The sequence below is a fragment of the Arcicella rosea genome, assembly GCF_040543805.1.
GTDB classification, from domain to species: domain Bacteria; phylum Bacteroidota; class Bacteroidia; order Cytophagales; family Spirosomataceae; genus Arcicella; species Arcicella rosea.
Window position 1 is genome coordinate 115,343 of record NZ_JBEUMS010000012.1, and the last position, 57,671, is coordinate 173,013.

General features: G+C 34.0%; 48 protein-coding genes (2 of these 48 running past the window's edge). 27 read left to right on the forward strand and 21 right to left on the reverse strand.

Annotation, left to right across the window (positions count from 1 at the left end):
* On the reverse strand, window positions 1-2,757 hold the 5' portion of the coding sequence (locus ABID42_RS15905) for a PVC-type heme-binding CxxCH protein (RefSeq protein WP_367284499.1). Its footprint begins 303 nt before the window's first position; only the first 2,757 of its 3,060 coding nucleotides appear in the window; the start codon lies at window positions 2,755-2,757; its stop codon lies off the left edge, out of view.
* Window positions 2,758-3,190: 433 nt separating this feature from the next.
* Here ABID42_RS15905 and ABID42_RS15910 point away from each other — a divergent pair, with 433 nt between their 5' ends.
* From ABID42_RS15910 to porD, 4 genes are all read left to right on the forward strand, one after another.
* The gene (locus ABID42_RS15910; protein WP_367284500.1) at window positions 3,191-4,081 is read left to right on the forward strand and encodes an outer membrane protein assembly factor BamD; all 891 of its coding nucleotides are present in this window, start codon (window positions 3,191-3,193) and stop codon (window positions 4,079-4,081) included.
* Window positions 4,082-4,132: 51 nt separating this feature from the next.
* On the forward strand, window positions 4,133-4,453 hold the full coding sequence (locus tag ABID42_RS15915) for a DNA-directed RNA polymerase subunit omega (protein ID WP_367284501.1): 321 nt from the start codon (window positions 4,133-4,135) through the stop codon (window positions 4,451-4,453).
* A 120-nt stretch (window positions 4,454-4,573) separates the two neighbouring features.
* On the forward strand, window positions 4,574-5,794 hold the full coding sequence (gene coaBC / locus ABID42_RS15920; protein WP_367284502.1) for a bifunctional phosphopantothenoylcysteine decarboxylase/phosphopantothenate--cysteine ligase CoaBC: 1,221 nt from the start codon (window positions 4,574-4,576) through the stop codon (window positions 5,792-5,794).
* On the forward strand, window positions 5,784-6,728 hold the full coding sequence (gene porD, locus ABID42_RS15925; protein WP_367284503.1) for a type IX secretion system protein PorD: 945 nt from the start codon (window positions 5,784-5,786) through the stop codon (window positions 6,726-6,728). The genes coaBC and porD overlap by 11 nt, the downstream gene beginning before the upstream one ends.
* Window positions 6,729-6,740: 12 nt before the next feature.
* Here the strand turns inward: porD and ABID42_RS15930 are convergent, their stop codons facing one another.
* Both ABID42_RS15930 and ABID42_RS15935 read right to left on the reverse strand, forming a co-directional pair.
* Window positions 6,741-7,553, reverse strand: coding sequence for an ion transporter (locus ABID42_RS15930; RefSeq protein WP_323256147.1), 813 nt, complete (start codon window positions 7,551-7,553; stop codon window positions 6,741-6,743).
* Between the two features lie 120 nt (window positions 7,554-7,673).
* Window positions 7,674-9,458, reverse strand: coding sequence for an ABC transporter ATP-binding protein (locus tag ABID42_RS15935; protein WP_367284576.1), 1,785 nt, complete (start codon window positions 9,456-9,458; stop codon window positions 7,674-7,676).
* 199 nt (window positions 9,459-9,657) lie between these two features.
* On the opposite strand from ABID42_RS15935, the gene nusB reads away from it, so the two are divergent.
* From nusB to coaE, 6 genes are all read left to right on the forward strand, one after another.
* Entirely contained in the window at window positions 9,658-10,815 is a 1,158-nt protein-coding gene (nusB, locus tag ABID42_RS15940) for a transcription antitermination factor NusB (protein WP_367284504.1), read from the forward strand.
* A gap of 68 nt (window positions 10,816-10,883) precedes the next feature.
* Complete coding sequence (locus ABID42_RS15945; protein ID WP_184130374.1) at window positions 10,884-11,183, forward strand: YtxH domain-containing protein; 300 nt, start codon at window positions 10,884-10,886, stop codon at window positions 11,181-11,183.
* 28 nt (window positions 11,184-11,211) lie between these two features.
* A complete protein-coding gene (locus tag ABID42_RS15950; protein ID WP_367284505.1) occupies window positions 11,212-11,652 on the forward strand; it encodes a DUF1573 domain-containing protein in 441 nt (146 codons plus the stop codon).
* Between the two features lie 35 nt (window positions 11,653-11,687).
* Entirely contained in the window at window positions 11,688-12,002 is a 315-nt protein-coding gene (gene yajC / locus ABID42_RS15955; protein ID WP_367284506.1) for a preprotein translocase subunit YajC, read from the forward strand.
* Window positions 12,003-12,077: 75 nt separating this feature from the next.
* The gene (locus ABID42_RS15960; RefSeq protein WP_323256136.1) at window positions 12,078-12,752 is read left to right on the forward strand and encodes a YbbR-like domain-containing protein; all 675 of its coding nucleotides are present in this window, start codon (window positions 12,078-12,080) and stop codon (window positions 12,750-12,752) included.
* Window positions 12,752-13,375, forward strand: coding sequence for a dephospho-CoA kinase (coaE, locus tag ABID42_RS15965; RefSeq protein ID WP_367284507.1), 624 nt, complete (start codon window positions 12,752-12,754; stop codon window positions 13,373-13,375). The genes ABID42_RS15960 and coaE overlap by 1 nt, the downstream gene beginning before the upstream one ends.
* A 32-nt stretch (window positions 13,376-13,407) precedes the next feature.
* Here coaE and ABID42_RS15970 read toward each other — a convergent pair whose 3' ends face one another.
* Both ABID42_RS15970 and ABID42_RS15975 read right to left on the reverse strand, forming a co-directional pair.
* Window positions 13,408-13,911: a T9SS type A sorting domain-containing protein gene (locus tag ABID42_RS15970; protein ID WP_367284508.1), complete on the reverse strand. Its 504-nt coding sequence runs from the start codon at window positions 13,909-13,911 to the stop codon at window positions 13,408-13,410.
* Window positions 13,912-14,197: 286 nt separating this feature from the next.
* A complete protein-coding gene (locus ABID42_RS15975) occupies window positions 14,198-15,928 on the reverse strand; it encodes an OstA-like protein (RefSeq protein ID WP_367284509.1) in 1,731 nt (576 codons plus the stop codon).
* Window positions 15,929-15,963: 35 nt separating this feature from the next.
* On the opposite strand from ABID42_RS15975, the gene tilS reads away from it, so the two are divergent.
* Window positions 15,964-17,292, forward strand: coding sequence for a tRNA lysidine(34) synthetase TilS (tilS, locus tag ABID42_RS15980; protein WP_367284510.1), 1,329 nt, complete (start codon window positions 15,964-15,966; stop codon window positions 17,290-17,292).
* Between the two features lie 77 nt (window positions 17,293-17,369).
* On the opposite strand, the gene ABID42_RS15985 is transcribed toward tilS, so the two are convergent.
* Together ABID42_RS15985 and ABID42_RS15990 are read right to left on the reverse strand one after the other, a co-directional pair.
* Entirely contained in the window at window positions 17,370-17,621 is a 252-nt protein-coding gene (locus tag ABID42_RS15985; protein WP_367284511.1) for a DUF2442 domain-containing protein, read from the reverse strand.
* On the reverse strand, window positions 17,618-17,920 hold the full coding sequence (locus ABID42_RS15990) for a DUF4160 domain-containing protein (protein ID WP_367284512.1): 303 nt from the start codon (window positions 17,918-17,920) through the stop codon (window positions 17,618-17,620). The genes ABID42_RS15985 and ABID42_RS15990 overlap by 4 nt, the downstream gene beginning before the upstream one ends.
* A 187-nt stretch (window positions 17,921-18,107) precedes the next feature.
* Between ABID42_RS15990 and ABID42_RS15995 the strand changes: the two genes are divergently transcribed.
* The 6 genes from ABID42_RS15995 (at window position 18,108) to rlmF (ending at window position 23,523) form a co-directional block, all read left to right on the forward strand.
* The gene (locus ABID42_RS15995) at window positions 18,108-18,608 is read left to right on the forward strand and encodes an RNA polymerase sigma factor (RefSeq protein ID WP_367284513.1); all 501 of its coding nucleotides are present in this window, start codon (window positions 18,108-18,110) and stop codon (window positions 18,606-18,608) included.
* A gap of 40 nt (window positions 18,609-18,648) precedes the next feature.
* Complete coding sequence (locus ABID42_RS16000; protein ID WP_367284514.1) at window positions 18,649-19,251, forward strand: hypothetical protein; 603 nt, start codon at window positions 18,649-18,651, stop codon at window positions 19,249-19,251.
* Window positions 19,252-19,315: 64 nt separating this feature from the next.
* The gene (locus tag ABID42_RS16005) at window positions 19,316-20,191 is read left to right on the forward strand and encodes a TraB/GumN family protein (protein ID WP_367284515.1); all 876 of its coding nucleotides are present in this window, start codon (window positions 19,316-19,318) and stop codon (window positions 20,189-20,191) included.
* Window positions 20,192-20,306: 115 nt separating this feature from the next.
* A complete protein-coding gene (locus ABID42_RS16010) occupies window positions 20,307-21,155 on the forward strand; it encodes an MOSC domain-containing protein (RefSeq protein ID WP_367284516.1) in 849 nt (282 codons plus the stop codon).
* Window positions 21,156-21,206: 51 nt separating this feature from the next.
* Complete coding sequence (locus ABID42_RS16015; RefSeq protein ID WP_323256113.1) at window positions 21,207-22,451, forward strand: MFS transporter; 1,245 nt, start codon at window positions 21,207-21,209, stop codon at window positions 22,449-22,451.
* A 109-nt stretch (window positions 22,452-22,560) separates the two neighbouring features.
* Window positions 22,561-23,523 carry a 23S rRNA (adenine(1618)-N(6))-methyltransferase RlmF gene (gene rlmF, locus ABID42_RS16020; RefSeq protein ID WP_367284517.1) on the forward strand — a complete coding sequence of 321 codons (963 nt, stop codon included), beginning with the start codon at window positions 22,561-22,563 and terminating at the stop codon, window positions 23,521-23,523.
* An 11-nt stretch (window positions 23,524-23,534) separates the two neighbouring features.
* Here the strand turns inward: rlmF and ABID42_RS16025 are convergent, their stop codons facing one another.
* On the reverse strand, window positions 23,535-23,783 hold the full coding sequence (locus tag ABID42_RS16025) for a DUF1456 family protein (protein ID WP_184130422.1): 249 nt from the start codon (window positions 23,781-23,783) through the stop codon (window positions 23,535-23,537).
* A 261-nt stretch (window positions 23,784-24,044) separates the two neighbouring features.
* Here ABID42_RS16025 and ABID42_RS16030 point away from each other — a divergent pair, with 261 nt between their 5' ends.
* On the forward strand, window positions 24,045-25,832 hold the full coding sequence (locus tag ABID42_RS16030; protein ID WP_367284518.1) for a T9SS type B sorting domain-containing protein: 1,788 nt from the start codon (window positions 24,045-24,047) through the stop codon (window positions 25,830-25,832).
* A 76-nt stretch (window positions 25,833-25,908) separates the two neighbouring features.
* Here the strand turns inward: ABID42_RS16030 and gcvP are convergent, their stop codons facing one another.
* The gene (gcvP, locus tag ABID42_RS16035; RefSeq protein WP_367284519.1) at window positions 25,909-28,797 is read right to left on the reverse strand and encodes an aminomethyl-transferring glycine dehydrogenase; all 2,889 of its coding nucleotides are present in this window, start codon (window positions 28,795-28,797) and stop codon (window positions 25,909-25,911) included.
* Window positions 28,798-29,074: 277 nt separating this feature from the next.
* Entirely contained in the window at window positions 29,075-30,151 is a 1,077-nt protein-coding gene (locus ABID42_RS16040; RefSeq protein WP_367284520.1) for a DUF5694 domain-containing protein, read from the reverse strand.
* Between the two features lie 440 nt (window positions 30,152-30,591).
* Between ABID42_RS16040 and carB the strand changes: the two genes are divergently transcribed.
* From carB to ABID42_RS16070, 6 genes are all read left to right on the forward strand, one after another.
* The gene (carB, locus tag ABID42_RS16045) at window positions 30,592-33,432 is read left to right on the forward strand and encodes a carbamoyl-phosphate synthase large subunit (protein WP_367284521.1); all 2,841 of its coding nucleotides are present in this window, start codon (window positions 30,592-30,594) and stop codon (window positions 33,430-33,432) included.
* Window positions 33,433-33,673: 241 nt separating this feature from the next.
* A complete protein-coding gene (locus tag ABID42_RS16050; RefSeq protein ID WP_367284522.1) occupies window positions 33,674-36,421 on the forward strand; it encodes a CHAT domain-containing protein in 2,748 nt (915 codons plus the stop codon).
* Window positions 36,422-36,680: 259 nt separating this feature from the next.
* The gene (locus ABID42_RS16055) at window positions 36,681-37,862 is read left to right on the forward strand and encodes a hypothetical protein (RefSeq protein WP_367284523.1); all 1,182 of its coding nucleotides are present in this window, start codon (window positions 36,681-36,683) and stop codon (window positions 37,860-37,862) included.
* Window positions 37,863-37,915: 53 nt separating this feature from the next.
* Window positions 37,916-39,178 carry an Ig-like domain-containing protein gene (locus tag ABID42_RS16060; RefSeq protein WP_367284524.1) on the forward strand — a complete coding sequence of 421 codons (1,263 nt, stop codon included), beginning with the start codon at window positions 37,916-37,918 and terminating at the stop codon, window positions 39,176-39,178.
* 46 nt (window positions 39,179-39,224) lie between these two features.
* Window positions 39,225-39,776, forward strand: coding sequence for an RNA polymerase sigma factor (locus ABID42_RS16065; protein ID WP_367284525.1), 552 nt, complete (start codon window positions 39,225-39,227; stop codon window positions 39,774-39,776).
* On the forward strand, window positions 39,763-41,196 hold the full coding sequence (locus tag ABID42_RS16070) for a hypothetical protein (protein ID WP_367284526.1): 1,434 nt from the start codon (window positions 39,763-39,765) through the stop codon (window positions 41,194-41,196). The genes ABID42_RS16065 and ABID42_RS16070 overlap by 14 nt, the downstream gene beginning before the upstream one ends.
* A gap of 403 nt (window positions 41,197-41,599) precedes the next feature.
* Here the strand turns inward: ABID42_RS16070 and ABID42_RS16075 are convergent, their stop codons facing one another.
* The 7 genes from ABID42_RS16075 to ABID42_RS16105 all read right to left on the reverse strand — a co-directional run bounded on the left by ABID42_RS16075 (window position 41,600) and on the right by ABID42_RS16105 (window position 47,931).
* Window positions 41,600-42,697, reverse strand: coding sequence for a cytochrome-c peroxidase (locus ABID42_RS16075; RefSeq protein WP_367284527.1), 1,098 nt, complete (start codon window positions 42,695-42,697; stop codon window positions 41,600-41,602).
* A 56-nt stretch (window positions 42,698-42,753) separates the two neighbouring features.
* Complete coding sequence (locus ABID42_RS16080; protein ID WP_367284528.1) at window positions 42,754-43,569, reverse strand: MbnP family protein; 816 nt, start codon at window positions 43,567-43,569, stop codon at window positions 42,754-42,756.
* A 190-nt stretch (window positions 43,570-43,759) separates the two neighbouring features.
* Window positions 43,760-44,143: a hypothetical protein gene (locus ABID42_RS16085; protein WP_367284529.1), complete on the reverse strand. Its 384-nt coding sequence runs from the start codon at window positions 44,141-44,143 to the stop codon at window positions 43,760-43,762.
* A 171-nt stretch (window positions 44,144-44,314) separates the two neighbouring features.
* Window positions 44,315-44,461 (reverse strand): hypothetical protein, encoded by a 147-nt coding sequence (locus ABID42_RS16090; RefSeq protein WP_367284530.1) that lies wholly within the window; start codon window positions 44,459-44,461, stop codon window positions 44,315-44,317.
* Window positions 44,462-44,463: 2 nt separating this feature from the next.
* The gene (locus ABID42_RS16095; protein WP_367284531.1) at window positions 44,464-45,795 is read right to left on the reverse strand and encodes a c-type cytochrome; all 1,332 of its coding nucleotides are present in this window, start codon (window positions 45,793-45,795) and stop codon (window positions 44,464-44,466) included.
* 95 nt (window positions 45,796-45,890) lie between these two features.
* Entirely contained in the window at window positions 45,891-47,279 is a 1,389-nt protein-coding gene (locus tag ABID42_RS16100) for a c-type cytochrome (RefSeq protein ID WP_367284532.1), read from the reverse strand.
* Window positions 47,280-47,469: 190 nt separating this feature from the next.
* Window positions 47,470-47,931, reverse strand: coding sequence for a hypothetical protein (locus ABID42_RS16105; RefSeq protein WP_367284533.1), 462 nt, complete (start codon window positions 47,929-47,931; stop codon window positions 47,470-47,472).
* A gap of 336 nt (window positions 47,932-48,267) precedes the next feature.
* Between ABID42_RS16105 and ABID42_RS16110 the strand changes: the two genes are divergently transcribed.
* Entirely contained in the window at window positions 48,268-49,320 is a 1,053-nt protein-coding gene (locus ABID42_RS16110) for a PKD domain-containing protein (RefSeq protein ID WP_367284534.1), read from the forward strand.
* Window positions 49,321-49,380: 60 nt separating this feature from the next.
* On the opposite strand, the gene ABID42_RS16115 is transcribed toward ABID42_RS16110, so the two are convergent.
* The 3 genes from ABID42_RS16115 to ABID42_RS16125 all read right to left on the reverse strand — a co-directional run bounded on the left by ABID42_RS16115 (window position 49,381) and on the right by ABID42_RS16125 (window position 54,162).
* Window positions 49,381-51,012: a PepSY domain-containing protein gene (locus ABID42_RS16115; RefSeq protein WP_367284535.1), complete on the reverse strand. Its 1,632-nt coding sequence runs from the start codon at window positions 51,010-51,012 to the stop codon at window positions 49,381-49,383.
* Window positions 51,013-51,125: 113 nt separating this feature from the next.
* Window positions 51,126-53,489: a TonB-dependent receptor gene (locus tag ABID42_RS16120; RefSeq protein WP_367284536.1), complete on the reverse strand. Its 2,364-nt coding sequence runs from the start codon at window positions 53,487-53,489 to the stop codon at window positions 51,126-51,128.
* Between the two features lie 283 nt (window positions 53,490-53,772).
* A complete protein-coding gene (locus ABID42_RS16125; protein ID WP_323256068.1) occupies window positions 53,773-54,162 on the reverse strand; it encodes a hypothetical protein in 390 nt (129 codons plus the stop codon).
* Window positions 54,163-54,291: 129 nt separating this feature from the next.
* Here ABID42_RS16125 and ABID42_RS16130 point away from each other — a divergent pair, with 129 nt between their 5' ends.
* Window positions 54,292-54,891 (forward strand): HupE/UreJ family protein, encoded by a 600-nt coding sequence (locus ABID42_RS16130; protein WP_323256067.1) that lies wholly within the window; start codon window positions 54,292-54,294, stop codon window positions 54,889-54,891.
* A gap of 48 nt (window positions 54,892-54,939) precedes the next feature.
* On the opposite strand, the gene ABID42_RS16135 is transcribed toward ABID42_RS16130, so the two are convergent.
* Entirely contained in the window at window positions 54,940-55,995 is a 1,056-nt protein-coding gene (locus ABID42_RS16135; protein WP_367284537.1) for a sensor histidine kinase, read from the reverse strand.
* A gap of 362 nt (window positions 55,996-56,357) precedes the next feature.
* Between ABID42_RS16135 and ABID42_RS16140 the strand changes: the two genes are divergently transcribed.
* Window positions 56,358-57,671: the 5' portion of a tetratricopeptide repeat-containing sensor histidine kinase gene (locus ABID42_RS16140; protein WP_367284538.1), read on the forward strand. The gene runs 615 nt beyond the window's last position; the window shows 1,314 of its 1,929 coding nt (coding positions 1-1,314); the start codon lies at window positions 56,358-56,360; the stop codon falls past the right edge of the window.

The window sequence follows — 57,671 nt, forward strand, 5'->3', positions numbered from 1 at the left end:
TTTAGAACCAATTTCAGAAAGCTTTGGACCAAAATCCATGCCTTCACCATTTACTTGATGACATACTGAACAATTCGCCGCAAAAACAGCCGCTCCTTTTTTAACATCACCTTTCAAAGTAACTAATTCAGCTACTGGAGGAAGTTTTTTATTCGTACTGCTTGAATTTCCTAAATACTTAGAAGCTTCAATACGGACATTTCTACGCCATGCTTTACTTACTCCTTCTACAGCAAATGGAATAAAATCTTTCTGAATTTTATTTTCTTTCAAATAAGCTAAAATCAAATTCTGCCCATTGTCGCTATCGCCCATTACACGAGTAGCCTCACGACGAATGGTTGCTGAACGAGCTTTGTCTGACATCACCGTTTTGATAATATCTATCGAAGCCTGACCACCGTTTGATTTAATACCATTTAACAACTGAATAGCTAAGGTTTCTTTTTTAGGGTCGTTGATGATTTGTTTTACAACAATCAAACCTTCTGGTGATTTAATCAAAGCTTCAGCAGCTTGGCGTGGCATTTCTCCTTTGCTTACCATGCTCATTAAGCGTGGATTTTCTTCTGGCAACAAGTATTTGGTTTGTAATTCTAAATACTCTTTTCCGTTCAAACTAGCCAATAATGTACTTAATGATTGTTTTGCTAATGGAGAAGTTTTTACAAAATCTACATCCAAATGATTTAAAGCAAGTTTGTTAATCTCATTTTGCTCAGGAGAATTCCCTTTCAATAATGATAATAAGGTTTCAGATTTTTCTTTGCCTTTAATAAAATCAAATGCTCTGAAATAACGTAAACGCTCTTTTAAACTGATATGAGAATCTGTAGCCAAACTTGCAAGAAATCTTACACTTTCATTCGTTCTTGCACGCCAAACGATGTCTCTACTGGCAGGAGTTGAGGTTGGGTCTGATACTTTTTTAAGATATGCCGAGAAGCAAGCATCCCAATTATCAGAAGCTCCAATACCTAATGCTTCAAGATACCAACGGTCTTTTCCATCATATTTTGTGGCTAAGTCAGCCCAAATACTGGCAACTTCCGTAGAAGTATTTCCGTGTAAAGCAATGGCACATTCTCTTAAAATTTGTGGGTCGTTGCTTTGTGCTAATTGTTTTACGTAATCTAAAACATTTAATTTCAACTGACGAGCGGCTCTTAAACCTGCAATTTTTATATCTGGATTAGCATCAGCAAGAGCAATTTCTACATATTTTTTGCCATCAACAAGTTTACACAAAGCCCAAAAAGCACGTGCTTTCATGCGTTGATTTCCTGAATTCCAAAGTTTTAATAATTCAGGTTCAGCACTTTTCCCAAATTTGGTAAGAGCTTCCCAAGCTAAATAACGACTAGCAATATTTGGACTTTGTAAGGCAAAAACCGCTCCTTGTACTTTTGTGAAATCAAGAACAGGAGCGTAATAAGGCGTATTTTTAGGAGCAATTCTGTAGATTCTACCACGAGTTTGGTCACCAGCTTGGTGCCCACCAACGCCTGGGTCGTACCAGTCGGCAACGATTAACGAACCATCTGGCGCAACACAAACATCAGCAGGGCGGAACCATTGGTCTTTTTCCTGCTTCATGATGTTCACAATTTCGGCAGTATAACCAGCACCAGACTTTTGAACGGGATAAGAACGTACCACATTATGCCCCGGTTCGCAGTGAATCATTTGTCCTTGAAATGCACTTGGTAACAAATTCCCTTCATAGATAATCATCCCCGTTGGTGAGCCAGAACCTGTTTGTAAAAGGTTTGGCACAGTTCCCGGATCATTCAAATGCCAGTGACGTCTTGGAATTTCTTCTTCAATATTGGTACGATTACTTGGCCAAGAAGCATGAGTCATGGCATCTTTGTAGCCATAATCGCCATAATCCATTACATAATTGATTCTCACACCTTTATTGCCATCATCATCATTGTCAGATTGCCACATCGTGCCATAAGAATCAACCGCTACTTCATAATTATTTCTAAAGTTTTGTCCTAAGCATTCTACTTCTGAACCATCCAAATTACAGCGGAATACCATTCCTTCTTGGTAGTTTTTCGGTGAAATTTCTTTGCCAAATTGGTCTTTTACCACATTGCCAGCGGCATCTTTTAACTGACGACCCTCATTCCCGAAATTGAAGTAAAGTTTACCATCTGGTCCGAATACAAAAGTGTGCATTCCGTGGTCATGCTGTTCACCACCAATGCCTTGGAAGAGTATTTCTTTTTTATCAGCTTTATCGTCGCCATCGGTATCCGTCAATTTCCAAACATAAGGACTTTGCGAAACCAATACAACATTTCCTAAAACAGCAATACCCAAAGGTGCATTTAAAGAGGCATCTTGATAGAAAACTTTACTCTCATCTGCTTTGCCATCTCCGTCTTTATCTTCTAAAATAACAATTCTATCACCTTCTTTTCTTGTCGGATTTAAAGTGATATTTGGGCGATAATTGTAGGCTTCTAATACCCAAACTCGTCCACGAGCATCTACATCAATATCAGTCGGGTTAATTAACATTGGCTCAGTAGCAAAGGTTTTTACTTCTAAGCCATCTACCATTTTTACTCCTTCTAATGAATTATCAGGTAATCTTTTTTGGTTTTCTGATAATACAGAATCAACATAATGATTAATAAAACGGCTGGAAGGGGAATTTTGATAAGCAGTTGTAAATAAAGCTCCACCGATGAGGATTGCTGGAATTCCTAAACGGAGTTTTTTAGATAGTTTATTTGACATGGAAAAATATGGTTTATGAAAAGGAAAATTGCCCAAATGCTTCATTATAAAGCATAATATTAGCATTTGTAATGATATAATAATTTCAAAAGTATAAAAAAAATAATACGAAATTGCACTCGCTTATACGGAATGAATAGCCTTAAAAACTAATAAATTTCAAAAGAGGTCTAATCTGTTCTATTTGAGGGTTTTTTCTTGAAATATTTTTTTAAAAGGACGTTATTTGAAGCGAATTTGTGGGCGAAATTCATTAAAGTAATGACATCTTCCCCAAAGTGAAAAATATCAATTGTTAAAATTCGTTAAATCTTATCTTGATAGCATGTTTTAAGCAGTTTTAATGACGAAATTTGACTTTGCTTAATTATATGATTAACAAATACAAGTATTGATTTTCAAACTCCCAAAAATTACTTAACTTTGCGAACTTATGCAGAGAACTCACAAATTTTTATTATTCATACTGTTTGCTTTGACCCTCAGTGCGTGTAGCAATTTCGAAAAAATCAGAAAAATGACTGATGAAAAGAAAAAGTACGACGCTGCGATTCGTTTCTTCAAGAAAGGTCATTACGACAAAGCAAGCATACTCTTTGAGGAATTGTTACCAATTTTGACCGGAACAGATCAACAGGAAATCGCTACTTTTTATCAAGCATATTGCGATTATCACACTGGCAATTACGAAATGGCTAATTTCCATTTCAAACGTTTTGCTGAAACTTTCGCCAGAAGTGAGCATTATGAAGAAGCCGTTTATATGTCGGCTTATGCTTTGTATAAAAACTCTCCGCAGTTCAATCTTGACCAAAGTGGAACAATAACAGCCATTAACGAGCTACAAAACTTTATTAATAATTACCCAGATAGTAAGTTTAGAGACGAAACTTCTGACTTGATTAAGGAATTAAGAAAGAAATTAGAGCAAAAAGCTTATGAAAAAGTAAAGCTTTATTATAAAACAAGTGAATTTAATATTGCTTCTTTGAAATCAGCAGTTATTGAAATTAACAACTTTCAAAAGGATTATCCAGATTCAGATTATAATGAAGAATTGGCATTTTTGAAAGTTCAATCACAATATGATTTGGCTCAAAGTACTATTGAAAGTAAACAAAAAGAGCGTTTTGATGATGCCATTAAGTTTTACCAAGATTTAGTGGATAAATATCCCAAAAGTGATTTCTTGGAAAAAGCTGAAAAATTATACGACATCAGTTTTAAAGAAAGCGACAGAATTGCAAAACTTGAAGCCGAATACAAAGCCGCTAAAGAGAAATCTAATACTTCAAAAGTGGGTGCGGGCGACAAACAGAAGTAATCAGTATTTTATTGAAAACATTTAACAAGAAACAGTAGAACAACCAAAGATATGGCAACGAATCCATCAATCATTACCAGAGACGTAGATAAACTCGCTATCAAAGCAGGAGGAAATACGTATGAAGCCGTAGCAATCATCTCGAAACGTGCAAGACAAATCGCCTTGAAGTCTAAAGAGGAATTGAATAATAAATTGTCAGAATTTGCTTCTTCAGTAGATAACTTAGAAGAAATTTTTGAAAACCGTGAGCAAATTGAAATCTCTAAATTCTATGAGCGTTTGCCAAAACCAACGTCTTTAGCAATTGACGAATTCATGGAAGATAAATTCACTTTTGCTTTGCCAAAAAATGAAGGTTCAGAAGAATAGATATTTTCTTTAATTATTTAATCAAAAAGGTCAGATGTTTTACATTTGACCTTTTTGATTTTGATTAAGTTTGTGCCACAAAACCAATGTTGAACGATAAAAGAGGCTAAAAAACAAATTATGCTTAAAAGTAAGAAAATAATATTAGGTGTTTCAGGCAGTATTGCTGCTTACAAAATTGCTATCCTCACTAGACTTCTGGTGAAAGAGGGGGCAGAAGTAAAAATTGTAATGACCGAAGCCGCCAAAGAATTTATTACGCCTCTTACTTTATCAACACTTTCAAAAAATTCAGTACTCTCAGCTTTTGTAAAAGATGAAACTGGACAATGGAATAATCATGTAGATTTAGGACTTTGGGCTGATATTATACTCATAGCACCTGCTACAGCACATACTTTGGCAAAATGTGCGAATGGCATTTGTGATGATTTACTCACAGCGGTATATCTTTCTGCCAAATGTGAAGTAATGTTTGCCCCAGCAATGGATTTGGATATGTACCTCCATCCAAGTACAGTTTCTAATCTTGACAAACTGAAATCTTATGGAAATCACATCATTAAATCTGGTTATGGTGAGCTTGCAAGCGGTTTAGTAGGAGAGGGAAGAATGGCTGAACCAGAAGAAATTCTAGCAATTTTAGAAAAATACTTCTCTGCAAATCCAGTTTTAAAAGATAAAAAAGTATTAATTACCGCTGGACCGACTCAGGAAGCGATTGATCCAGTACGTTTTATCAGTAATCATTCTACAGGAAAAATGGGTTATGCCATTGCTGATAAATTAGCAAAAGCTGGCGCCAAAGTAACGTTGGTTAGTGGACAAGTAGCCTTGAAAAAACCAGACTCAAGTATCAAAATAGTAAAAGTACATTCAGCCGAAGAAATGTACCAAGCTTCTGAGGCTAATTTTCAGGAATCAGACATTATCATTTTAGCGGCTGCTGTGGCAGACTATACACCTGCGGTGGTAGCTGAAAAGAAAATAAAAAAGAAAGAAGATACGTTTAGTATAGAACTCATTAAAACGACTGATATTGCTAAAACATTAGGTCAACAAAAGCGAGAAAATCAATTAATGGTTGGTTTTGCTTTGGAAACCGATAATGAAGTAGCCAATGCAAAAGCTAAAATCCAATCTAAAAATCTAGACATGATTGTGCTGAATTCTTTACAAGATTCAGGAGCAGGTTTTGGACATGATACGAATAAGATAAGTATTATCAGAAAAGATGATACAATCATAGCATTTGATTTGAAATCAAAACAAGACGTTGCTCAAGATATAGTTAATGCCATTATTGAAGCCATTTCGAAAAATAACATTGATGAAAAATAACAATAGAAATAGACCTTTTCTGAAATATACTCTTTTCATACTTTTGGCTGTGATGAGTACTTTGCTTGTTAGTAAAAATGCTAATGCGCAAGAAATCAATTGCAGAGTAAGTATTTCTACAGACCAAATTCAAGTAAATGAACAACGTGGAGCTACTCAGATTTATACTGAATTGCAAAATGTGATGCAGGAATTTTTGAACAATCGCCGTTGGACGAACGATAATTTTGCTCCAGAAGAAAAAATAAATTGCTCTTTAGCCGTAATAATTACCAAAGCAACAGCCACTGGAGAGTATGAAGCCAATGCCCGTTTTCAGGTTACTCGTCCTGTTTATGGAACAGCTTATGAAACTGTACTTTTAAATTATATTGATAGAAATTTCGTCTTTAAGTACATTGCAGGTACGCCGCTTACTTATAACGACAACAATTACAATGATAACCTCACCCAAATGTTAGCTTTCTACGCTTACATCGCTTTAGCATTTGATTATGACTCTTTTGAAAAAATGGGCGGATTAAATCATGCTCAAAAAGCCTTGAACGTTGTAAACTTAGCACAAAATGCTGGAGGAGGTTGGTCTTCTTCCAATGATATTCGTAATCGATATTGGGTAGCAGAAAACTTGTTAAATCAGCAATTACAAAGTCTTCGTGAAGGTTTTTATACCTATCATCGCTTGGCAATGGATAATTATGCCAACGACCCAGCTAACAGCAGAAAACAAATAATTGAATACTTAAATACGATTAAACAAGTAAGTCAGAATCGTCCCGGACAAATTTGGTACCGCCTTTTCTTTGAAGCAAAATCAACAGAATTGTTAAATATTTTTAGTGATGCGCCATTGGACGAAAGAAAGAAAATCGTACCATTACTCACTTCATTAGATCCAACCAATTCTGAGGCATATCGAAAATTAAGTAAATAAAAGAGGAGAAAATTAGTGCAGTTTTTCGCCACAATGCGGGCAAAATTTCATGTTTTTATCTTCGTTTTTATAGATTTTGATGTGTTCATTAAAACCTGAAACAAAAATACCCGTTGGCAAAGCAAACATCGCTACTCCAGCTACAGCCACAAAACCTCCTAATAATTTTCCGAGTGGAGTAATTGGGTAAGTATCGCCATAACCTACAGAAGTAATTGTAGTAACACCCCACCAAAGTGTAGCTGGAATGCTAGAAAATACTTTAGGTTGAGCCGAATTTTCAATATAATACATGGTAGAAGAAGATATTAAAAGTGTGAATAAAAAGAAGACAAAACTTAAAATAAGTTCTTCTCTTTTCTCTCTGAATACACTTTCTATTACTTTTAAAGCATGTACATATCTTGAAAATTTGAATAGCCTGAAAATTCTGAAAAGTCGTAGAATTCTAATTAAACCAGTATCAGAAGTGAAATTAGAAAGATAGAAAGGCATAATTGCCAGTAAGTCAACTAAAGCACCAGCCGAAAAAATATAACGTAGTCTTCCCCAAACAGGATGTTGATATTTCTCGTTTTCTACACAGACCCAAAGCCGAACGAAGTATTCAATCGTAAAGAAAACAACTGAGAAGTATTCGAAATCACTGAAGAAAACATCAAAATCATGTCTTAAACTTTTTACAGAATGTAAAATAATGGCAAAAGTATTCAGAGAAATCGTTGTTAATAAAATAGCATTGAATATAATAGAGGCAATACTTTTTTTGCCCCGAGTCACCTCAAGTATTTTATAGATTTCTCTTCTTGACCAATTGCTATCCATTAGGGAAAAGGATTTTTTATGACATCATTAGGGTTATAAGTAATCAATACAATTTAAGCAACGTTATCATTTATCGTAAACAACTGATAAGTAATAATTTGAAATGCCAATTACTAATTACTAACTTACTTCTTCTACTTGTAATTGCTTTTCGTAAAGTTCTTTGTAAGCATTATTGGCATTCATCAGTTCTTCATGAGAGCCTTGTTCAATGATATTTCCATCATCAAGCATGATAATTTTGTCGGCTAACTTTGCAGAAGATACTCTGTGTGAGATGATTACAGAAGTTCTTCCTTTCATGATTTCTTGTAGATTATTCAAAATCTGGTTTTCAGTTTTGGTATCTACAGCCGAAAGGCAATCGTCTAAAATCAAGATTTTAGGTTCACGAGCAATAGCACGGGCAATAGATAAACGCTGTTTTTGTCCACCAGAAAGCGTTACACCTCTTTCACCTAAAACAGTATCAAAACCTTCTGGAAAATCAATTACATTATTGTATAAATCTGCGTCTTTTGCCGCTTTAATGATTTCCTCTTCACTCATTTCATTACTTCCAAAACGCACATTATTACGAATAGAATCAGAAAATAAGAATACATCTTGAGGCACATAACCAATCTGTGAACGATATTTATTTACGTTCAAGCTTTTGATGGGCAAACCATCTATTTTGATTTCTCCTTCGTTGGCATCGTACATTCTGCAAAGTAAATTAGCAACTGTACTTTTTCCAGAACCAGTTGTACCAAGAATCGCAATAGATTCACCAGCGTTGATTGACATCGAGAAATTTTTTAAAGCTACAATGCCAGAATCTGGATAAGTGAAAGTGACATTTTTTACTTCAATAGTTCCTTCAACCTCATGATTGATATTTTCTTGAGAAGTAATATCGGTTTTTATCTCCAAAAACTCGTTAATTCTTTGCTGTGAAGCCGCTGCTCTTTGAATTTGTGAGGTTGTCCAACCCAAAGCAATCATTGGCCAAGTAAGCATGTAAACATACAAAATAAATTCTGTGATACTTCCAGCGGTAAGTCGTCCAGCCATTACTTCCATACCACCAACATACACTACAATTACAGAACTTAAACCTGCCAAAACAGAAACTAAAGGAGTAAACAGCGAATCTACTTTTACTAAATCTAAAGATTTTTCACGGTAAACATTGGCTTGCTTGGTAAATGCAATTGTTGAAGGTTCTTCTTGAACAAAGGCTTTGAGTACTCTAATACCAGAAAATGCTTCTTGAGTAAAAGTAGAAATTTTAGATAAATTTGCTTGAATCTGTTCAGATTTTCGCATAATAATTGTGTTGACAAAATAGATACTTCCCGACAAAAATGGAACTGGTAATAATACATACCAAGTAAGTTTTTGATTGACCGAAAGCATATACCAAACCACAAGAATGAAAACAGAAATTAAGTTAAGCCCATACATCAAGCTTGGACCAACGTACATTCTTACTTTATTTACATCTTCAGAGATTCTTGCCATCAAATCGCCAGTGTTGTTTTTACGGTAAAAACTCAAAGGAAGTGTTTGATAATGTTGATAAATTTCGTTTTTCAAATCAAACTCAATATGTCTGGACATTACGATAAGTGTTTGGCGAACTAGAAAAAGGAAAAATCCTTTCAATAATGCCAATACCAAAATCAACGAACCATATAGCAGAATTGAAAATGCGAAGAATTCATAAACCATTTTTTGTGAAACAAAACCATCGTAAAGAAAATATAAGTCGATAGTTTCTTTCACCAAATCAAGCGCATAACGCACAATCTGAGCGGGAACTACGCCAAAAAGATTGGAAATGAAAGTGAAAAGTGTACCTAAAATAAGGTACCATTTATATTTTAGAAAGTATTGATTAAGATGCTTTAGGGATTTCATATTTCGATAACCAATGGAAGAAAGTAAAGGTTTCATCCATTACACACATTTATATTTAGTAAAATTATGATTAAAATTGAAAATTTTGTGCTTGAATCGTGCTTTTTTCTTTAAAAAATACTAATTTTGCACCCTCTTTCAGCAAAGTAATTTACTTTGTTGGAGCTTCACTACCAAAACGTTCTTTCTAAATTACCCAATGGTAAACAGACGACTTCTCCGAACAAAGGCATTTCAAAGCCTTTATGCCTTCCGCCAAGCGGAACGTGCTGATTATCAGTTAGCATTCGACCAAATTGCTGATTCTTTTCTCCCAAATCTTGACTTAATGATTCCTAAAGAGCAACAAATGTTAAAGCTTGATGCTTTGCGTAAGTTGGCTGAACAACGTTTTGAGGAATTATTCAACTTGAAATCTACCAATGATGATATTCCAGCGGAAGCTAAAAATGCAGCTAGATACGCACTTGAGTCATACAAAAGTTATGTGAAAAAAGATAAGGCTACAATTACTGATAATATGGTAGCCGAGGTAGAAAGCGTTTATGATGCTTATCTAAAAATGCTTCAATTGCTGTTGGAAATTACTGAAATTGCTGTTTGGGATGAACAACGCCGTTTGGTAGAAACCGATCATCGTACTTCAAGATTGGCTAGAAACCAAGTATTGATTGCCTTGAAGAATTTACCGATGTTTACAACTGGAATTATCAGAAGTAATGCAAAATGGACAGAAGATGACCAAAACATGTTGCGTAAACTTTTCTTAGAAGCAATCTTGCCTGATACAACTTTCCAGTCGTACCTTCGTACAACCAAACATACTTTTGAGGAAGATTTGGCGTTGGTTCAGTATCTTGTAAAAACATTTGTACTGAAACATCACATTATTGCTGATTATTTCGAGGAAAAAGACCTAAATTGGAACGAAAATAAAGATGTACTCAAAAGCCTTTGTGTAAAGACTTTCAAGATTGAAAAAGTTGAAGAGTTGGTTTTACAACCTTTGGCCTTAAATTGGGACGATGATAAACACTTTTTTGTAGATCTTTTTAATAATGTTTTGGATAACGATGAGTCTTATGAAAAACTCATCACCGACCAAACTAAAAACTGGGAAGGCGACCGTCTGGCAATGACAGATATGTTGATTCTTAAATTAGGTTTGGCAGAAATGATTCATTTTACCAGTATTCCTGTAAAAGTATCAATCAACGAATATATCGAATTGGCTAAAAACTATTCAACACCAAAGTCGGGTCAATTTATTAACGGTTTGTTGGATGTACTTTCTCAGAAATTACAGAAAGAAGGAATCATTAGAAAATCTGGACGAGGCTTAATTGATAATAAATAAGCATTTATTTGAGCCATGCCTTGTACTTATTCTATAAATTTGATTTTTAACCGATAACTTACAATACCATGAGTAAATCATCAAAAACATTTTGGGCATTCATGACAGGCGCTGCTGTTGGTGCTGCTTTAGGAATTTTATATGCACCCGATAAAGGTGAAAATACCCGTAACAAACTGTTTTATCAACTTCAAAAGTATCGTGACCAATTACAAGGTTTAATTTCAGATTTGATTGATGGTAAAGAAATACCTGAAACAATGGCAAAATCTGAAGGCAAAAAAGTAGTAAACGAAGCACGTGAAAAAGCAGAACGTTTGTTGGAAGATGTAGAAAGCATGATGAGCCAGATTAAAGCTAAAGCCTAATTTTGAATTCTATTCGAATATTCATCACATGAAAAAAGTAATCATCTTTGCATTAGGAATCAGTGTTTTTTTTGCTTGTCAAAATAAACAAAAAAGTGATAGTCAATCAGTAGCAGAATCTGCAGCTGCATTTCAACCAACAAGTGATAAATTTCCTGTTATGCAGGCAGACTCACAGTCGGTAGATTTAGGGGTAATTACAGAAGGCGATACCATCGTTCACATTTATAAATTTAGAAATACTGGCAATATGCCTTTGGTTTTAAGTAATGTGAATGCTTCTTGTGGTTGTACTACGCCATCGTATTCTACTACACCAGTTGAGCCGGGTGAGCAAGGTTTTATCAAAGTAAAATTTGATAGTAAAGGCAAAGAAGGTAAACTAAGCAAAACAGTAACTGCTCTTGCGAATACTAATCCGGCTGAAAATACTTTTTCTTTTAAAATTGAAGTATTGAAGAAGAAGTAGAAAAACCAAAAAATATTTAATCAAAAAAAATAGATATGTTCAACAGTATTTTATTACAAGGAGCGTTTGGTGGAGGTGGTGCATCTTCTCTTTTATTAATTGGTGGAATGTTCGTAGTCATGTATTTTTTCATGATTCGTCCACAACAAAAAAAGCAAAAAGATCAACAAGCTTATGTTGATTCGTTAAAAACTGGCGATAAAGTAGTAACAATTGGTGGTTTGCATGGAACTGTTACTTCTGTAAGAGAAAAAACAGTTGTATTAGAAGTAGATTCAAGCAAAGGAGTAAGAATGGTGTTTTTGAAAACAGCTATTTCTAAAGACTCTTCTGCACAAATTGGCGAATAAAGTTTGTCATTCCCCTAATTAACGATGAGTATTTTATAAGAAAAGTACTCATCGTTAATTTGTAAATTTCTTCAGATGAAACCCGCTCCTACAAAAACTGATTACAAAGCTGTAATAGTGAGCCTTTTTGCTGCTATCATCTTTTGGATCATGAATGCCTTGAACAAAGAAGGTTATTCGCAAAAAATATCATTTCCTATTCGTATTACTTACGACGACTCACTTTACATTCCGACTCAGCCACTTCCTGAAAAAATTTCTGTTAATGTTTCTGGTAACGGTTGGGATTTATTACGTAAATCTCTTGCCCTGTACAAAACTCCCATTCAGTACGAAATTGCCAAGCCTTTAAAAACTAAATTTTTAAACACAGGAATGCTCACAGATTCAATTCAGGAGTATATTCAAGATGTGACGGTAAATTATGTAGTAGCAGACCGTTTTGAATTAGAGTTTGAACGCAAAATCAAGAAAGACTTTCTTGTGAAAGTTGATAGTTTACATATTCCATTGAAAGACCATTACGTTGTTTCAAGTGTGATAAATCTTAGCCCTAGAACGGTAATGATTGAAGGTCCAGAATCTATTTTAAAAGCAATGGATAGTACAATTTATCTTAAAGTACCTGGACAAAAAATTAAAGATAATTATGACGAAGAAATCAATTTACCTTTTGCAAAAAACAATATGCTGAAAGTAAGTAAGAAGAAAGTCAATGTTAGTTTTGAGGTTGAAGAATTACTAAAATAATGGGAAAAGTAATTGGTATAACTGGCGGAATTGGTTCAGGGAAAAGTATCATCTGCAAGATATTCTCAATACTGGGTGTGCCAATTTACGAAGCCGATACCCGTGCGAAATGGCTTGTTTCGAATAATTTGTCACTCAAAGCTTCAATTATTCAATTATTGGGAGAAAATGCCTATAAAAGTAACGGAGATTATCACCGTGAATGGGTTGCTTCAGAAGTATTCAACAAACCAGATTTACTACTACAATTAAATGCTTTAGTTCATCCTGCTGTTCATCAAGATGCAAGAGAATGGATTGCCAATAATCAGCATTATCCCTTTGTACTTTATGAAGCCGCATTGATGAAAGCCGCTGGCAATGGAAATGTTTTTGATAAAGTTATTGTGGTAACTTGTCCATTGGCATTAAGAATTCAACGAGTAAAAGAAAGAGATAAGCGTTCTTTGGAAGAAATTGAGGCAATTATTGCTAGACAATTACCAGAAGAAGAACGATTAAAAATAGCAGATTTTATCATTCAGAATGATGAGAAAACCTCACTGATTGAACAAGTACTTGATTTATATAATCGAATCCTGGATAAAGATTCTTGCATAAAAAAAGGCAATTCAGATAAATGAATTGCCTTTTTTTGTTAGTTTTTAGCATCTATTCACTGGTGCCTAACCAATAATTTCTTGGTTACTAAAGAGCGTCCATCAGCCGAAAGTTGATATAAATAAATACCATTTCCCCAATCTTTGGTTGAAATAGACTTTATGTTAGCGTCTTTGTCGAGAATTTCTTCTTTAATTTCACTACCAAGTACATTGTAAAAAGTAATCTTTACTTCGTTTACTTGTGATGAAATATTGTACTTAATCCAAGCTGCATCATCAGCAGGATTTGGGTAAATATTTGAAACTGAAATTTTATCGTTATCGAATAATTTATCTTCTGAACTAAACGATTCTTCTGCTCTACTTTCTGCTACGGCTATTGGTGTTTCTGTTTTAGTCGTATAATTTTTTGGTGTTTGTACCATCAAAGAATTAGTAAAGTACTGACTAATTGCAGCAGAACGCTGATAATTTATATTTCTATCAAGTGTTAATTGTGAAGGCTGAAAATATGTAAAAGCTTTCTTTTTGAAAGAAGAAGTTGTAATCTGGCTCATAGTCTTTTGCTTAGGCTTAACGTCTAAGCGACTTTTGTAGCGATTCTCGGCAGTTTGTGCGAATGATGATATCGATGATATCAAGCATCCGTAAATTAACCAAGATTTTATATTTGAAAGTATAGGTTTCATTTCATTTATCAATTATTTATGCAAACAACATTAGTCAATCGAGGAAGATTTTTAATTCTTTATATTACCAAAGACTGTAAAATCGGATGAAAGGTTGCTTTTGTTTTTGACTTTTTTATTTATATAACAAAAATATATTAAAAATGTTCAATTTTCAAAGTTTTGGCAACGATTTTTTCTTTATTTTATTATTCGGTGAATTAATAATTTTCTTTTCTACTTTTTTTACTTCAACTGAGTCTTTTACAATTGCCTTTGGCATTACTATTTTTGGAAGAGTTATTCTTGCTAAAATACTTTCTTTAGTGGGTATTTCTGTAACTCTCCATCTAAAACCATCCAATTCTTTATCTTCTTCTCTTAATTCTTTTGGCGGAATGAATTTGCCGTCTGGTTTGGCTAAAAAAGAAATTCTAGAGATTTTGTTTTTGGCAAAATTCATATTCATTTTTCCACATTGTACTCTATTCATGCCAGTTAGCGTATTTTTTTCATCTACGGCATAATAAATACTTTCTCCATTTCCTTCAACATTTACTCTTTCAATTTTTGAATCATTAGTGAACCTTACAACCATTTTACGTCCTTTTATTTGGTTGTAATTGGTTAAAGTATCAGTAGCAATTACGAAAGACTTCCCTTTCATATTCATCACACTGATTTTATTATTCTTGAGTAAAATATTAATAGAATCTGCTTCTGATTGATTTTTTAAATTCCAAAGAACAGGTTTTTGATAGAAGTAAATCGTTGAATCCGAAACGTTATAACTCAGCGAATCACATTTTCCTGAAAAATCACTTTTATAAATTAATACTCTTTTGTAAGCGTAAAGCTTTTTAGTTTTGGTCTCTTTATTATCTATAGAAACCAAAGTGTCTGCTGTTAGAAAAAGCGTATCATTTTCTAAAACATTCTTTAACAAAGCATGCCCAAATACTCTGGTAACACCTGTTTTCTTAGAATATCTGCCACGGTCGCCTGTTAGAATTGCTTTGTCTTTTTTAGAGATAAAATGAATATTTCCAATCGCAATACCAATTTCGGTTGGCGGGTCATAAATCATCGTATCGGCAGTCATGGTATAGTCTTCTGTTTTTACTGTTGACCGACCTTTTAAATTAGAAATTTTGGTCACCGTGTTGTATTGGCTACCCGGATTAGCATAAGTCGTATCTTTTTTATTAACGACCAAAGTAGGAGCAATAAAAAAAGCTTCTTTCGATAAAGTACTATAACGCAAAGAATCCGCCGTTAAACTTCCTTCTTTATCAAGAACGTGAACATCCTTTTTAAAATCAAAAAGTTTAGTAACAGTATTGTAATAGCCTTCTTTACTGGTTAATGTACTCTTTTTGTCAATAATTTTTCCTCCAGTATTATAGTAAGCAATACTGGTATTCAAATCATAGTCAAGTTTATTGGTAGAAAGTACAATCGTTCTATCATCCAATTTTACGTGTCCGTTGATAATTGCTTTTCTTTCGTTTCCGAAATAATAAGCGGTATCTCCAGTAATGGTAACAGTATCTGCTTGAATGATTTTTACTTTTCCGTAGGCTTCCAAAATATTAGTTGTCTCGTTCAAAATCGCCAAGTTGCAATAAAGTAAAGTTGTACCTTGGCGTAAACCAACATTGCCAATGAGTTTTTTCATTTGCATAAATGGTTGATTTTGACCAATTAAACTATCCGCTTTCATGATTTCTACTTTACTTGGATTGCCAGTTGGCGTTTGAGCTTTTGCAGAAAAAAAAGTAAAGCTTAACATGATTAAACTCAAAAAAACATACGATAAAACCTTTGAAATAGATTTGCCTATTTCAAATGCCTTCGTTGATTCTTGAATTGCGTTTATTTGATGTATTTTTGTGGAATATTTCATAAATCTTGTGCTTGCAAAATTAGCCAAATAAAATCATGCTCAACGAGTTTTTAACGTTTATTAACAAACAAAATCTTATTCAACCGTCTCAAAAAGTACTTTTAGCGGTAAGTGGTGGTATGGATTCTGTCGTGATGTGCGACCTTTTCAGTAAAGCAAAACTTGATTTTGCGATTGCTCATTGCAATTTTGGACTTCGTGGAGAAGAGTCAAATGAAGATGAAATGTTTGTTAAAAAACTGTCTATTAAATACAAAGTTCCATTCTATGTAACGACTTTCCAAACGGCGGACTTTGCAGAAAACGAAAAGATTTCTACGCAAATGGCTGCTCGTATTTTAAGATACGAATGGTTTGAAAAAATAAGAACACAGCATCAATTCGATTATATTGCTACGGCACATCATCAAAATGATGTATTAGAAACAGTATTGCTCAATTTGACTAAAGGAACTGGTATAGCTGGTTTGCATGGTATTAGAGTGAAAAATGGACATATTATTCGACCAGTTTTATTTGCTGAAAAAGAAAGTATTTTTGATTATGTAGTTGAAAATCAGATTATTTGGCGAGAAGATTCTTCCAATGAATCGAATAAATATCAACGTAATTTGATTAGGAATGAAGTTGTTCCATTATTGAAACAAATCAATCCAAATCTTGAAAATACCATTCAACAAACTGTAGAAAGAATTACAGCAGTTGAAGATATTTTTGAACAAGAAATGGAAATGCTGAGAAAACAAATTACTTGGTCGGATTCACAAGCGATTTATGTGAATTATAAAGCGATTCAAACGCTTTCACAACCTGTGATTAAACTGGCAGAATTGTTGAAACCTTATAATTTTAGTTATCAGCAAAGTCAGGATATTTTTGAAGCTTTCGATAAAGAATCGGGTAAAACTTTCTTGACGCCTACGCATACTTTGGTGAAAGACCGCACTGAATTGGTGATTACAGCTAAAAACCTACAAGCTTTTACAAGTAAAACGATTGAAAAAAATAATGTAGTCGTAGAGTTTGGTGATAGAATGTTGAACATCGGAGAATTTACCGAAATAGAAGAAGGATTCGTTGTGCCAACTGCCAAGAAGTTAGCTTGTTTGGATGCCGATAAAATTCGTTTTCCACTTCAATTAAGAAAATGGAAAGAAGGCGATTGGTTTTGTCCGCTAGGAATGAACAAGAAAAAACTCATCAGTGATTTTTTAATTGACCAAAAAGTGCCTTTAAACCTAAAGAAAGAAGTTTACTTACTGACATCAAACGGTTCTATCGTTTGGGTAATTGGTTTTAGAATTGACGATAGATTTAAAGTAACAGATAAAACGGCTAAAATTTGCTTGATGGAAGTGAAGTAATTGAAGTTTGAATTTGTAAAGGTGGATGAATAATGATTTTCTTTGTCGAATCTAAAAGTTTGACAAAGAAAATTTATCTAATTTGAAATCTTTCCTTCATAAAGTTGAACAGTTGGAAAAATCAGATCCCAGTCCTCTCCCCAGACTAATTTTCCATTTTCGATACTAAACTGTTTGAAGTTTTTGATTTTTCTATAAAACTTAAAAATTGCATGTTCTTTAGCACTTAAAAAAGGTTTAAAATCCACTTCCTTTTGTGTGTTGTCTGAGAAAGTAATATTCAGTACAAGTCCGTTTATGTATTCGGCTTTAATTACACTAATGCTCATACTTTTTTTGTGATTTTTTTACTTTTTGTTTTTTTATTGAGTACGAAATAATCCATCCAAGCATTTGTTATGTAAGATGAATAGGTTTCTACAACTTTCAATGCTTCTTTCCTTTGCTTTTCAGGTAAAGGTTCAATACCAGCAACTTTCCTATGCTCAATTGAAATTAGATTTCCATCATCAAAAAACAGTTCAAAAACACTTTCATATTCATTGTACGATACATGAACATGTATTGGTAAATGTTCGTTCGAATAGAAGTAGAAAACAAATCCAAAATATTCTAAAATTTTAGGCATATCATTGAAATTATGTAGTTGAAAACATTTGTTACGTAGAGCGTGTTTTTCTTTTAAAATTAATAAAAGTGATTGATTTTTAATCGTTAAAAACACTTTTAGTAAGAATATAATTTTAAAAATAATCTCCTTTTTTTGTAATTACACCGATACTCATCCGACTAACTATTGTAAAACCTCGTTTGCGTTGAACCAAATCATAGAAAATCAATTTGTTGAACTCATCAAAATTCATCAAGGCATCGTGCATAAAGTGTGCGGGATGTATCGTCGTGACCCAGATGACCGCAAAGATTTGTTTCAAGAAATCGTGATTCAACTCTGGAAAGCCTTTCCAAAATTTAGACAAGAAGCAAAGGTTTCAACTTGGATTTATCAAATAGCATTGAATGTAGCCATTTCTGATTTTAGAAAAGAAAGTAGAAAACCGATTCGTGTTGAATTGTCGGAGACTTTTGCAAATATTTCTGATAATCAGTACGACTATAGTTTTGAAGAAAAATTAAAAGTATTGTATCAAGCCATCGACCAACTTTCAGAGGTAGAAAAAGCCATCATGATGTTATATTTTGAAGAGAAAAGTAATGAAGAAATTGCAGAGATTATCGGGATTAGCCAAAATAATGTAAGAGTAAAAATGACTAGAATCCGAGAAAAACTAAGGACTTTGATGGCAAATGCCAAGTAGTTTCACATTTATTTTAAGATTAATATTCTAAATACAAAAGATGGAATTAGACGAATTAAAAAATATTTGGCAACAAACATCCCTTGAAAGTATTTCTTCTCAAGTAATTGGCAATGATGAGTTTTTGGCAATGATGAAGGGAAAATCAAATGCTACGATTGCAAAATTGAAAAGAAATTTAACGCTAGAAATTTTAGTTAGCATTTTGTTTTTGCCTGTATTCTTGTACTTCATTTTCTTCACGAATGTTGCTGTTTTTCATAAGTATATATGTTCAATATTGATTTTTACGACGGTGGTTACTTTAGTTATTTTTTGGGTAGAATATCGTTCGCTTCAAGCATTTGAAACAAGATTAGATTTAATTACGTCATTGAAAATTACTGTAAAGCAATTTTCGAAATTCATTCGTATCTACATGATTATCAATTATATCTTACTTTTTCCGATGATGTTTTATGGCTTAATTGTAGGTTTAGAACTCAACGGAGAAACATTATCGCTAAAGTTTTTACTCATCAATACCATAATTATTTCACCTTTAGGCTACTTTTGGGTTAAGTTTTATATCCGAAAAGTATATGGACAGCATTTGGATAAATTAAAAAACTGTTTGACTGAATTAGCAGAAACGGCTGATTAAAACAGGAAAATCTGAAAATAGATTAATTTTAGCAAGAAACAAAACCTTTAACATTCTTCAAAAAATGGCAAATCCTATTAAATTTTTTATGATTTCTTTAGTTTTTAGCTTTTTGTACTTCGGTAAGATTTACGGACAAAAAGATGAAAAATCGTTATTATATGAAATTTCAGGAAATGGACTTTCACAACCTTCTTATGTGTTTGGTACAATTCATGCCATTTGTAAAGATGATTTTTTCCTTCCAGAAGTTGTTAAAAGTAAGTTTTCGGCATCTCAACAAATCTATTTAGAGATTGATATGGACGATCCTTCGATGATGACTGAAATGCAAAAATACATGATGATGCCCGATGGCAAGACGCTGAAAACGATTATGTCGGAGCCTGATTATAAAAAAGTAGCCAAGTTTTTTAAAGATTCATTGAAAACAAATATCGCTTTTATGGATAGTATGAAGCCCTTTATTTTAAGTTCGATGACGATACCAAGTATGTTGGGCTGCCCGATGCAAAGCTATGAAGAGGTTTTTGTAAAGATGGCTCAAGAACAGAAAAAGGAAGTAAAAGGCTTAGAATTAGTAAAAGAACAATTTGATGCTTTGGATAATATGGGAATGGAAAAGCAAGCGGATTTGATGTTGGTTAAAATGGTTGATAATTGGAGTTTGGGAAAAAGTGAATTGAAAACATTGATTAAAGATTATAAAAAGCAAGACATCGAAGCTTTGTTGAAAGATATGACCAGTTCTTCAACAGCCGATGCAGCTTTTGAAAAAGATTTACTAGAAAATAGAAACCGTAATTGGATTCCAAGAATGGCTACAATCATGAAAGAAAAACCTACTTTTTTTGGGGTAGGAGCAGGACATTTAGGCGGTGAAAAAGGAGTAATTGCTTTACTTAAAAAACAAGGTTATACGGTAAAAGCTGTGAAATAGATAGCAAATATTCAGTACTCTAAATATATTGATTACTATCTTTTTCGAAAACAAAAACCTGTGAGAATCTTCAAATTCCACAGGTTTTTGTACTTTTGGGGAAACTAAAAATATTATGCTTCAACTCTCTGAAATCTGGATTTATCCTGTAAAATCACTAGCTGGAATTAGTCTTCAAAAAGCAAAAGTTACTGAAAGAGGATTAGAAAATGACCGCAGATGGCTTTTGGTAGATGAAAATGGACACTTCCTCACGCAAAGACAATATCCTCAATTAGCACTTTTTCAAACTGCCATCGATGCAGCAAATCTTACAATTACGCATCGGAAAAACAACTCAGAAACCTTAAAAATAAGCCTTACTCCAACAAATTATCATAAAAAAGTTAGTGTAAAGGTTTGGGACGATACAATCGATGACGCCATTGAAGTAAGTAACGAAGCCAATGAATGGTTTTCAAAAGCGTTGGAAATGTCTGTAAGATTAGTCTATATGCCTGAAAATAGTAGGAGAGAAGTTGATAAGAATTATGCAATAAGTGGCGATGAAATTACTTCTTTTTCGGATGCTTATCCTTTCTTGGTTATCGGGCAATCTTCTTTAGATGATTTGAATAATCGTTTAAAAGAGCGTGTAAAAATGAATCGTTTTCGCCCAAATTTAGTTTTCAAAGGAGGCGAAGCTTATGAAGAAGAAAATTGGTACGAAGTTCAAATTGGGAAAGCTACTTTTTGGGGAGTAAAACCTTGTTCTAGGTGTATCATGACTACGATAGACCAAGAGTCTGGTGAGAAAACAGGGAAAGACCCTTTATTGACGCTTTCGACTTATAGAAAAGCAGGAAAAAGAGTATTGTTTGGACAAAACTTATTAGTGACCGTTCTTGAAAGTATTCAAATTGGCGATGCCATCAATGTAATTAGTACTAAAAAATTACCTCAATTTGAAATTGAAGTTTCATAGATTACTCCTTAGTTTTTATAGAATTAAGTAAAAGAGTACAACCTTAATAATATGACAGATTTATCACAGAAACAATCTCCTTACGAAGCCCTTAAATATCCCGAATTTGTAGCCTTCATTTTTGCCAATAGTTTTATTACAATGGCATTATTGATTCAAGAAGTAATACTTGGATATTCTATTTATAAAATCACTCACGACCCACTCGCACTTGGTTTAATAGGTTTAGCAGAAGCTTTGCCTTATATTTCTCTAGCATTGTTTGGCGGACATTTTGCCGATAGAAGAAATAAGAAAACCATCATGCAAATAAGTTTGGCGATTATTACGATATGCTCTGTGATATTGATTTGGGCAACAGACCCAGCAACTGGTCTGGAACAATCGAATATGTTGACGGTGATTTATGGCGTAGTGATGTTAATAGGCTTTTCAAAAGGTTTTTATAGTCCAGCTTCAAGTTCATTGAATCCCTTTTTAATTCCAAGCGAAGTATTTGCCAATGCTGCTACTTGGCAAAGTTCATTGTGGCAAGCTGGTGCTATTTTAGGACCTGGTTTTGCGGGCTTTTTATATGCTTATTTAGGACTTACGCATGCTTTATGGTGTGTAGTTGGTGTTTTAGTCGTGGTAATGATACTTATTTCGATGATTACTGCTCCGCCAATTCCTCAACAAAATGAGCAAAAAGTAAACATCTTTTTCTCACTTCGTGAAGGCATTGAATTTGTTTTTAAAACAAAAATTATTCTTTATGCCATTTCACTAGATTTGTTTTCAGTACTTTTTGGTGGAGTAATTGCTTTGTTACCAGTGTATTCTGAAGATGTTTTGCATGTTGGTGCAGAAGGTTTAGGCATTTTAAGAGCTGCTCCTTCAATTGGTGCAGTATTGTGTATGATTATAATGGTTTACATTCCACCATTAGGAAAAGCTTGGAGAAACTTATTATTATCAATTGCTGGTTTTGGTATCGCTACTTTAGTTTTTGCTCTTTCAACAAATATTTGGTTGTCGGTTGTTGCGTTATTTTTTACTGGAGTATTTGATAGTGTAAGTGTAATTATTCGCCAAACAGTTTTACGATTCTTTACACCAGATGAAATGCGAGGAAGAGTATCAGCTGTAAACGGGATTTTTGTGAGTTCTTCTAATGAGCTAGGAGCTTTTGAATCTGGACTTTTAGCCAAATTGATGGGAACTGTTCCTTCTGTAGTTTTTGGTGGTGCTATGACTTTAATTATCGTTACAGTAGTCTGGATTCGCTCGAAAGAATTATTTAATTTAAAGCTTTAGTAGCAAATAATGACATCTATTCATTAGGTAATAGGTAACAGCATGTTACTTTTATATTTAGGCAAGCACATCCAATCACTATTTGCTAATCACCAATCACCAGAAAAAATTGTCAAAAGAGTTAGAAAAAAATACTGTTGAGAAATCAAGCTTGCATCCTCGAAATCCGCATCGTTTTAGATATGATTTTAAAGGATTGATTACTAGTTTACCAGCATTAGCAAACTATGTTTTTAGGAATCAATACGATATTGAAAGTATAGATTTTGCCAATCCTATTGCCGTAAAAGTACTTAATAAGGCACTTTTGAAACATTTTTATGGAATTGATAATTGGGATATTCCAGCCAATTACCTTTGTCCACCCATTCCGGGGCGAGCAGATTATATTCATTATTTAGCAGATTTATTGGCGTCTTCTAATAATGGAAATATTCCAAAAGGAAATTCTGTAAGCGTATTAGATATTGGCGTTGGAGCAAATTGTGTGTATCCTATCATCGGAAATCATGAATATGCTTGGCAATTTACAGGAGCAGATATTGATAAAAAAGCAATTATCTCGGCGCAAGCAATTGTGGAAGGAAATGAATCTTTGATAAATAATGTGGCTTGTAGATGGCAAGCATCTTCCAAAAATATTTTTAAAGGAATCATCCAGTCTGAGGAGTACTTTGATTTGACTTTGTGTAATCCACCTTTCCATGCCTCAATGGCAGAAGCAAAAGCTGGAACAGAACGTAAATGGAAAAATTTAGGAAAGAGTAATAAAAATACGCTGAACTTTGGTGGACAAAACAATGAACTTTGGTGTGAAGGCGGAGAAGAAGCTTTTGTATCGAACATGATTGAAGAAAGCACAACCTTTGCTAATCAGTGTTTTTGGTTTACTTCACTCATCTCAAAGAAAACCACTTTGCCCAGAGCCTATTCTTTACTGAAAAAAGTAAAAGCTTTAGAAGTAAAAACCATTGATATGGCTCAGGGGCAAAAAGTAAGCAGAATACTTGCTTGGACTTTTTTGTCGAAAAATCAGCAAGAAAATTGGCGAACAAATCGTTGGTCAAAATAAAACCTGAAAGCTTATTTATTGATTGGAGAAGGTTTCTTGTCTTCTTTAGGTCCTCTAAGGTGAATCACTAAGCCATTTAAAAAATTTCTAAGGATTTGGTCACCACATGGTTTGAAATTTGGATGGTCTTCATTACGAAACAAAGCACCAATTTCAGCTTTTGAAACCTTAAAATCGACCAAACTGAGAATTTCTACAATTTGATCATCTCTTAGTTGAAGTGCTACTCGTAGTTTTTTTAATATATCGTTGTTAGACATGGAATAATTGCGTAAATGATTTCAGAAGATTTGTTCTATTCAACAAAGTTACCTCCTTCTCCTGATTTTTCAATTGCTTTGCTTCTAAATGGGAGTTAATTTTGTGAATGAATTCCTAGAATAGAATAAAATCAATTTAATTGCTTAATTTTCAATCTTGTAGGAATTAAGTTTCGATAATAATTGTCTGTCATTCTCGTTTTTTTTACAGATTAATCAACTTTGTGATTGAAGAAAAATTTACCCAAATCATCAGCAATAGTGTTTCATACTCTTCAAAAGACTTTTAGGGCTTATTTTATTGGTATTATACTTACATTGGGGCTTTCTACACAAATGAAAGCTCAGATTATGGATGCCTTTGTATTACAAAAAGATGGTGCTGGACTTTGCCCTGGAGGTCAGATAAGAGTTTTTATCGCCCCTAATGCTAATTATATAAAATATTATTGGGAAATACTTCGACCAAGTGGTTGGTCAGGTGTGGCAGTATCAGGTGTAAGTGGACCTTCATTAAGCCATAATGAAGCATTACCTTACAGACTTAGGGTTGAAGACGTAAATGGAATTACATATTATTCTCAACAATTGAATGTGGTTTTATTAACACCTCCTCCGTCTATTATTACTCCTTCGCCTAATGTTACTCAGATTTGCCAAGGAGAAGATGTTAAATTAGACGCTAATCCAATTCCTACTGTATTTTATAAATGGGAATATAATAATACCATTTTACCAGAGAATGGCTTAAGTATTACTGCTAGAAAAGCTGGTACTTATAAACTCTCCGTTACAGACCAAAATAGTTGTACTACAGTATCCACTCCTTATACTTTAAGCTATTTTTCCTCACTGGTTGTTCAATTAAATACAGTACCAACCATTTGTGATGTTAATGCTAGTCCTTTAAATCTTCAAGGCTCGCCAGCTGGAGGAGAGTACAGAGGAGTAGGAGTTACGGATAAAGTTCTGGGCACTTTCAGCCCTTCAGTAGCAGGAGTGGGCGACCATGAAATAGAATATGCTGTAAGAAATAGTGGTACTTGTCCTGAAATTGTTGAAAAAATAAACATTAAAATTTCAGAGCCTAAAGCTATAATCAATAATAGTTTAAATAGAACAGACTTGTGTAATGGAGAATCTGTACTATTATCAGGAACGACAGGCTTTGCTGCTTATGAGTGGTTTTTGAATGGTAGTTCTATAAACACCATGAAGGATTTGACAGTAAGTGCAACGGGAGATTATTCATTAAAAGTAACAGATGCTGAAAATTGTAGCAATACTTCTGCTCCAGTAAGAATTAAATTTTTTACTGCGAGTGCAACTTCAATGGATGCTGTGGCTTCTGTTTGTGGAACAAATTATTCGCCCATTACTTTGAATGGAGCGCCATCTGGAGGAATTTTTACTATTGATAATTTACCTGCTACCGTTTTTGATTATAAAAAATTAAGCTTTGGAAAGCATGTTATTAATTATAAAGTAAACGGCGTTTTAACTTGTTTGAATGGAGAAAGTAGTCAAGAAGTATATATTTCACCTTATCCGAAAATAGATTTAGGGAATGATATTTTTTTAGGAAAAGGTAATGCTGTTACACTGAAAGGTTATATCGGAAACGATTATACTTATAGATGGTCGCCAAGTAATGATTTGGATAATCCTAATATTGCAAATCCTTTAGCTTCGCCAATGCAAACGAGTGAATACATTCTTTCTGTGACGAATGATAGAGGTTGTGAATCAAAAGATACAATCAAAATCAATGTTTACGATAAAGTATATGTGCCAACGGCTTTTTCACCTAATGGAGACGGACAAAATGATTTGTGGGAATTATCTGGCATCAATAATTATCCTGATGCAGAAATACAAGTATTTGACCGTTGGGGAAGTATAGTCTTTTATTCAAAGGGAAATTATTTGCCCTTTGATGGAACAAATGCTGGTAACCCGCTTAAAGAAGGTACTTATATTTATAAGATTTATCTATATCCCAATCATCCCATTTTTCAATATAATGGTACTTTGACGATTATGCGTTAAGATGGTTGATTTAACAAAAAAGGGTTTCAGAACTGTTCTGAAACCCTTTTTTGTTAAAAGTATATTTGTATCAGTACTAAGCCTGAGCATATTCTTCAATTGGTACACAGCTACAAACTAAATTACGGTCACCGAAAGCTGAATCAATCCTTGAAACGGCTGGCCAGAATTTCGCAGCTTTTACATAAGGAAGTGGAAAAACAGCTTTCTCACGAGTGTAAGGTCTGTTCCATTCTTCTGATAAAACTACAGATTGTGTATGCGGAGCGTGTTTCAAAACATTATTTACTTTGTCTGCATCACCATTTTCTACTTCACGAATTTCTTCACGAATGGCAATCATGGCATCACAGAAACGATCTAATTCTGCTTTTGATTCAGATTCAGTTGGTTCAATCATCAACGTTCCAGCTACAGGGAAAGAAAGCGTAGGAGCGTGGAAGCCATAATCCATCAGACGTTTGGCAATATCTTCGGCTTCAACACCAGCTGATAATTTGAACGGACGACAATCCAAAATCATTTCATGTGCACAACGTCCTTCCGAACCTGTATAAAGTACAGGATAATAACCTTCTAAACGAGCTTTTACATAATTGGCATTTAAAATGGCTGTTTCAGTAGCACGAGTCAAACCATCTCCACCCATCATAGCAATATAAGCATAAGGAATGGTAAGGATAGAAGCAGAACCAAATTGAGCTGAAGAAACCGCAGAAATACCTAAATCTCCACCACTATCTTTTACAACCGCATGGCTTGGCAAGAAAGGAACTAATTGCTTTGCTACACCGATTGGTCCCATTCCAGGACCACCACCGCCGTGAGGAATACAGAATGTTTTATGAAGATTTAAGTGACAAACATCAGCACCAATTGTTGCTGGTGAAGTTAAACCTACTTGTGCATTCATGTTTGCACCGTCCATATATACTTGTCCGCCGAATTCGTGAATCATCGCACAAATTTCTTTGATAGATTCTTCAAAAACACCATGTGTTGAAGGATAAGTAACCATCAAACATGAAAGGTTTTCAGCGTGTAATTCAGCTTTAGCTCTTAAATCAGCAAGGTCAATATTTCCATTTTCATCACATTTCGTAACAACTACTTTCATGCCTGCCATTACTGCTGAAGCTGGATTTGTACCATGTGCAGATGAAGGAATTAAAGCAATATTTCTATGAGCATCACCACGAGATTCATGATAAGCACGAATTACCATCAAACCTGCGTACTCGCCTTGTGCGCCAGAATTTGGTTGGAACGACATTGCCGAGAAACCTGTAATTTCACAAAGCCAATCGTTTAACTCATTAATCATTTGTGTATAGCCATTTACTTGGTTTTTCGGAGCGAATGGATGAATATTACCAAACTCAGCCCAAGTAACTGGAATCATCTCAGTCGTTGCATTCAATTTCATCGTACAAGAACCCAAAGCAATCATGGAATGTACCATTGATAAATCTTTGTTTTCTAATGCTTTTAAATAACGAAGCATTTCGTGTTCTGAATGATAACTATTGAAAACAGGATGTGTTAAATAAGAAGAAGTACGTTTCAACGATTCGTCAAAAGCATAATCTACTTGGTCGAACAAAGTAGAGACTTCTACTTCTCTTCTTCCGATTTTTTCGAAAATATATACAATCGTTTCTACGTCTTCAACCGTACAAGTTTCGTCTAAAGAAATTCCGATGTAATTGTAATCTTCATAATAACGGAAGTTTACGCCATTGGCAACAGCTTCCATTTTCAAACGTTTTTCATTATCGCCTACTCTTACTTTAATTGTATCGAAGTATGAATCCGTTTCAATATCATAACCTAATTTTTCAAGTGCTAAAGCGGTAAGATTTGTTAAACCATGTACTCTTTCAGCAATTGCTTTTAAACCTTCTGGTCCATGATAAATAGCATAAGCCGAAGCCATTACTGATAACAATACTTGTGCTGTACAAATGTTTGAAGTAGCTTTTTCACGACGAATGTGTTGTTCACGTGTTTGTAAAGCCATTCTTAAAGCACGATTTCCTTCAGCATCCACAGAAACACCAATGATACGTCCCGGAATTTGACGTTTGAATTCGTCTTTCGTAGCAAAGAAAGCAGCGTGTGGTCCACCAAAGCCCATCGGAACGCCAAATCTTTGTGAAGTACCAACTACTACGTCAGCGCCCATTTCACCCGGCGATTTCAATAAAGTAAGTGCTAGTAAATCTGAAGCAACAACTACATTAATTCCTAATTCGTGTGCTGAAGCTATGAGGTCGGTATAATCAAAAATTTGCCCGTCAGAAGCAGGATATTGCAATACTAAAGCATAAATATCTTCTTGGGTCAAATCAACTTTGCGGTGGTCGCCAATCAATACTTGAATACCTAAAGGCAGCGCTCTTGTTTTAAGTACATCAATCGTTTGTGGATGGCAGTGTTCAGAAACGAAGATTGTTTCTGCATTTTTCTTTCCAGCTTTTCTTTGCCCGTGAAGCATCGTCATTGCTTCTGCGGCAGCAGTACCTTCGTCTAATAAAGAAGCGTTGGCAATTTCCATTCCAGTTAAATCAATAATCATGGTTTGGTAATTCAACAACATTTCTAAACGACCTTGGGCAATTTCTGCCTGATAAGGCGTGTAAGCGGTGTACCATGCTGGGTTTTCAAGAATGTTTCTTAAAATAACAGCAGGAGTATTGGTATCGTAATAACCCATCCCGATGTGGGATTTGTAAGTGTCGTTCAATTGAGACAGTTTCTTGAAATCTTTCAAAAATTTGGCTTCAGATTTTGCCTTTGGAAGATTCAATGGACGGGGTAAATGAATGGCAGCAGGAACAGTTTGATTGATGAGTGTTTCGATAGAATCTACCCCAATAATGTTTAGCATTTCCTCACGGTCGGCAACATTTGAATTGTTGTGGCGATTCTCGAATTTTTCTTGATACTGAAAGTTTATTTTCATTTTGGAAGGAAAAATATTCTTATTTGCTTTAAATATGCTGCAAATTTAATGATAAATTATTGTAAACACGAAAGATAAAATGTGAGCTTCCTCTAAAATAAACGAATGAATTCGCTTAAATAGTAGATATTGAATTATTTGAAAAACAGGCTGTTATCAAAAAAAGTTTTCAATAATATTTTAAATTAATAATGATATAGATAATCTTGGAATTATACAAAATAAGGCTTCCGTGTTGAACAGAAGCCTTATTTAATGAAAATGGAATGAAAGAAGTTTAATTAACTTGGTCAATTGTCTGGACGCTTACATTAGGATTACGCTCAAACATTTGTGAAAGTAGTCGTCTGTGTGATGCTCCTACAAAAACTACAATTTTTTTAGCTTTGTTCTGTTTGGCAATTTTTAGGGTATTTTGTACCATTTGTTCATTGCGCAATTGCCAATATTTTCTTTTTTCTTGATATGCTTCTAAAGGAAAACCTTCTAATTGATAAATATCTTCACGCAAAAAATCGCCCCATTCAGCTAAATCATCAAACTCTTTGGTATTAAAAAAATGAATTTGTGTGCCTTCTCGATACGCCGCTCTCAGTCTTTTTTGGCTTGCCAAATACTCTTTCATAAAAGTATCTATGGTTTTCAACGACTTTTTATTGTTCAAATCGTTAGTATCTGACCTTAGTTTTTCTTCGAATGCAGTATATAGGCTATCTGATTTATCAGAAGCTAAATTCCAAAGAGCATCATAACGTTGACAATCGAAACCATATAGCTTTTGTATATTCATTTCAACGGCTAAAGGAAATACAAGATTTGTATATTCATTGTTTTTACGACAAGTATATCTGATGAGTGAATCTTTAACATCAAACACCTTACTCAAGTATTCATTTTCTTCTTTACCTAAATCTGCTTTCATCAATTGGTAAATCTGAAAATGTGCATTTCCTAAATCTTCACTCAAGTATAGCGCATGAGCTAAATCCATTCTTGCTTGTTGAGAATCAGGTTTAGTTTTTAGTGTTTTATAACTTCTTTTAATGATTTCAGCAATATCCTTTTCTTCTACTTGCTTTTTGGCTAGTAAAAGGTCTCTTCTTTGAGTCATGCGTTCTCCATAATAGGCTTCAATGACAGATTGAGGTTCGTTCTCTTTAGAAAGATATTCTGTACAAAAAATATCTGGCTTGAAATTTCTAACAGCATCTTTTACATAATCAAAATCGTTAGTGACATTAAGCTCATAATTGTGTGAAGTGCCAATTAAAAGTATTTCGATTTTTTTTTGTGAAAGGCTATTGAAATTAAAAGCTAATAAAAAATTTATAAAAAGTAAAAATGTGATTTTCATTTGAAAAAATATGTTTATTAAAATGCTGGGCATGTGTACAAAGATAAACCTTTGTAGTTTAATATCATATTTTAAGTATATAATATAAGTTTTTGAAGTATTTGAATGAGAAGATGACAGAAGTATCTTTTTGAGAAAATGTAATTAAGAGAAGAATAAATTTAATAAATCCATAAAATAAAATCTACGCCTTTTACTTTCGTTGGTTTCTATTACCTTTGTACAATTTTTGGGGATACGTTAGCGAAGTTTCGTTGATTTTATCCATTATTTCAGCCTCCTTGTTAAGTATCACTTCAAAAATTACCACAAAGCTTTCCAAAATCAGTGGTTTTAATTTATTTAATTCTTGGATATTGTTCTAGTTATAGAACATTGGGAAGTAAATATCTTAGGAATAACATAGTTAAAACTATCCAACTCAAAAACTAATACAAAAAGTGCCAAAAGATTCATCCATCAAGTCCGTTTTGATTATCGGTTCAGGTCCAATTATCATCGGTCAGGCTTGCGAGTTCGACTACTCAGGTTCGCAGGCAGCTCGTTCACTCCGAGAAGAAGGTATCAAAGTTGCTTTAATTAACTCCAATCCCGCTACGATTATGACAGATCCACTTAATGCGGATTATGTCTATCTAAAACCACTTGATAAGAATTCAATCATTGAAATCTTAGAAAAACATCAAGCAGAAGGTGCTCCAATTGATGCTGTTTTACCAACAATGGGTGGACAAACAGCCTTGAATTTAGCGATTGATTGTGATGCTTCGGGCATTTGGGAAAAATACGGTGTTCGTATTATTGGTGTTGATATTAAAGCAATCGAAACGACTGAAGACCGTGAGAAGTTTCGTTTGAAAATGATTGAAATTGGTGTAGGCGTTTGTAAAGGACGTACCGCTCGCTCGTTTTTGGAAGGTAAAGAGATTGCACAAGAAACAGGTTTTCCATTGGTAATTCGCCCATCATTTACTTTGGGTGGAACTGGTGGAGGTTTTGTACACAGTCCAAAAGATTTTGATGCAGCCTTAAACAAAGGTTTGCACGCTTCGCCAACACACGAAGTATTGGTAGAGCAATCTATCATGGGTTGGAAAGAATACGAATTAGAATTATTACGTGATAATTTAGGGAACGTAATTATCATTTGTTCGATTGAGAACTTCGACCCAATGGGTATTCACACTGGAGACTCAATCACAGTTGCCCCTGCCATGACTTTACCTGATACAATCTATCAGAGAATGCGTGACATGGCAATTAAAATGATGAATGCGATTGGTCAGTTTGCGGGTGGATGTAACGTTCAGTTCTCTTTAAATCCAGAAAATGACGATATCATCGCTATCGAAATCAACCCACGTGTATCTCGTTCATCTGCTTTGGCTTCTAAAGCAACGGGTTATCCAATTGCGAAAATTGCTGCGAAAATGGCAATTGGCTATAACTTGGATGAATTAACGAATGCGATTACAGGTACTACTTCGGCATACTTCGAACCAGCGCTCGACTACGTTGTAGTAAAAGTACCACGTTGGAATTTTGATAAATTCAAAGGTGCTGATAAAACTTTGGGCTTGCAAATGAAATCTGTTGGTGAAACAATGGGTATCGGTCGCAACTTCCAAGAAGCACTTCAAAAGGCTTGTCAATCATTAGAAATCAAAAGAAATGGTTTAGGAGCTGACGGTAAAGGATTGGTTAACCAAGATGCCATCATGCACTCTTTGGCAAATCCATCTTGGAATCGTTTATTCCATATTTATGATGCCTTTAAAATGGGTATTTCTTTCAAAACGATTCAACAAACTACAAAAATCGACAAGTGGTTCTTGTACCAAATTGAAGATTTAGTAAGAATCGAAAATACTTTAGAGAAATACACTTTAGGCTCAGTTCCGAAAGAATTGCTAGAAGAAGCGAAACATAAAGGTTTTGCAGACCGCCAAATTGCTTACTCTTTACGTTGCTTAGAATCTGAAGTATATGAAAAGAGAAATAGTCTTGGTATCAAACGTGTTTACAAATGTGTAGATACTTGTGCAGCTGAGTTTGAAGCAAAAACGCCTTATTTCTACTCTACTTTCTCGCAAGGTTCAGCTACGCTGGATAACGAATCTGTAAAAACAGATAAGAAAAAAGTAGTGGTTTTAGGTTCGGGACCGAACCGTATCGGACAAGGTATTGAATTCGATTACTCGTGTGTTCACGGAATCTTGGCTGCTAAAGAAGCAGGTTATGAAGCCATCATGATTAACTCGAACCCTGAAACGGTTTCAACGGACTTTGATATTGCTGATAAATTATACTTCGAACCAGTATTCTGGGAACACGTGTACGATATCATTCAGCACGAAAAACCAGAAGGAGTAATCGTACAATTAGGTGGACAAACTGCCTTGAAATTGGCGGAGAAACTTACTAAACACGGTATCAAAATCATCGGTACTTCATTTGAAGCCCTTGATTTAGCTGAAGATAGAGGTGCATTCTCGGCTTTATTGCAAGAAAATGAAATTCCTTTCCCTAAATTCGGTGTGTGCGAAGATGCAGACAATGCTGTAGAACTAGGTCGTAAATTAGGTTATCCATTGTTAGTTCGTCCTTCTTATGTATTGGGTGGACAATCAATGAAAATCGTGATTAACGAACAAGAATTGGAACAACACGTTGTTGATATTTTAAGAGATATTCCAGGTAATAAAATCTTACTTGACCATTTCTTAGAAAATGCTATCGAAGCAGAAGCAGATGCTATTTGTGATGGAGAAGATGTATATATCATCGGAATCATGGAGCATATCGAGCCAGCGGGTATTCACTCTGGTGATTCACACTCGGTACTTCCTCCATTCGATTTATCTCCAAATGTTATTCGTCAAATCGAAGAACATACTAAAAAGATTGCAGTGGCACTTCGTACAGTTGGTTTATTAAATATCCAATTTGCTATCAAAGACGAAGTTGTGTATATCATCGAAGCCAACCCACGTGCTTCTCGTACAGTACCGTTTATTTGTAAGGCTTACCAAGAACCTTACGTAAATTATGCTACGAAAGTAATGTTAGGAGCGAAGGTAAAAGACTTTACTTTCAACCCTGTGAAGAAAGGTTATGCTATCAAAATTCCAGTATTCTCATTCAATAAATTCCCGAATGTAAATATGGAATTAGGACCAGAAATGAAATCAACAGGTGAAGCAATTTACTTTATTGATTCATTGAAGGACGAATTCTTCCGCAAAGTTTATGGCGAACGTAATTTATACTTATCGAAATAAGTAATTATGTCGAAAGATTGGATTAAATAGCTTTCTTGAAATAATACTTCATTAAAGTTGCTTATTTTTCGCTTATCAGGCATTTAATAAATAGAAGCCTCAGTCGAATTTTATTTGGCTGAGGTTTCTTTTTTTGAAGTGGTGAAATGATAAAATTTAGTTTTTTGAAACCATTAATTTCTTAGCATAAAGTATTAATTTAAAACTCCCATTATAATCCTAACCTAAAAAAATTACTTTGGTGCTCAGAAAAATTACTTTATTTTTTATTATTTTATTCTTCCCTTTCCTTTCGAAGGCGACTTGTCCTTCCAAAAATGAAACGCTCAATACGCTACAAAAAATCTCAAAACTAGAGCCAGCACAACAAAAAAAACGCTTACTTATTTTGTTATCAAGCAGTGAAAAATGCTTTGGAAAAGATTCTGTTTATAGTTCAATTTTACAGCAAATTGCTACTTTTTATGCAAAAGAGAACGAATTTGAAAATGCCATAGCTTATACAAAAAAGGCAATTGTCGTGAATAGCCTTACCAAATCGGACATCAATCGTTTTTACTTGGAAACCAATTATTTTTATTTAGGGAGGTACGAGAATCAGCTTGGGCATTATCAAATTGCTTTAGATAATCTTGATAAATCTATCGACATCGGCAAAACGAACCTTAAAAAAACGGCATATTTATCAAGAGCTTATGCTCAAAAAGCCAATATTTTCAGCAAAATGGGCGATTTTGAAAAAGCCATTAGTAGTGTAGATTTAGGAATCAATTTTGCTAAACAAACCAAAAATGATGAAGGATTAGCCTTTAGTTTGATTGAAAAAGTAAAAACACTCACGATGATGTCGCAAACTGAAAAGGCTAGTGATAATTTGAAAGAAGTAATTTTACTCTTAGAAAAAAATGACCCATTAGGCTATTTACCTTATGCTTATTACTGGGCAGGGCAATTATTTACGGCTCAAAAACGATACAAAGATGCCATATCGTCTTATCGTAAAAGCCAACAATTATATAAGCTTAGGGACAATACCTATAGCTACTCTTTGAATTTCTTGGACATTGGTTTTACTTATTATCAGTATTTGCAAGACTATGACCAAGCTTTACAAAACTATTTGATGGCCTTGCAAACGATGGATAATGCTTACATGAAAGTAATTATCTATGATGATATTGCGGCTGTTTATTGGAAGAAAAAGGATTATCCCAAAGCTTTTGAATATTATCAAAAAGCTTTAGAAGTAGCGCCAATTGGTTTTAAATCTAAGAATTTAACTGAGATTCCTTCTGTAAAATCGCTACAAGCAGCCGATTTTAAATCTTATTTTTTAACGACATTGCAAGATAAAGCGGATACTTGGCTTGAATATCACAAGGCTACACAAAGAAAAGATTATCTTAGAAATGCCCTAAAAACATATATTCTTGCTGACCAATTGGTGGATTTAATGCGTTTTGAACATTCGGGAACGGAATCAAAATTGTATTGGAGAAACAAAACGCATCATCTTTATGAGCAAGCAATTGAAACGTGTTATCTCTTGAAAAATTATGAAAAAGCATTTTATTTTTTCGAGAAAAGTAAAGCAGTTTTATTGAATGACCGCCTGAATGAATTAAGTGCCAAGCAACAACTTTCTCCTGAAGATTTACTGAAAGAGAAATCTTTGCAACAAAAAATAGCAGAATTTAATGCAAAATTAGCTGGACAAAATATTAAAGGAACAAAGCTAACTAAACTAGAAAATGAATTATTGGAAGCAAAAGAGGAGCAAACAGCCTTTATTAAAAGCTTAGAGCTGAAAAATCCGACTTACTATCAATACAAGTACGATACCACAACTGCATCTTTGGAAGATGTAAAAAAATACTTAAAAAGACCATCTGAAACGAAAAATGGAGAGATTAGCTTGGTAGAGTATTTTGTTGGAAATGAGGCAATTTACGCCATGAAAATATTGCATAATCAAGCATTTTTACAAAAAATATCACTTGTAAATTATGAAGAAAATTCAAAAAGTTTCCTGAAATATTGTGCTGATAATCAGCAAGCCAATCAAGATTTTTTAGGTTTTTTGAAAGTGGGTAATCAATTGTATCAACAACTTTTTGCTAAATTGGGTGTGCCAAAAGGCAGAGTAATCATTGCCCAAGATGGCTATTTTTTACCTTTTGAAGCCATGAGTAAATCTGCTAAAAGAGCGGAATATTTATTGAAAGATTATGCTTTGAGTTATACTTATTCAGTACAATTTTTATTGAAAAATGTCAGTAATGAAAGTTTTTCTTGGACGAAGAAATTCTTTGGAATGGCACCAGTTACTTATCAAAAAGGCTTGAATCAAACAGAATTGACAGATTCTGATAAATCTTTGACGAAAGTAGCAGATTACTTTTCATTTGGGAAAACCTTTGTAAATCAAGCTGCTAACAAGCAAACGTTCTTTGAAAATGCGCATAATTATCAAATTGTGCATTTATATACACATGCACAAGCAGACGACAGCGACCAAGAACCAATGGTTTACTTTGCTGATTCTGTGTTGAAATTATCAGAATTAGGTGCATTAAGTCGATACAAAACCCAACTTTTGGTATTATCTGCCTGTAAAACTGCCGTTGGAAGAAACGCCACTGGCGAAGGCATTTTAAGTTTATCCAGAGGTTTTGCTACTTTGGGCATTCCTGCTACTTTAACCACACTTTGGAGTGTTGAAAACAAAGCGACTTATGCTTTAAACGAACTGTTTTATCAATATTTATCTGAAGGTTTGTCGAAAGATTTAGCACTTCAAAAAGCTAAAATAGCCTTTCTACAAAGCCAAGCAGGCGAAAACCAATTGCCTACTTTTTGGGCTGGTGCAGTACTTGTCGGTGATGCTTCTGCCTTGAGTAGTACTAATCTTTTATGGTATTTTGTTGCAGGCATTTTAGTCGTGATGTTAGCTTTTTTCATTTGGAAAAAAGCTAAACATTCGGCGTAAAACCTAAGTAAAATTGTATGAATTAAACTACTGTATATCAGTTGTTAAATTCATCGTTTAAGATTTAAAAATCATCATTATCACTTAAGTAATTCCTACTATTTTAAATTATTTTTACTTCATGCAACCCTTTGCTTTCCTGTACTTGTCTATAGTTCGAAATGCATCTCAAAATTTTCCTTGTGTTTACTGATCACAAATTCAAGGGAAGCTCTTTTTAATTTTCAATTGAAGTGTTAATCCAAATTTGTGAAATACTATGAAAAAAGTACTTTTTGTCTTTGCCTTGGCATTGACTAGCATTTTAACAAGCTGTGAAGAAAGTATTGATCTTGGTCAGCAAAGTCAAAATGAAACGACTGATGCGGCTTCTGCGGCTAAAGTTTCAGCAGTAATTAAGCAAGATTATCCGACTGCAACACAGCTTTTAGTGACAACGATTGATTCAAATAAAGTTTATGGTTGCGATTTTCTAGTAAATGGTGTTGCTCATGAAGCCACCGTTTCGGTTGCTGGAAAGATTTTAAGTACTTATGAAATCAAAGCAGATACAACGAAAACAGCCTTAATTGATGCAATAAAACTGTATTTAGAAACCAATTATAAAGGCTATAAATTAGAAAAAGTAGCTGTTGGAAAAGATGCCAACGCAAAGCTTTCTTACAAGGTTTTGATTGTGTATAACGATCAAAAAATTACTTTGCTGTTTGATGCTACTGGCACTTTATTAGCTACTTTTATAGAACCAAAAGGTCAGAAACCAGAGCCCAAACAATCTCCTAAAACTTATCCTGTCGTTTTAAGCGAGTTGCCAGCCAATATTCAAAGTCAGTTGAGCGGCTTTGAATTTGTAAGAGCATTCGTAAAAACGGATTCGGATGGAAAGAAAACATATTTTGTTGTTGCCAAAACTGGAGATGTTTTATACGAGATAACTTTTGATAGCACAGGGGTCTTAAAAAACAAAAATGCCATAAAATTACAAGTGCCTAAACCAGAGGTTAAATATTTGAAAGATACCGACTTACCACAAGTAATTAAAGATTATCTTTCAACCAATTATCTAGGTTGGAAATTTGAAAAAGGAGTGGTGCTTGTAAAAGATACAGTTATTGATTCATATACGATTGTTATCGCAAAAGAGGGTAAAATTATTACACTTACTTTTGATGGAAAAGGTAAATTTATTAGTGTTTTAGAACCTAAATTGCCAACTATTCCTAAAATCGAAGACAAGAGTATTGTAGCAAACGACCTTCCGCAGGCAGTCAAAGATTATTTAAACAAAGTATATGTTGGCTGGACTTTTGTGAAAGGAAGTGTAAGTCTTAAAAATGATGTTGCACAGGCATATTTAGTTGTCATTACTTTTGGAACAGATAAGTACTATGTTTATTTCGATAAAGATGGGAATTTTGTTGCAGCCAAAAAAGATAAATAGTAAAACGATGTTTGTTTGTTGATAAGTCAACAAACAAACATCAAAAAAATAACATGAGAATTTTTGTAGGTATATTTTTCATCATAGTATTGAGTTTGCTTGTTGGTTGCGACGAAATCAGGGAAGTCGAGCCAACAGTAAAACCAACAGTCACTACTATGTCGTTGATTGATACAAAAAATTATTATACTCCTCCTAATAATTTTATCGCAATTGACACCAAAGTGCTTCTGAAAGCATCGGGCTATAGTTCGATTAAAATTGTGAGTGCACCTCAATACGGTAAATATTCATTTTCTAAAACAGGTTATTTAGTGTATAAATCAGATTCTACAAAGAATGAAGTAACCGACTTCCTGATTTATAAAATGATGAATGGTGACCCTACAAAAGATAAGCGAGATACTATTAAAGTAAACATTACTTCGGATTACAGTAAAATTCCTTGTAATGCAGGAGCAATTCCAGATTTTTTCACGGTGAAATTAAATACACCAACCGTCTTGGATGTATTGAAAAATGACCGTTTCTGTAATGCCATTGTTGATTCAAGTTCTTTAGCCATTTTGGATAGTCCAAATTTTGGTACTGCCGAAATTGTAAAGAATAAAATCGTTTACACACCCAAAAGTAATTTCTATCAAAATGACATCTTTTTTTATCAAATCTGCACAGGTGGGAGTAATCCTGTGTGTAGAATCGTTGCCGTAAGGATTGATATTGAAGGAACTTGGTGTAGAAATATTTTAATTCCAGATGTGATTGTTATCGACAAATACGATACTTCAACACAGAAAATAAAAGTGCTTGAAAACGATAAAATTTGTGATAATTACGATGTAAAAAGTTTGAAAATTACGGCTAATCCACAGTTTGGAAAAGCGATAGTAAATGCTAATTCAGAAATTGAATATACCCAAACTGCCAAACAAGAAGCCAATGATTTGCTAGAGTACACGATTTACGACAAAAATGGAGCGAATCCGCAAAAAATGTTTGTCGAGATTTTTATCCGTGCCATTCCTACTTGTAAAGCTTATGCTAAAAATGGAGAAATGGAATTGTCGGCTAGTCAGGTAAAAGAAACAGAGATAGAAATTCCTTATAGATTATACGTCTCTGGTTGTGTAAATATCAAGAATATTAGTATTGAAACCCAACCTACTTATGGTATGATACGCATTGAAGACAAAAAGCTTTTATACAAGCTGAAACAACAAGATGGCAAAGAGTATAATGATCAATTTAAGTATGTAGTTACCAGTACAAATGGAGAAATTCTCAAAGCCACTTTTACAATTAGAATTAAAAAATAGGTAGTAAATTTTAACTAGAATTTATTACTGCTACAAAACTCACTAAATGCTCAACGAACAGGAATTAGTCAAAGCCTGCCAAAAAAACGACCGCAAAGCCCAAACTGCTTTTTATGACCTGTATAAAAGCAAATTGATGGGTGTTTGTCGTCGTTATACTCGCACGCCCGAGGAGGCCGAAGACATCTATCAAGAAGCATTTGTGAAAATATTTAATAACATTCATACCCTTGAAAACCCAAAGGCTGTTGGTGCTTGGGTTAGAAAGGCGGTAATTCATACGGCAATAAATTATTATCATGCGAATTTAAAATTTCAACAAAATACAGAATATGAAAATATTGTACTAAGCAACGATGATTACCCCAACCTATTATCAACACTTACAAGCGAAGAACTTCTTGCGCTCATCAATAAATTACCCGACGGCTATCGGATGGTATTTAACCTTTATGTAATTGATGGTTATAATCATGCAGAAATCGGAGAATTGTTGGGTGTGAGCGAGAATACTTCAAAATCACAGCTTTCAAGAGCCAAAGAGTTACTCAGAAAGCAATTAAAACAACTGGGAATTGTCAGCTATGAACGCACTTGATAACGAAAAAGACCCTTTTGAGGATATTTTCAGAGATAAATTGTTTGATTTTGAATCTGAACCAAACAATAAACTCTGGAAATCAATAGAACCTCAACTTCCTGCTAATCCAGCAAGGAAAATACCGTATTGGCAAATGGCAGCAGTAGCAGTTTTGTTATTGCTGACAGGCATCGGTGTGTATTTAATGCCTTCGTCAATCAGTAATGAAACCGAAAATGCTCAGGTTGAAAAAACACAAGAAAAAGAGTTAAACAAAACCATAAATTCTAGGGATTTATTAGAAAAAAACAATAAAAACTTAAATAAAGAAAATAAATCGACTATTATTGAGGAAAATCATTTACAAAAATCAGACAAAATAGTATCTTCAACAATTGAGAGTAATGGAACTTCTGAAAAAGTTCAACATGAATTATCATCAGAAAGTAAAAAAACGACTTTAAAAGAACAACAAAATAGATTAAAAGTAGCAGGAGTGATACCACCTGTTAATTCAAGTAATGAGGTTCAAGATGAACTTGCAGATGGTGCAAAGCAAAATAACTTTGTGAATCAGTATTCAAAAAAATATTCTTTGAATAAAAGCAATAAAACCAATCGTTCTGCTGTATTCTCAGGTAAGTATGAAAATATTGATGACGAGTCGGCCGATAAACAAAGTATTGAAGCAACTAAGTATTCGGAGCAGCGTTCAACATTATTAACAAGCCTTGATGCAAAAGCGTATCATCCATTTACAAATCATTTCAGAACACCGAAAATAAAGTATCGTGGACCAAAACCTACTGTATATTTTAAAGAATCTAAGCCAGTAGAATGGTACATTAGTGCGATGCCACTGATTAATTATTATACCATCACAGCTAATGGCAACGATGCGAATTATGTTCACAAAATTGCGGTGAATGATGAAGCTGACCGATTAGGTTTTTATACGCAGGCAGGTTTAGTTTTTACTTTGTCGGATAGATTTAAGCTAAGAACGGGTTTGACTTTCACCAAAACCAATCATAGTTTTAGCTATCAAGTTCGTACAGATTCATTAGTGGTGCAGTCACCTGATAATACTACTGGCGTAGATGTAAGTTTTGCTGAACTCAAAAAAGTATATGCTCAGTCAGCGTATTATTTAGGTACAAAGGTTGATTTACAATATACTTTTTTAAGAGGGGAATCACTTTCTCATTATGTAAATGTAGGCGTAGAGGGAGCGTACAAAATTAATGGAAGTAACCAGTTGAATGCCTTTGCGAATATTGCTTATGGAATTACTCGTCAGATTGGAGATCATGCCTATTTGTTTGTAGAGCCAACTTTTAGTTATTCGCTCAACGAACAAAGTGATTCAAATTCTTTGTTATTAATCAAACCCAATAAAATTGGCTTTAATATTGGGATAAACTTCAAACTAAAATGATAAGCGTATTTAATTTTTTCTGGAAGGGGCTAGTTTGTATTGTATTAATTGTTGTTGCACTAACGGTTGCTTTATTTAGCGGAGAAGTTAGTAAACTATAAACTAAGATTTGAGGAGTATTCCAAAGCGGATTACTCCTCAAAAAATATACTGTTTCTATATCAATATTGTAAAATGCACATTCAACCTTGTATTCGCTTTTAATTCTCCTCCAGATAAATCTTGGTTAATTGACTTCTGATAATTCACTCCTAAAAATACGTTTTGTAGTAGTATTCAATTCCTAAAGCACCAAAAGTAAGGATATCTTCCCATTTGTGATAATGCTGTGATGGCGCTCAAACCATTCAAGTAGTTGTTTGCCATTTTTCTGAATAGCTTTTATCATGATATTTTTTGTTGATTAAGGAGTAAACCTTTTATCAGTCAGAAATTCTCTGTCGGTAAGTGTTCTTAAAAATGCAATAATCTGAGTTTTTTCTGTAGCCGTCAGAGGAATACCAAGTTTGCCATTTTGATTGAGAATTGGGTCAAGATTTTGGGTAGCCGTAACGGTATTCATATAATGATTGAGTACCTCATCTAACGTCTGGAATCGCCCATCGTGCATATAAGGTTTGGTGGCTTCTACATTTCTAAGACTTGGTACTTTAAACTTATTTTTATCTTTGGGCATTTCCGTTACTCGCATTCTTCCATCATCAATTACAGGTTCGATAAATGCTTTCTTAACACCATCCACCATTCTATAAACTACTTGTTGGCGTTCTGTTGGCGGTAAACCGTTATTTCTGAAACTTCCATCACTAAACAATTCTCCAGCATGGCATGAGGAACACTTTTGTTTGAATAATTCCATTCCAGCCAATTCTGTTTCGTTAAAAACTACTCCACTTTCTTTCCTTATGTATTTATCATAACGAGAATTAGCAGAAACTAAAGACAATAAAAATTGAGAAAGTGCTTTCAAAAATCGTTGTGAAGTAATTTCAGTAGTTCCAAAAGCATTTTTGAACATGAGGGGATACTTGTCAGTCTTCCGCAGCTTATCTAATACGTTCGATACTTTATCGTCCATTTCAACTGGATTTTCGATAGGAGAAATCGCAAAAAGATCTAAATCAAATACGCCACCGTCCCATCCAAAAGTTTTTTCCCAAGCTAGGTTTTGTAATGATGATGAATTTCTTAAACCAATCTGGTTATCAATTCCATGACTTAAATCATGCAAATGATGCGTAAAGCCAAAGTCTTGTCGATGGCATTCGCCACAAGACATTGAACCGTCTCTCGAAAGTAGTCCATCATAAAAAAGACTTTTTCCTAATTCAAAACCTTCTTTTGTAATAGGATTACTTTCCAATTTATAAACTGGACTTTGAAAATTGCTAGGCTGATAAAATAGTTTTTCAGGCTCAATTACCCCATCTGGCTGTTTTGAGCAGGAGAAAACCATCAGAAATAGAAACAGTACGCTGCTGTTTAAGAATAGATTCTTCATATCTAATTTATTTAATCTTCTACTCTTCAATAAATATGAAGAGTAGAAGTGTTTTTTTAATTAGCATCGTTACTAACATTGTTTACGCTAAACATCTGCTTGTAGTTGTCGGCAATAGGTGTAGCTGTATTTATAGTATGTACCAAATTGGTCTCAGCTAATTTTATTTGAGTAGTACCATTAAATACCTTCAAAATATCTACAAACAAATGTACTTTTGGCGCAATATTGCTACGAACTGTAGCTGCATTTGAGAGTGGTAATGTTATCGTACGAAGATTATTGGCAGTTTTTGTCGTCATTCCTCCAAAACCTCCTACGTGCAGTTGAAATGGTCTTTTTCCTGAAGCATTTGTTGGAATAACAGAAGATGTTCCTTCAAATTTAAAGAAAATATAACCCGAATTCCATGCCCAGTACATGCCATCATCACCATAAGAGGCTGGGTCAAGTACTCCTATTCTTTGGCTAAGGTCAGAAGTACTTCTAGTACTATCTACACCAACCATGAAAGATACTTCTTTGTAATTTCCAGTAGGAATATCTTTTAATTCAGCTTCAAGACTACCAGCATCTGACTGTTTTATCAAGAAATAATTATTCGGAAATTTAACAATAGTACCATCTTCTTTCTTGAACGAAACATTAGAAATAAAGTAATTTAAAGTAGTAACCGTAAAATCTTCGCCAGAACTGTTTGTATAAGCTCCAGTTCCAAGTACTAAAGCCTTGTCGCCCACATTATTATCGAAAGAAAGTGTGATTGAGTTTTTATCGTTTGGATTGAGTTTATTTTCATCATCTTTACAAGAAACAGATAGAACGATAAAACCCAAGAAAAAAAGTATTGACAGTAATTTATTCGTTTTCATACAAGGAATTTTGAAACAGATAGACAGTATTGTATTGCCTAACTAATTTTTGATTAGTAAAAAATAGATTGAATCCAATGCAAGTGAATAATAGGTTATGTACAACCTACATCAATGCTTTGGGCATATTCATCGCAAAAAAGATTAAATCTTTAGAGCTTTGAACCAAAAACCAGTAAAAAGAAAGGAATTAGAATTGTGGAGGACGAAAAATACCTTTTAGCATGCCAGCAACTGGATTGGCTAAAAAAGCAAAATTTGATGCTTTTCTGAGAAGTTCAATGAAAGAGATTTTGCTAAAATTAAGATTTCCGAAAGGACAAAATAGCTGAATTTCAGGCATTTTCTCTAACCTTTCTGCTGTTTGCTTATGTTCTCTTTCTTCAGCAGCTTTTAGTTTTTTAGCTAAATAACACTTACCATCACAGTGCAAAGAAGGACGATTTTTGTTTACACAAAGTACTTTCGCAATATAAGCTTTATTGGCTTGGAAGTACACGACAACGCCCATACGACTGAATAAAGGTAAATTCAGTACTAAAAGTAGAAAGTATATAGTAACACGTGTCAACATTCTGCAAATGTTAGGCTGGTATTTTTTCCAATGCTAATTCTAAAACGAAAATATCAACATGATATTTGTTATTTGCCAAAGAATAATACCAACAACATTGATACAATTAGCATTAGCAACAGAATAATTGCCCCGACTGTTCTTTTCCAGTCGGGGAGGATTTTTCTCTTTTTACTCATTTTTATTTCTTCTGATATTGGGTAAAAATCTCAAGCCATTTTTATGGAGAATTGTTAATTGCAACAAAATATTAGCCGCAACGGCAATGCACACTAAGCCAATTGCAGCTATTCCGATACTGATTAATAAAATCTTCATGGTTATTTTTGTTTTAGAATATAGGTTGATACGTCTTTGATTTCTTGTTCTGATAAACCCAAAGCAGGCATTTGTGGATAATCAGCACGTTTTTTTCCCGGTTTACGAATCCAGTCATGTAGTCCTTTTTCGTCTTTTTCGTAAATACTTACCATTTCTGTCACAGGTGGGCCTACAATTTTGGTATCTAAAGCATGGCAAGCACTACATTTTGCGGTAAAAACGGCTTCGCCAGCATCAGCAACTACGGGTTTTTTGTTGGGGTTGTTGGCATCTTTGATGGCTTGCTGTACTTCTTTTTGATACTTGGCAGTTTTTTTGGCTACCAATTTTTGATGGGGCTCTAAAGCCGTAGCTCGGTATAAATGTCTTCCCGAACCCATAAAAATTACTGTAGAGGTCAACAGTAATGTTACTTTCCAGAAATTATCAGCGATTTTTTCGGCTTGTCCAGTAATGGCTTTCCAAATCCAGCATAAAGCTGGAATAGCAAAAGCTGCACCCGTCAGAATCGTCAGAATCAATTGCCAACTAATTCCTTTGGTAGGAAGCGTCAGGAGTACGATTGGTCCAATCAGAAACTGAGCTACCGAAGCTGAAAAAGTTAGTGAATAGGCTTTTTTGCGAATTTCATAAAGACTCAAACTTTGGAATTTTTCTTCAAAGGCAAAACTTTTTCTACCGAAATACCAGAAAATGAAAAGTCCAGCTACACCCAACGAAGCAAAAATGAAGTGTAAGTATCTTGGAAAAACATTCGGTAAAGCCAAAGCTTCAAAGAAACCAGAAATAGTATTCCATTTTTCTGGGAAAAGCATCAAATTGATATTCGTCAAAAAGATAAAAGGAATAAATAAAAAAATAGCCACAGATGCCGCAATCATAGAAATATGAAGTGCTTTATTGTCTTTCAGTACATTCCAAGAATATTTATGGGCATAAGTAAGCAAAAAAGCCAAAGTAGTGAGTGGAATAATGGCTATCCAAAACAAACCCGTAAGGGCATTTGCCGAATAAAAATACAGCGTGTAAAGTGTATTGATGGTCAGCAAAGGTGCAACGCCCAATACTACTGCCATACTTTTATTAACAGTAATTGTCTGGGCGATTTCATAAGCCAATTTATCGTACTCAGGATTTTTCAAGCCTTTTATCTCACTCCAAAGCGTTAGGAGTGAGCCACCTAACATTAGATTAATAAAAATTATATGTAACAAAAATGAAAAAACTAAGGCAAAAACCAGCACGCCATGTGGTAAAGGCAAAGGCAGAGGTAAATCGTGTGGTACTGGCGTTTGCAATAAGATTTGTAAGAAAATATGTTGTAATATCATGGTATCAAAATTTAAGCCCATTGAAAAATTGGGCAATAGGAAATCCTTCAAAGGAATTCATTACGAACCTTTTAAGGATTTCCTAACAATGAAAATTAGTTTTTACTCAGTTGAAGTCCTTTTTCCTGTACACCTTCTACAGGTACTCTGTTTTCTTGAATACTCTTGATATACACAATCAAAGCATCCAATTCTTTTTCATTTCCCGGAAAAGGAGGCATGAAGTAGCGAGCATTTTCGATGTGCGAAATGTAGGATTTCATCATTTCGGGCTTTAACTTTTCGCCTTCTTTCAAACTGTACATCGTTTCAAATTTCTCGGCAACCGAATTGATTCCGTTAGTAGTATGGCAACGACTACAAGCCAACAAGAATATTTGTTCGCCAGCTACTAATTGGTTTTCTTCGGTTACTTCATGTACAGGCGAGTAGGTTGCGTACTTGAGTAAACCATCTCTTTTGAATAAAGGATATTCGTCTTTTCTGAGGGTATTTGAATACATGTAATTTCCGATTACATAAGGTTTTCGGATAAATTCACGGATACGTTCAAAGATTCCCGCAAAGCCTAACATACCAAGTACTGGAATGATGTACAATAGTTTCGGAATCTTGATTTTCGGTTTGAAGAAAGTAAGTCCTGCCACTACCAAAACAGAAAATAAAGCTCCGAAAATAAAATAAACTAAAAGGTCGTACCAAGATTGAAAGTCTATTGTGCCAACTGCCACAGGTAAGTTCCCAATCATTAATTTAGGGATTTTACTATGATACAAAAAGGCAGCAATAGCACAAAAAGGCGTTGCCAGCAACATCCAAAGGGCGATAACTCTTGAAGCTTTTCGGCGAATATCAGAACCATTTGGTGTAAGGAACATCGTTAGGAAAAGTGCCAATGAACCTGCCATTAAAGCCGCCAAAGGAGTACGGAATATTAATTGTGGTAAATAAATGGGGTTGGTGAAACCCGAAACAAAGGTTTTGTTTTCTACCCAACTGCCTGTATCCATCATAAAGCCCAAGATTGATACAATAATTGCCATCGTTACCCAAGAGGCAATTGATAATTTTACGCCAAACATGATATGTTTAGATTTGGCTTCAACGCTGACGTTTGACTTTTTCCAAGAAAGGTAATAAATCATAATCAGGACAACTTCGGTTACAAAAACCATCCATTCTACAAACCAAGCGCCATAAAACACACGAATCAAACTACTGATGGAAGCTGGATTTACTAAGGAGGCTGAAAGCCAAATACCTACGCCCGTCATCGCTCCGAGTGTAGTGGTAATGATAAAGGCAATCGTCATTAATCTACGGGCTAAATTATCCCACTCTAAATTGACAACTTCATTTTGTTTGGCTTTTCTGAAACCTAAGTATTCGAGTAAAGTGACCAAAGGAATAAAGCCCACGGCTAAACCGTGATTGATAAGTACATGGATTACTGCTATGATGGCAATAAGCAGTCTGTCACCCATGAAATCGAGGTGAAAAATTGGAAAATCCATTTTAATATTTTTTATGGCAATGCGTATTTGGGTTACTTTTTTGAAAGAATAGCCTAATACATATTGCTTTTGTTAAACTTTAAAATTATTTGGGCATGTGATTTCATCCTAAGAAAAATCTTAGGTAAAGCGCATCAATTACATTCTCAAATAAAGAATGCTAGCCCATAAAAACAGCAGAAAAAGAGATATTTTGTGGAGGATGAGGAATCTTGAGGTAAAGATTAAAGTAGTACAGGTTTAGATAAGGATAATTTCTTTTTTGTGGAAACGAAAAGGAATAATGAAAGGGTAATTTAATGGATGAATCTTCACAGAATAAGTTGAATGGTGTAATATTAAGGACACTGTTTGTTCCCCTGTTTTGTTTGTCGGACGATTGATCGAAATCGATTAAAGCCAGTAATTTTTGTTTCGTTTCTTGATGTAACTGCTTTACTTTAGATTCAGTCTTGGATATTTCTTGACTAAAAGTAGTTTCATCTTTTAAGGAAAAAACCAATAAATATCCAACAACACTTTGCCCCAATAATACCGCTACAATAGACAAAGCCAACCAGCTTTTAAGCTTGGCTATTTGTTGCTTTGTTAGCTTTTGTATGTCTATGTTGAAAGTAAACATTGATTAAACAATTTTCAAAAATTGATAATTTTTGAATTATAATACAAATATAACGTATAAGAATCATAGCTTCCATATTTCCCAGTAAACTACAGCTTGATAAATAATAAAAGATAAACTAATCATAATTTATAGTTATTGTTTCGCTATTTTGATATGTTTGTTTAAGCATAAAAACACTACCCTTTTGACTAATTTGAAAGTTTAGGTTTTATTGTTGCCAATGGCTATCATTGCTTATTTCAAGCAAACTAAAATTTAATTATTCAGATACCAATATTTCACAACCATAAGACTATTTTTGTATTAATAAGGTTAACCCTATCTATTTCTAAAATGAAACATCTATTCTATCTATCCAGTATATTACTACTTTTTTCTTGTCAAGAAAAAGATATATTTAACACCACTAAATTGGGTGTAGATATTGAAGTTATACAAGAATACAATTATGTCATTGTCTCAAGCAGACTACATAATGCAGTTAAATATGATTTAGATTATGGAGATGGAACAAAAGTAATGGTTGATTCAACATCTTCTGGAGTAATGATACTTGATAATGGAAGATATTATTATAAAAAGGATGGTAATTATACTATTATTTTAACTGGATATGATAAAAATGGAAAATCAAAAACAGTTAATAAGCAAATTGTAATAAATTATATACAAAAAAACACCCCCATAGCTGATTTCTCTATTGAATTATTAGATGATGGGGCTGTAAAAATGAAAAATTTATCAAAAAACTATTCTTCTATTGAGATTAGTACAAGGGTAGGAAATTGGGGATATAACACAAAAGAGGGAAGTCCTACATTTATGTTCGATATGAATGGTAAATATCCTATCAATTTAAATGCAAGTGGTCGTTTTTCTAATCACAAACAAGTAGAAATAGAGATAAAAAATATTGTAAATAGAGAATTAGGGTATTTTAAAGGTGAGTGGCTAGGCAAACAAATTGATGTTTCAGAAAGTTTTGATCACCAAACAGTTACTGAGTACATGGATATTGCAGGAGGCAATAGATACCTTTTATTAAAAAACAGGACTAGCTTCAATTCTAATTCTATCGAATTAATAAATTTCAACGTTAAATCGGATAGTATGAAGACTAATGAAATGAAGTATGAACAAATTAAATCAAAATTTAAGCTTGGTATTCAAAATAGTGATGATTGGGGATTGAGTTTATATATTCTTCCTCTGGTAAGCTCTAAAAAGAAAACCATTGAAATTTTAGAAATAAAAGAAGTACCCCAACGAAAAATCGTTCCCGAAATGTTTGACAAAGCATTTTGGATAACTTACAAAATAAATGCAGATTTTGAAAGTTTTGGAAAAATTGATGGAATACTAAAAGTTAGATATTTAATTTATTAGGTTTAGTGAACTGCTAATAGTCGTAGAACATTCTTAGAGATTCTACGACTATTTTCTTTCCTACTTCACCTTCAAAAACAAAGCAAATCCAAATAAACTCACAACCAAAATACCTAAAGCTGAAAGAATCGTAACGATGTCACGGATGTCTTTTCCTGCCCAATCCATAAACAAAAATTTATGTAATACGCCAAAAGAAAGTCCTTCTCGGCGGTCTGAATCAACGATTTGTGCGGCTAAACGACTGGTGGCTGGTTCTACATAATAGGTCAAATGATTGTCGGTTGCCAAAGCTAATTTCACTACTGGCAAGCGTTTGTTCACAAAACCATACTCTTTGTCGAACTTGTTTAAAAAACTTATTGAAGTAATGGCAGGCAATTCATCCTCTTCTGTTACGTCATTATTAGTAGTTAAATCACAACAAGCTGGGTCGCCACCTGTTTTTCCTTGCTCAATAAAATGTCCGACTAATTCTTTAGCATGTTCATTGATTCCGTTTTCTAAAAGACTTGCTGTTTGAACATCATAATATTGAATATTAGCTTTTACGACCGTCTTTTTAGTTTCGTTAAAACGTTCGGCTTTGTCTTGTTGTTCTTTTTTCCAAGCTCCTTTTTCTTCCGATTTTGAAAATACTTGGTAATACAATTTGTCGCCGATTTTGGCTAAAGAAAGATTTGCAACCTTAGCCCAGTCTAAAGGCAAAGCCAAATTAGCTGTTTGTAAATCTGCTGTTTTGATGCTTGGTTGGTAGAAATACTTGATTCGTTCGTCGGGCGTAAGTTTTTTTGTAGCGTGATAAGCTCCCGAAAAAGCGAAAGTAAAGGTTACAAAAGCAACCCAAAGTCCTATTTGGCGGTGGTATTTTCTCAAGATTCCTACTTTATCGTTGGCATTGCGTGGTTTTTTGAATTTCCCCCACATAAACCCATAAATCACCAAACCGCTCAACATTGAAATAATGATGATAGCAAGAAAGCCAATCATGATGGAAATCCTGAGCGTATTATTGGAAATTTTTGTCAAGAAATCCCAGTTGTGGAAAGTTCTGAATACCCATAAAAATGCTTTTCTGCGGTTTTCGTTGAAATTTGCTAAACGAGTTTGCTCTGTTTCTACGTAAATATCCATGCCATCGGCACGATCGAATGATACTTTCCAAACCGGCAACAGACGATTCACATAAGCGTATTCTTCATCAAAATCTGTAATTTCTTCGATACTTTTAATGGCTGATTTTTGGTCTTCTGTAAAATAACGAGCCAAAAATTCTGCGTACTTTTTATCGCCATTTTCAAGCATTTTAGCATCCGTAGCATTGAAGTACGCCAAACGATTACTTACTCTTTTTACTTGATAATAAGTTTGGTCATTGAAGCTGACAATTCTGAAATTTTTAAATTCTGTAATGTCATTTTTGTTCAATACTTCTTGTAAAGACAATTTGATTTGGGCTTGGTTTATCGCTTCTGGCTTTACAAATTCATGTGCCAATTTTACTTTAAACCAATGCGACATAAAAGGGTGCATCATTCCTGAAATGCACCAAAAGATTACGGGAATCATCGTAATTAAACCGATGATTCTGTGCCAACGATAAATATTTCGTTTAATTTTTTTCTTTATTCCTCCGAAGTACGATTCTTTCAGAACCTGCTCGTCGGTTATTTCAATGATGTTATTTGCCATGTTTTTTTTTTATTTAGTGATTGAGTGAATTGTGAATTAGTGAATATTAATCATTAGAGATTGTATAATCACTCAATCACTAATTTACAATTCACTAACTCACTCAATCACAATTATTTACCCGTAAAATTGTACTGCAAGCCAATCACCACAGTGCGTGGAGCGGCTGGAGTATAAGTTGTTCTGTCAGTAGCATTATTACCTCTTGAAGCTTGGTTGGCGTACAATTCGTCAGTCAAGTTCATGATGTTCGTAAATACTTCAATACCTTTGAAATTGTAACCTGCACGGAAATTCAATACACTCACGCCCGAAAGTCCGAAAGCAGTTTTGTCGTTGTACATCACAGTATTGATTTGGTTTTGGTAGTACGATGACAAGCGTTGCCATTCGATAGCAGCACGTAAACCTTTCGCCCATTTGGGTTTGTAAGTGATTTCAGAATTGGCAATAAATGAAGGTGCAGAAGGCATATCTTTTCCGTTCACGTTTTTCACTACATCCGAAGCTCTTGTACTCAACGTAAATTCGATAAAACGGTGAACGGCATTTGTTCCGCCAAAACGAATAAACCATTCTGAATTAGGTTTATAAGTAATGCCATATTCGATACCTCTGTGCAAAGTTTTTCCAGCAGATTGATAGTCAGTAGAGTTGTCGGGCTGACGAATACTTAATAATTCGTTTTTACCATTCATTTCATAATAGGCAACGTCGATATAAATTTTGTTATCTAAAAACGAAGCCCAACCGCCTACTTCTTTGTTGTCGAAATAGGCAGGTGTTAAATTATAGTAAAATGGATTCGTACTTCCCGTAGGTGTTTTACGGAAAACTGCCGTTAAGCCCGGAGGCGAGAAGCCTTGTGAATAATTGGCATAAATTCCTTTTCCATTGCCTAAATCATAAGTCGCTCCGATTTTTGGCGTTACTTGGCTGTACTCTTTTGTTCCTGTGGCATTGTTATCTAAATAGTTTAAATAATCAAAAGCCATGCGGTCGTAACGAAGCCCTAATGAAAGTCTTAATTTTTGGATGGGTTCAAAATCAAATTGCGAGAATAAACCTGTGTTGTAGATTTTAGCATCATATTTGGCTACAAAAACATCTGGATTTTCTTTTACCAAAGTATATTTTTCAACCGATTTTCCATCAGCACGCAATTTCGCTGTAAGGTCGATTGTATAAGAACGATACGGATTGGTTGAATAATCATAAGTACCGCCGACTAACAAGCGAGCTTTCAAGAAATTGAATTTCTGTGAATGCTGTGCCAAAACGCCATAAGAAGTAAATGAGTTATCATTGATTTCTCCTTTGGCCGTAGAACTCCCAGTTGTCCAACGAATTGAATAACTTGGGTTTTGTCCGACAGAATTATTACGGTAATAGGGCGTAACAGTCGTTTCTGCATTGGAATTCCAAGTATGTTCTAAAGAAATTTTGGCACGTGTCGCTAATACTTTTCGGTAAGTAAAATCGGAAGTCGAAGAATATTCTCTTTTATAAAAAGCGATTGAATCTACACTTCCACCAGTTTGTGAGTAGTAATCGTTATAAGCCAAAGTACTTACCAAGCGAGTTTTATCAGAAATTTTGTATTCGGCTCTGGCATTGAAAGACGTTTTATCGAAATCACTTCTTGCTTGCCAAGAGTTCACTTGTTTCGCCACATAACCGCCTAAGTACAAACCAAATTTGCCAACAGTTGCACCCGCACCGTATTGCACTCTTTTATAACCATAATTATCAAACTGAACACCTACTCTTGCAGTGGGTACGGCAGTTGGGCGTTGCGTAATAAAGTTAATCGCACCACCAACGGCTTCTGGGCCGTACAAAGATGAAGCTGGACCTTTTACTACTTCTACCGATGAAACCGAAAATACATTCATTTCAATAATAGCATTGTGGTTAAAAACGCCCATCGGACGAATTGGCACGCCATCTTCTAAATACAAAAAGTACGCAGCCGTTCCCATTGGTTGACGAATACCCATCCCGTGTTGTTCGTTATTGTAGTTCATCATCACTACACCGGGCGTTTTGTTGATGATTTCGTACATACTCGTTGGTTTGGCATCGTTAATTAAGGTTGAAGATAATTTTGAAATCGCTACAGGAGCTTCTGTACGCAAACTTGCTTCACGGTTGGCAGTTACTACTATTTGTTGAAGGTTTTCTACCGAAGGCTCTAAAGGAATGTTGAGTACTTGCTCGGCTTTGTAATCCATTTCTAAAGTCTGAAAACCTATGCTTGAAATCGAAATTTTATTGATTTTCTCATTAGTTTTCAAGGCAAATTCACCGTTGATATTGGTAGTAGTTCCAGCAGTTGTGCCTAAAGCTTTTACGGAAGCACCTACTACGGGTTCTTTGGTGGAGCTATCAAAAATTTTACCTTTTATTAGATTTTGGGCAAAGGAAGTACTTATCGTCAAAAACATGACGAGGATAAAATTGACTATGTTTTTCATCTTTTTTATGAATAGCAATAGGCTACTGAGCTTTTGAATTCTTGTTTTTATAAGCTTAAATCGTCCAGAAAGCTTTCTTGTATTGAAATAATACAAAGCATATATGGCTGAATCAAGCAGACATACAAAAACCAAACAGCAGCATTTTAAAGAATGACTGTGTTAATACTTGAAAGAAAATGGGGGATTTGTTCGTTTATATATTTTGAAGCAAAAGATTAACTGGGAAGAAAGCCAGATACTTCTTCAAAAAATAAAAAACAAAACCAGAAAATTTCTGTGATTAGACAGTAGGAGGATGAAAAAGAGAAGAACTAACACTTACTGAATTTTCAGTAAGAAATGTGTAGATAGATTTTGAAGAAAGAGGTAAAAAAGCCCATTCTAAAGAGAAAGTTGGCTCGGCATCAAACACTTCTTCCAAGATTTTCTTGAGAGATTGCCCTTGTTTTTGTGTTTCTTTGGTGGCATTGTCTTCTGCTACTTTTTGTAGTTTTTTAGCTAAATAACAATGACCATTACAATTCATTTGTGGTTTGAAACGGTTTTCACAAAGGTTTTGAATGATGTACTCCTTTCTTAATTCAAAATCCAAATACACCACAGGTACGAGTAGCGTTTTTACGCTAATCAACACCAACAGCAGTAATGCTATGTAGTTTTTGGTTTTCATGGATTTTTAAATTTCACGCAATTTACTACCAGAATCAATAAGTTGTACCCTGATGTTATTTTAAATAAAAATCAATTTAAAATATTTACTTTTGTGGATTACTAACCACAAAAATTAATCATCAACATCATGTCAGACTTTCAAACATTCTTCAAGCTTGGCTTTCAGCACATTACAGATATCAATGGTTATGACCATATTTTGTTTGTTGTTGCGCTATGTGCTATTTTTCGACTCAAGGATTTAAAAAAGGTAGCTATTTTGGTTACAGCATTTACCATTGGGCACTCGCTTACTTTGGCTTTGGCAACACTTCAAATAATTACTTATAGCTCAGAATTTATAGAATTTTTAATTCCCGTCACTATTGTCCTTACTTGTTTTATCAATCTGTTTCATAAATCTTCTGAGCGAGCTTCACAAGCAGAACATTCTTCCATTTTACGTTATCCGATGGCAATGATTTTTGGGTTAATTCATGGAATGGGTTTTTCAAATTACCTTAGAAGTTTGTTGGGAAAAGAAGAAAGTATTTGGCAACCGCTTTTGTCCTTTAATATTGGTTTAGAAATCGGACAATTACTGATTGTGTTACTTTCCTTACTGTTGAGCTCTTTATTGTTAGATATTTTCAAAGTAAAAAAACATGATTGGAATTTAATTCTCTCAAGTTTAGTGGCGGGAATTGCTATTACTTTAATTTTAGGGACAGATTTTTTGAAGGCTTAGATAGGTATTTTCCTCAGTTATTACGCTGAAGAAAATACCTAAATCATTTTATACTACAGGATTTATTGAGCCGATTTTATTAGGAATGATGATTTTAAAAGTAGTTCCTTGTCCTTCGATACTCTCAAAAAAGATTCTTCCTCCAAGTTTTTCGATGGTATATCTTAAAGTATAAAGTCCAATTCCTGTGCCATGTGCTTGACTAGTAGCACGATAGAATAGCTTGAAAATGTTTTTTTGCAATTCTTTTTTGATGCCAATTCCATTGTCCGACAAAATAATTTTTACAAATTCCTTATCGCCTGAAATATTTATTTTTAAGGATGAATCATCTCTTTCAATATTTCTGTATTTGATTGCATTATCAATGATGTTCTGAAATAATGAAGTAATGATGGATTTATCAAAGTGAAAATCAAAAGGTAAATCTATTATTTCTTCAAAATGTTGAGCAGAATAACCTTCAACGCTGGCTAGAGATTTTTTTACTTCATCAATAATAGTCCTGAAATCAATTAATTCAAAATGCGGAATCTCTTTTTGGATTTTGAGCGATTTGTTTACTTGCTCTACCGTTTCTAATAATCTACTAACGCTTTCATTAATCAGTCCACAATAGCTTTTTAGGGTATCAATATCAACGGGGTCTTCTTGAAGTGCCATTTTTGTTAATTCCAATACACTTGTCATTGGGCTTTTAATATCGTGCGATAATCTGTACGAAAATACTTCTAAAGATTCTATCGTATTTCTATATTCGGTAATATTAGAAATTGCCACACCAACACCATTACCAACTTTGAAGGCTTTTACTCTGTTGTACTGATTTCCATAAATTGGGCTTCCAATAATTTCTTCAATAATAATGGGTTTACCAGTAAGTATTACTTCATTGTATTTTTTTACTAATCCTTTTTCTTCAGCGTTAGGAGCTACTTCTAAAATATGTTTTCCAACGAAAGCATCTCGCTCAAGATGATAAAATTTAAGTAAGGTTTCATTTGCATCTATAACATTCAGTTCACTGTCAAATAGAATAAAATGAAGCTCTGCATTATCAAAAAAAGCAGAGCGAAGAGTTTGTTGTTCATTTTCCGTTATCATAATTAATTAATTTGGATTTAGTTATTTTATTCGAATTTGGATAGTGTAGAAATTACTTTCCAAAGCCTTTTTTGTTTAAGTTATGATTTCTCAATCAAATTATCTCAATAAAAATGGATGAAATTTTCATTAATTTTCATTGAAAATATTAGAGATATTTCATCATCCTATATTTATGTGTTTTTATGTTTTTTGCTTATCTTGAAATATTTATATTGCTTTTCACTTAGAATTTCTGACAAACAAAATAACTGTTGAGATATATATAAAATATCTTTATATTGTATTTGTATTAGTTTATGAAGTAATAAAAGCAAATTAATAGTAATTCAACCTTCTTCCCATTATCATTAAATTAGTTTATGTTTCAAAAAGTATTTGTGTTGATATTGTTTTCTTTGTTATTACCTTTCTTGGTTTTTTCTCAACAAAAAAAACTTGACCAACTGCTTTCGCAATGGAAGAAGTTAAGTGTTTCTGCCCAACAGAAACCAGATACTACCACCATCAATTTATTGAATACGATTGCAAACGAGTACATGCAAACGGTTTCCGACAGTGCTTTTATTTTTTCAGAGAAAGCTTTAGCATTATCCAAATCGCTAAAATATGATAAAGGAAGTTCTGTTGCTTATGTCAATATTGGTAAAATGCACTACATGAAAGGTAATTACGACTTGTCTTTAAACTATATACTTACTTCATTAAATATCAGTAATAAAAGTAATGATAAAGCGGGAGTAGCAGGGGCGTCCAATGTAATTGGGTTGATTTACCTTGCCCAGAAAAAAACTAATTTAGCCCTAGCAGAATTCCTAAAGGCGGCAAAAATCAATACCAATATCAACAATCAAACAAGATTATCTGCTAATTACTTTAATGTTGCTTTGACTTATTTAGAGGCAAAATCAGATAGTGCTCTTCATTACTTTTTACTGTCTAAATCAATCAGCACAAAAATCCACGACGAGCATTTGATTGCGATGGCAAACAATAGACTCGGCGATTACTTTTTACAAAAATCACAAACACATAAAGCAATTGTTTATTATTCTTCTGTGCTAAAGAATAAAAAATATCAAAACGATTGGGAAAATAGTTTCGCTTATACTGGTCTGGCAAAATGTTATTATAAGCAAGGCAAGTTTAAAGAAGCAAGTATCAATAGTGAAAAAGGGCTTTCTTTAGCCCAAAAAAATAATACTAAATGGGATATTGAACAAGCTTTAAGAGTATTGCACGAATCCTATAGCGCACTTGGCGACTCAAAAAATGCTTATAAATATCTTTTGATGGATAAAATTTATAGCGATAGTTTATTTGATGAATCAAAAGAAAAGGAAATAAATGCACTCAACTTAAAGCAACAACAAGCTGAAAACGAAGTGTTGATTAAGAAAAATCAGATTGCGGAGGAGAAAGAAGCCACTAGCCAAATGGTAACCCTCATCATTATACTGATTGCTTTATTCTTAATGATTATTACCTTGATTACTTTTAGAAATGCTAAGAGAAATAAAAAATTATACCAAGCACTCCAGAAAAAAACAGATTTCATCGCCTCTCAGAATGAATTGATTGAGCAAAAAAATGAAGAGCTTAATCATTCCAATCAAACAAAAGATAGATTGTTTTCTATCATTGGACATGATTTAAGAGGGCCATTTGCTACGATG

Coding starts and splice junctions, on each gene's coding strand:
- yajC (WP_367284506.1), top strand. CDS start 11,688: ATGTTCAACAGTATTTTATTACAAGGAGCGTTTGGTGGAGGTGGTGCA.
- ABID42_RS15910 (WP_367284500.1), top strand. CDS start 3,191: ATGCAGAGAACTCACAAATTTTTATTATTCATACTGTTTGCTTTGACC.
- ABID42_RS16125 (WP_323256068.1), bottom strand. CDS start 54,162: ATGAAAACCAAAAACTACATAGCATTACTGCTGTTGGTGTTGATTAGC.
- tilS (WP_367284510.1), top strand. CDS start 15,964: ATGCTCAACGAGTTTTTAACGTTTATTAACAAACAAAATCTTATTCAA.
- ABID42_RS15945 (WP_184130374.1), top strand. CDS start 10,884: ATGAGTAAATCATCAAAAACATTTTGGGCATTCATGACAGGCGCTGCT.
- ABID42_RS16085 (WP_367284529.1), bottom strand. CDS start 44,143: ATGTTGACACGTGTTACTATATACTTTCTACTTTTAGTACTGAATTTA.
- ABID42_RS16025 (WP_184130422.1), bottom strand. CDS start 23,783: ATGTCTAACAACGATATATTAAAAAAACTACGAGTAGCACTTCAACTA.
- ABID42_RS16000 (WP_367284514.1), top strand. CDS start 18,649: ATGGAATTAGACGAATTAAAAAATATTTGGCAACAAACATCCCTTGAA.
- ABID42_RS15990 (WP_367284512.1), bottom strand. CDS start 17,920: ATGCCTAAAATTTTAGAATATTTTGGATTTGTTTTCTACTTCTATTCG.
- ABID42_RS16040 (WP_367284520.1), bottom strand. CDS start 30,151: ATGAAAATCACATTTTTACTTTTTATAAATTTTTTATTAGCTTTTAAT.
- nusB (WP_367284504.1), top strand. CDS start 9,658: ATGGTAAACAGACGACTTCTCCGAACAAAGGCATTTCAAAGCCTTTAT.
- ABID42_RS15970 (WP_367284508.1), bottom strand. CDS start 13,911: ATGAGCCAGATTACAACTTCTTCTTTCAAAAAGAAAGCTTTTACATAT.
- ABID42_RS16060 (WP_367284524.1), top strand. CDS start 37,916: ATGAGAATTTTTGTAGGTATATTTTTCATCATAGTATTGAGTTTGCTT.
- ABID42_RS16095 (WP_367284531.1), bottom strand. CDS start 45,795: ATGATATTACAACATATTTTCTTACAAATCTTATTGCAAACGCCAGTA.
- ABID42_RS15975 (WP_367284509.1), bottom strand. CDS start 15,928: ATGAAATATTCCACAAAAATACATCAAATAAACGCAATTCAAGAATCA.
- ABID42_RS16010 (WP_367284516.1), top strand. CDS start 20,307: ATGCTTCAACTCTCTGAAATCTGGATTTATCCTGTAAAATCACTAGCT.
- ABID42_RS16105 (WP_367284533.1), bottom strand. CDS start 47,931: ATGTTTACTTTCAACATAGACATACAAAAGCTAACAAAGCAACAAATA.
- ABID42_RS15985 (WP_367284511.1), bottom strand. CDS start 17,621: ATGAGCATTAGTGTAATTAAAGCCGAATACATAAACGGACTTGTACTG.
- ABID42_RS16015 (WP_323256113.1), top strand. CDS start 21,207: ATGACAGATTTATCACAGAAACAATCTCCTTACGAAGCCCTTAAATAT.
- ABID42_RS15960 (WP_323256136.1), top strand. CDS start 12,078: ATGAAACCCGCTCCTACAAAAACTGATTACAAAGCTGTAATAGTGAGC.
- coaBC (WP_367284502.1), top strand. CDS start 4,574: ATGCTTAAAAGTAAGAAAATAATATTAGGTGTTTCAGGCAGTATTGCT.
- ABID42_RS16110 (WP_367284534.1), top strand. CDS start 48,268: ATGAAACATCTATTCTATCTATCCAGTATATTACTACTTTTTTCTTGT.
- ABID42_RS15935 (WP_367284576.1), bottom strand. CDS start 9,458: ATGAAATCCCTAAAGCATCTTAATCAATACTTTCTAAAATATAAATGG.
- porD (WP_367284503.1), top strand. CDS start 5,784: ATGAAAAATAACAATAGAAATAGACCTTTTCTGAAATATACTCTTTTC.
- ABID42_RS16120 (WP_367284536.1), bottom strand. CDS start 53,489: ATGAAAAACATAGTCAATTTTATCCTCGTCATGTTTTTGACGATAAGT.
- coaE (WP_367284507.1), top strand. CDS start 12,752: ATGGGAAAAGTAATTGGTATAACTGGCGGAATTGGTTCAGGGAAAAGT.
- ABID42_RS16055 (WP_367284523.1), top strand. CDS start 36,681: ATGAAAAAAGTACTTTTTGTCTTTGCCTTGGCATTGACTAGCATTTTA.
- ABID42_RS15915 (WP_367284501.1), top strand. CDS start 4,133: ATGGCAACGAATCCATCAATCATTACCAGAGACGTAGATAAACTCGCT.
- ABID42_RS16070 (WP_367284526.1), top strand. CDS start 39,763: ATGAACGCACTTGATAACGAAAAAGACCCTTTTGAGGATATTTTCAGA.
- ABID42_RS16005 (WP_367284515.1), top strand. CDS start 19,316: ATGGCAAATCCTATTAAATTTTTTATGATTTCTTTAGTTTTTAGCTTT.
- ABID42_RS16135 (WP_367284537.1), bottom strand. CDS start 55,995: ATGATAACGGAAAATGAACAACAAACTCTTCGCTCTGCTTTTTTTGAT.
- ABID42_RS16130 (WP_323256067.1), top strand. CDS start 54,292: ATGTCAGACTTTCAAACATTCTTCAAGCTTGGCTTTCAGCACATTACA.
- ABID42_RS16075 (WP_367284527.1), bottom strand. CDS start 42,697: ATGAAGAATCTATTCTTAAACAGCAGCGTACTGTTTCTATTTCTGATG.
- ABID42_RS15950 (WP_367284505.1), top strand. CDS start 11,212: ATGAAAAAAGTAATCATCTTTGCATTAGGAATCAGTGTTTTTTTTGCT.
- ABID42_RS16065 (WP_367284525.1), top strand. CDS start 39,225: ATGCTCAACGAACAGGAATTAGTCAAAGCCTGCCAAAAAAACGACCGC.
- ABID42_RS15930 (WP_323256147.1), bottom strand. CDS start 7,553: ATGGATAGCAATTGGTCAAGAAGAGAAATCTATAAAATACTTGAGGTG.
- ABID42_RS16090 (WP_367284530.1), bottom strand. CDS start 44,461: ATGAAGATTTTATTAATCAGTATCGGAATAGCTGCAATTGGCTTAGTG.
- ABID42_RS16100 (WP_367284532.1), bottom strand. CDS start 47,279: ATGGGTGACAGACTGCTTATTGCCATCATAGCAGTAATCCATGTACTT.
- ABID42_RS16115 (WP_367284535.1), bottom strand. CDS start 51,012: ATGGCAAATAACATCATTGAAATAACCGACGAGCAGGTTCTGAAAGAA.
- ABID42_RS16080 (WP_367284528.1), bottom strand. CDS start 43,569: ATGAAAACGAATAAATTACTGTCAATACTTTTTTTCTTGGGTTTTATC.
- gcvP (WP_367284519.1), bottom strand. CDS start 28,797: ATGAAAATAAACTTTCAGTATCAAGAAAAATTCGAGAATCGCCACAAC.